This window comes from Pseudomonas sp. 65/3-MNA-CIBAN-0223 (assembly GCF_040310425.1).
Lineage (GTDB): Bacteria > Pseudomonadota > Gammaproteobacteria > Pseudomonadales > Pseudomonadaceae > Aquipseudomonas > Aquipseudomonas gregormendelii.
Genome location: NZ_JBEOPV010000011.1, coordinates 56,382 through 111,953 on the forward strand (window position 1 = coordinate 56,382; position 55,572 = coordinate 111,953).

Below are 55,572 nucleotides of genomic sequence, written 5' to 3' on the forward strand. Positions count from 1 at the left end.
GCTGGCAATGCGCTGCAGGGCAAGCACGTCCTTGGCCTGTAAAACCGTGCGCAAAGGCTGCACGTCGAGCATGTCGGCGCGGGTCGAGCGGGTGACCTGGCGCACCATGTCCAGTTCCTGGCTGGCGTCGGGATAATCCATGCGCACCTTGAGCATGAAGCGGTCCAGTTCCGCTTCGGGCAGAGGGTAGGTGCCTTCCTGCTCGATCGGGTTTTGCGTGGCGAGCACCATGAACGGTTGCGCGATGGGCAGGGCGCGGCCTTCGAGGGTGACCTGGCGTTCCTGCATGGCTTCCAGCAGCGCCGCCTGCGTCTTGGCCGGGGCGCGGTTGATTTCATCGGCCAGCAGCAGGTTGGTGAACAGCGGACCCTTGCGCAACTTGAACTGTTCGGTCTGCAGGTCGTAGACCGCGTGCCCGGTGACGTCGCTGGGCATCAGGTCCGGGGTGAACTGGATGCGCGCAAATTCACCGCCGAAGCAACGGGCCAGGGCGCGCACCAGCAGCGTTTTGCCCAGCCCCGGCACCCCTTCGAGCAGGACATGTCCGCCCGCGATCAGGGCGGTCAGCACGTCATCGATCACTGAATCCTGGCCGATCAGTGCCTTCTGCAACTCAGCCCTGACCGCCTGGGCCAGCTGGCTGGCGCGCAGGCGTTGCTGGGCGGCGTGGCTTGGCGTTCCAGGTTCTGGCTGTTCACTCATCATAAGGCGTTCCTCAAGGATTGCAGGTGGGCCACCTGGCGGCTGAAGTCGGCGCTGTTGAGCCGCTGCTTCGGTCGCGGGCTCATGGCCTGGCTGATAGCGCGTGTGGGTTGGCCGGTCAGGCGTGACAGCACCAGCCATTGTTCGGCGACGCCGAGTTGATCAAACCCCTGGTGACGGCGTCGCACGCGCCGCAGGATGTCCTGTCGCAAGGCTTGCAGCAGGCTCTGCTGGCCATTGCGGCGCAGCATGAAAGCAGCGCTGGCGCGCAAGTGTTCCTGCAGTTGGCGGCGCGCTGGTGCAGGGGTTTCCTGCAACGGGCCATGGCGTACGCCCGCGTGCCAGCAGCCCAGGCCGATCAGCGCAATCAACGCCACCAGTGCCTGGGGGAAATAGCGCAGCAGCAGGGTCACCAGGTTGTCGTGATCGGTATTGAACACCAACGTCACCTGCGTATCGGCGGTGAGGTACCAGAGCAGCCAGGCATTGTCGTACTGGTCGATGGCCGGGTTTTTCCACAGGTCGGCGTCGGTAACCACCACGATCGAGCCCAATCCGTGATTGAGTTGCATCATGTGCGTGGCCTTGGCACTGTTGGCCCAGGCCTGCGCCAGGTTGTTCGGGTCTTCGAGATGAAAGGCAGTGTCGAAACCGGCGTAGGCCGGCCCTGCGTCATCTTCCAGGTAAAGCTTGGTGAGTTTGGGGTAGGGGTCATCACCGGGCGCAGTCGGCGGATCTTTCAGGTCTTTGCTCAGGGATTGATGCAGCTGTACGCGGTCGAGCAGCAGGTCGTTGCTTTGCCCGGTCCTGTCATCCCACAGGGATTCGGCGACGAACACCAGGCGCCCGCCTGCACGGGTCCAGTTCATGATCTGGTCGACCTGCCTGGGCGTCATGTTGTACCGGTCGCCGAACAGTAACAGGCTGTGCTGGCGCGGATCGAGCGAGGGCAGGATGTCGAGGCCATTGGCGTGGCCGACGCTCAGGCCCTGTTTGCGCAGGAAATGTTCGGCTGCCAGATAAGGGTTGGCCAGCGCTTCGGGCGCGGGACCGTGATCGATCTGCTCCTGATAAGGCGTGGCCTTCAGATACAGGTAGATAGCCAGGCACGCCAGCAGCACCGCGATGATCGTGCCGAGCACCAGGCCGTAACCGCGTTTCAACGCGAGGCTCCCGGGCCGAACAAGGCACGCCAGCCGTCACACAACTGCTGTTGTGCCAGTGTGGGAGGCACGCGATGCCCGTAGGCCATGTTCTGCCAGTGGCCGGTAAGGCTTTTACTGAAGGCGGCCAATGCCGGCTGGTTCAATTGTTCGATACGCTGCAGCACCTGGCCTTCGGTGTCGGCCGGTTTCAGCGGCATGTTGAAGTCGTGCAGCAAGTGGCTTAGCAGGGCACGATAGAGTAAGCCCAAGGCTTCTCGGGGTTGGGTCTGCCATAGCAGTTCGGCACTGGCGGCAATGTCGGCGGGCAAGGTTTCGCGGCCAAGGTCGAGGCCGAATGCCTGCCGGGGCGGCGCCCGCAGTGTTTTTCGGTCTGTCGGCGGACGACGGCTGACGAAGGCCTGCAGCCAGTCGCGGTAATGCCAGATCAACAAGCCCGCCGCCCCGATCACTGCGCCCCACAGCAACGCTTCGAGCAACGTCGCCACTGCGCCAAAACGCTGGGCGTCGAGCAGCTCGAGCAATGCCTTGAGCCAGCCAGGGGTGGGGTCATCATCAGCGTTCCCAGGGCCCGCTTGCTCTTCGCCGAAGCGATAGCGGGTCACGGTTTCCCTGTTCTTGAACGGCGGGTTATCGACGATTGCCTTGATGCTGTCCCGGGAGGCCTGACTGGTCAGGGGTTGCTCCAGAAGGCGCGGGCTATCAGGGGAAACGGCCGGCTCTGCGGCCCAGGCATCTTGCATCGTGGGCATCAGTAAAAAACTCGCCAGCAGTACAACGGCGGCAGTGCTCAGGCGCTGGCGCAGTCGGCGAAACACCAGTTCGAGGTCCCAGGCTTCCAGCAGCGTGCGCCGGTTCAGGTACAGGCTGAAACCGCAGGCTACATAGATCGGTTCCCACACGATCAACACCAGCACGTAAAAGAGATTGCTCAGGTGTTCGAGCCACCCCCAGTCCTGCTGACTGGCGGAAATCAAGGCTTGCCAGCCCCAGTCGACTTCAATCTGTTGCGGCAGCAGCAGATAGAACAGCACCATCAGGCCAATCCACAATGCGCTCTCCAGGTGCACGCCGATGATCGTCAGCCAGCGCGCCGCATTGGCGTCGCGCTGCATCAGGACTTGCAGGCGCTGTTCCCTTGCCTGGCCATCGAGGCCTTCGAGTTGCATGACCGGCATCAGGAAACTGCGGCTCAGGCTCAGGCGGCGCCAGGTCAGGCTGGCGATTAACTGAGGCTTTAGCAGCCGCGGCCATTGGCGCAGCGCCTGTTTTAATGTCGGTGTTTCACCGAACAGTGCTGTCGAAAGGATGAACAAGGGCAGGCGTTCGAATGCCGGTTTCAACCACCAGAAGATGAACACGGCCAGGGTGGGTGAATCCCATAGCAGCACACTAAGCAGCGCAAACACCGGCAGGGTCACGATGGCCCAACTGGTCATCAGCAAGCGGCGATGACGCTGGCTCAGCAGCACACCCAGGTCCATGGCTTCCCAGGTTCGGCGGGGGCGAATCACGACCGTTGCATCACTCAGGCGCATGGCGCGTCCGTCCGGCAAACAGTAGATACGCGCTGACCAATGACCAGAGCACGGCGCCGACCAGGTACTTGATGGCGGGTGCCGGCCCGGTCATCGATGACCAGTACGCTTCGATAAAGGCGGCAATTACCAGAAACAGCATCACCCCGCAGATCAGGCCCACGCTTGTCCTGGCCGTCGTTCGCAAGGCCTCGGCGCGCCTCAGCCGTCCCGGCGCGATCAACGCCCAGCCCAGTTGCAGGCCCGCAGCACCCGCCAGCACGATGGCTGTGAGTTCAAAGGCGCCGTGCCCGATCACGAACGACCAGAAGGTTTGCCCGAAGCCGATATGGGTCAGGTGGCCGGCCACCGCGCCGATCATCAAGCCGTTGAAGACCAGGAAAAACGCGCTGCCAAGGCCAAACAGCAACCCGCTGGCGAAGGTTTGAAAGGCGATGCCGATGTTGTGCATGATGTAGTAGCCGAACATCACCCAATCCTCGCTGGCGGCCCGTTCCGGCGTGCGCCCCAGCTGACCGGATTCGGGGTTATACATTTCCTGCATTTGCCTGACCTGCTCCGCCGGAATCAGGTTGTAGATCAGCTCCGGAATCCAATACACCAGCAGCGCAAAGCCGATCAGACTGGCGAAGAACAACAGGCCTGCCGCGAGGACGAAGTGCCACTGCTCGCGCACCAGTCGCGGAAAGCCGGCCAGGATAAACGCCAAGGCCTTGGCTCCCAGCTGGCCGCGTTGGCGGTACAGTTGCTGATGACCACGCAGCGCCAGTTGCTGCAATGAGTCAACCAGGAAGCTGCTGTAGCCACGCTCACGGGCCAGCGCCAGTTGATGGCACAGGCGACGGTAGTCCGCAGGGAAACTGCTCGCGCCGGAGGTTTTTTTGCCCCGTTCCAGGCCGTCGAGCGTCAGGGAAAATCGATCCCATTCAACCCTGTGGCGGTTCTCGAACAGACTCTGCTTCATGCCGGCCCCATCAAGCCGCGGGCAATCCCGCCGAGTTCGGCGACGGCCTTCGGTGCGTGGAGTTGCAAGGGTTGGGCGACGATGGCGGCCAGCTCGTCGGCCCGTGCTGCAGAAAGGTCACCCTGGCGTTCGGCAAATCCGAGGATGGCCCGCTGCTCGGCCAGGGTAAGGGTCACCACGGGACGACGGGGTTCGACGTCAGGCAGCGCCGGGCGCTTGAGCGGTTGTTCGCGGTAGATCACCAGCGTGCCGGCGGCGAGGTCGCCCAGGCGTTTGAAGGTAGGGTGTTGCAGGCAACTGATCGCGCCCAGGGCATAGCCGAAGGGCAGCATGTCAACGAACCGCAGCAGGTTGCGCAACAGCGAGGCGGACCAGCCGACCGGGGTGCCATCGTCCTGTACGACGCGCAACCCCATCCACTGCTTGCCCGGCGAACGGCCCTGGTTGAGCACTTCAAACAGCACCATGTACCACCAGCTCACGACGAACAGCAGGATCGAACCCAGGCCAGCGCCGAGCTTACCCAGAAAAGACAGCACGATGAACAGCAAGCCGAGGATCAACCCGCGCAAGGCCAGGTCGATGGAGAAAGCCAGTACACGTACCACCAGCCCGGCCGGACGCAGTGGCAGGTCGATGCCCTCTGGCGTCTCGACCTGATGCCGCGTGTCCAGTGGCGGTGACAGCGTCGCTTTCCTTGGCAGTGCCGGGGTCTCGAGCATGGGCAACCTTGATGTAGCCTGTTCGGGATTCGATCGACTGGATGCTAACAGCCTCCCGGGGGGAAACGACATCACAATGTAATACCCCGTATGCAACTCGCGCTGCCCGAATCACATCAGCACTGGCCGCAGCCTTGCTTGAACGCCTAGACTTTGCCGATCTTCAGTTCAGGAACAGCCCGTGACTTCCATCTTCTGGTACGACTATGAAACCACCGGCATCAATCCGCGCTGCGATCGCCCGCTGCAAGTTGCCGGCATCCGCACCGACTTCGCGCTGAATGAAATTGACGAGCCGGTCAACCTGTACTGCCAGCCCAGCGAGGATATCCTGCCGCATCCTGCCGCCTGTGCGATCACCGGCATCACGCCCGGGTGCCTGGCCGAGCGAGGTCTGAGCGAAGCAGATTTCATGACCCGGGTGCACGCCCAACTCGCCGCACCGGGAACCTGCGGCGCCGGCTACAACACGTTGCGTTTCGACGATGAAATGACCCGTTACAGCCTGTACCGGAATTTCTTCGACCCTTATGCCCGCGAGTGGCAGGGCGGTAACAGCCGCTGGGACCTGATCGACGTGGTGCGCGCCGCCTACGCCCTGCGCCCCGATGGCCTGGCGTGGCCGACGGACGAACAGGGAAGGGTGACACTCAAGCTCGAACGCCTGACGGCAGCCAACGGCATCGACCACGGCAACGCCCACGAAGCGCTGTCGGACGTGCGCGCCACTATCGCCCTGGCTCGGCTGATCCGGCAAAAGCAGCCAAAACTTTACGACTGGCTCTTTCAGTTGCGCGGCAAGCAGAAGGTGCTGGATCAGATCCGTCTGCTGCAACCCATGGTGCACATCTCCGGGCGCTTCTCGGCGGCGCGCAACTATGTCGGGGTGGTCTTGCCACTGGCGTGGCACCCGAAAAACAAGAACGCCCTGATCGTCTGCGACTTGCACCTCGATCCCCAATGCTTGCTCGATCTGGATGCCGAAGCGCTTCGCGAGCGCCTGTATACCCGCAGCGATGATCTGGCCGAGGGCGAGTTGCCGGTGCCGTTGAAGCTTATTCACATCAACAAGTGCCCGGTCTTAGCGCCCTTGTCGGTACTGCGTGAGCAGGATCAGCACCGCCTTGGGCTGGACATGACGCTTTATCAGGCGCGTGCGCTGCGGCTAAGTGACGCACAGCAAGTTTGGAAAGATAAAGTTCAGGCGATCTATGCCCGCGAAGGTTTTCCTTCCAGTGATGACCCGGAACAACAGTTATACGATGGTTTTATCGGCGATCGGGATCGGCGTTTGTGTGAACAAGTCCGGGCGGCAGATCCCGCCCAACTGGCACAACAGAAGTGGCCGTTCGATGATGAGCGCCTGCCTGAATTATTGTTTCGATATCGCGCGCGCAACTTCCCTGACACCCTGAGTTTCGAAGAACAGGAACGCTGGCAGATATTCTGTCGGCAGCGTTTGTCCGCACCTGAGTGGGGCGCGCCCAATACCCTCAACTCTTTTGCAGAGGCCGCAGCTCAACTGATGCTTACTGCCACGCCGGAGCAATGTGCAGTGCTGGATGACTGGCAAAAATATGTCCAGGTATTACGGGTTCGTTTGAACCTTTGAAAACGAACATGCCCGGTGTTGAATGCCGGGCATAAAAAAACGCCAGCATTTAGCTGGCGTTTTTTTTGGCGCGGATCAGTCTGCGCCACGCTCTGTGGCTTAGCCCAGCAGAGTCGCCCAGCCTTCAACCACGTCACCGCCCCACTTGGCTTTCCACTCTTTCAGAGTCTTGTGGTTGCCACCTTTGGTTTCGATGACTTCACCGTTGTGCGGGTTTTTGTATTGTTTAACTTTGCGAGCACGCTTGGTGCCAGTAGTTTTTACTGCGCCACCGCGTGGAGCCTTGGTTTTGGATTCCGGGTCCAACAGCGCAATGATGTCGCGCAGGGACTTGGAGTACTCGCCCATCAAGGTGCGCAGTTTGCCTTCGAATTCCAGCTCGGTTTGCAGTTTGTCGTCTTGGGACAGATTCTTCAAACGGGCTTGCAGCTCTTTGATAGCTTCTTCGGTGGCGCGATATTCGTTGATCAAGGACATGATGACTACCTTATGATGGACGCTGGATAGCAGGTGACAGTGCGCCAATAATAGTCAGGGTGTTTCATCAAGTAAACATTTAACCGAAGTTTATTTAATTCACTTACGATGAGTAGGCGTTAAATTGTGCGGGCAATTAAATACTCTGAACCTGTCTTCGCCCATCTTCACAATTGCCGCTTGAATATCGCCTGTCAGACCACCATCGCGCGCAGCGGAACGGTTGCCGGAGCTGTTTCCCCGGGCCAGGCGCAACACCCGCCATCATCAGTACTGCAGTTTTGCTGCGTAATCGCTAGAATGGCGGCCTTTGCGAAGTTCTGGAGTTTCCCCCCCATGCGCACTTTTCGGCTGGTGATTGCTTGCCCGGACCGCGTCGGTATCGTTGCTAAAGTCAGTAACTTTCTGGCGTCACATAATGGCTGGATCACTGAAGCGAGCCATCACTCGGACAACCTCAGTGGCTGGTTCTTCATGCGTCACGAAATCCGTGCCGACTCGCTGCCTTTTGGTATTGAAGCTTTTCGAGAGGCCTTCGCGCCTATTGCCGAAGAGTTCTCGATGAATTGGCGCATTACCGATACCGCGCAGAAGAAGCGTGTTGTATTGATGGCCAGCCGTGAATCCCACTGCCTGGCTGACCTGCTGCACCGCTGGCACAGCGATGAGCTCGATTGCGAAATCTCCTGCGTGATTTCCAACCACGATGACTTGCGCAGCATGGTTGAATGGCATGGTATTCCTTACTACCACGTTCCGGTGAACCCGCAGGACAAGGAACCGGCATTCAAGGAAGTCTCGCGTCTGGTCAAACAGCACGATGCCGAGGTGGTGGTACTTGCCCGATACATGCAGATCCTGCCGCCGGAGTTGTGCAGCGAGTACGCGCACAAGGTGATCAACATTCACCACAGCTTCCTGCCTTCGTTCGTTGGCGCCAAGCCGTATCACCAGGCTTCGCTGCGTGGCGTGAAGTTGATCGGTGCCACTTGTCACTACGTGACCGAAGAGCTGGACGCCGGTCCGATCATCGAACAGGACGTGGTGCGTGTCAGCCATAGCGACAGCATTGAAGACATGGTGCGATTTGGCCGGGATGTCGAGAAGATGGTGTTGGCCCGTGGCCTGCGTTATCACCTCGAAGATCGGGTGTTGGTCCACGGCAACAAGACTGTGGTGTTCTGATAGCCGCACAACCTTGTTGAATTTCGAAGGGCCTGGGCGTTCAATCGCTGCAGGCCCTTTGTTGTTTTTGCAGTGAGGATTTGTTAATGGCTGATCCAATCGACAAGGCGACTTCCACGCCTCCCGCGACGTTGGGGGAGGGCTGTTTGAGTCGTTACGATCCCGATGACTTGAGTGCCGAGGATGGCACGGAGTTTCCAGGTGCGCGGGAGTTGTGGGAGACGTTGCATCCAGAGGACGAGGATTTGGGCCCCGTGGAAACTTCGGGGCAAACCACCCCTAAGCCTGCTTGAGCCTCATCAATTTCCTCAGCAGCGGTCGCCCCAGCAGCAAAAAGAACACCGGTCCTCCCACCACCAGGTAGAAGTAATAAGTCACGGCCCGCCAGATCAGGATGGCCGCCGCCGCCGTCGACTTGCCCACCATCGGCGCCAGCAACGCGGCCGAGGTCAGTTCTGTCGCTCCGGCGCCGCCGGGCAACAGGCTGAACTGCCCGGCGCTGAGAGACAGCATCTGGATCAGGAACGTCCAGGCCCACTGCAGGTCCGCCCCCAGGCCGCGCACGGCCAGGTACAACACGCTGTAACGCAAACCCCAATGCAGGCAGGTCAGTGCAAATACCTTGATCAGCGTCTGACGGGGAAGTTTCAGGGTGTCGGTGAATGCGGCGAGAAAGTGCAGGAGTTTGCGTGCCCAACGCATGCGCGTTGAGGCTTTGACATTGAGACGCGCCAGCAGGCGGCCGCTCAGGCGGATCAGCAATCGGTGGTAGCGCGCCACCGCGACGCAACTGACCAGGCCGCCAAACATTGAAATGGCGCTGACCATCAATAGCCATTCCATTCGCTGGCTCAGGTGCTGGAACAGTGCGTAGATCAGGATCCCGCTCAGCGCGCACAGGAAGAACACCAGGTCACTGAGCTGATCCATCGCAAACACCGCGCTGCCCCTGGCCGGGCGAACGCCCTGGCGCGAGAGCAGGGCCATGATCGTCAGAGGTCCGCCGCTGCCTCCAGGCGTGGCGCAATAGGCAAACTCGGCGGCCATCACCACCCCAAGACTTTTCAGGCGGCCGACCTTGTGACACTGATCGCCCAATAACAGCCGCAGGCGCAGGGTGTTCAGGACCCAGCACAACAGAATCATGCCGAACATGATCAGCAGCCAGTGCAGGGGGAAATGCCGCAACCGATACCAGGTTTCATTCCCGCCCAGCAGGGACGGGATCAGCACCGCAACCAGCAGCGCGACGAGAAGAAGAATGACGCGGCTCATGCGCGGCGACCGACAGCAGCGTCTGGCAGTCGCAACCAGTCGGCCTTGGTCAGCGGCATACGCCCCTGATCCAGCAGACGCTTGACGGTTTGCAGCCAGTAATCCCGGGAGAACCGGTGGCGCATGTCCACCGGATGCAGGCCGAGGCGAATCACCGGCGCTTGCTGCCAGCGTTGCTCCCGGCGGTCGCTGAGCCACTTCGACAGGCCGCGACGCCAGGCACTGCGGGCGCTCCACACCAGTCCCGGCGCGTCCACAACGCTGAAGTCCGGCAGGCGGTAAAGGTGCTGTGGATCACTGGTGTAGCTCAGCGGCAACTGGCGCAGGGCTTGCCGTGTTCCGGCACTCATCAACCAGGCCGGCGCGACGAACCCTTCCAGGGGCCAGTCGTAGCGCCGGAACATCTCGATGCCAGCCTGCAGGCGGGACAGCGCTTGCTGCTCGGTCAGGTGATAGAACTCACCTTCGTGGGTGTAGATACGGCGCATGAACCAGTCTCGTGGGGTGCTCGGCGGTGAACCTTCGTCGCAATGAAAATAGCCGTGCAGTGCCAGTTCGTCACCCCGGGCCAGACGATGGGACAGCAGTCGGCGAAAGTCCGGGTGCGCTTGCAGGTCATTGTGTTTGTGGAAGTCAGGTACCACCAGCCAGGTCATCGGCACCGCGCCCAGGGCATCGACAGCTTCGACGAAAGGCTGATAGTCGGGCCAGGTCTGCGGTGCGACATCGTGCAGCACCAGCAGCAGGCAGGGGGGATTCGCGGATTCAACCATTGGCGATCAGCGGCCATTGCGTGCCCAGCACAGCATGATAATGCCCCAGCAGGCTGTCGACCACCGTATCCCAGGCGTAATGCTGTTCCACATGACGGCGAGCCTGTTGACCCAGGGCCGTACTGCCCGAACTGAATAGCGCGTGGACGGCGCTGGCCATTGCCGCCGGACTGTTGGGTGCGCAGAGCAGGCCGCACTGGTCGGTGACGATTTCCTGAAAGGCCCCGGCCGCTACCGCGATTACCGGGATACCGCTGGCCATGGCTTCGAGGATCACCAGGCCGAAGGTTTCCTGATCGCCAGCATGCAGCAGTGCATCGGAGCTGGCCATCAGGCGAGCCACGTGCGGCGCCGGGCAGAACTGATCGATCACCGTGACGTTATCCGGCACGAGTGTTGGCATCGATGAACCCACCAGCAGCAGGTGAAAGCGCGGGCCCAGTCGCTTCATGCAATCGAGCAGCACGGGCAGGTTTTTTTCCTTGGAACCGCGACCGGCAAAGATCAGCAGGCGGCTGTCTTCGGCAATACCCAGTTCCGCCCGCAGCCTCGTGTCGCGAGCGCCAGGGTGGAAGGTTTGCAGGTCGACGCCCAAAGGCTGCACATAGACATTTTGTACCCCCAGGCCAATCAGCTTGTCGGCCATGACCTGGCTGGGCGCGAGTACCCGATCGAAGTTGCCATACAGCTTCCTGACATAGGCTTCGACATTGGGTGTTACCCAGTTGCCCATGCGATTGCTGCACAGCAGCGGCAAATCCGAGTGATAAAAGCCAATCACCGGAACATCCAGCTGACGTCGCGCGTCCAGGGCTGCCCAGGCCGTGAGGTAAGGGTCGCCGACTTCAATCAGATCGGGCTGCAGATCCTGCAGGACATTTCGCCAGGGGGCGAGGCGAACGGGAAAACGATAGCCTTTGCCGAAGGGCAGGGCGGGGGCGGGAACGGTGTATACGCCGTCCTGTTCGCCCAGGTGGGCGCCGGGAATCAGCAGGCTGTGGCGAATGCCGGGCTTGATGCCCAGGCGTCGGTGTTTGGCATCCAGATACGTGCGCACGCCACCGCTGGCAGGGGCGTAGAACATGGTTATGTCAGCGATATGCACGATGAGCATCCCTCCGGTCCGTTGTTCTCCCTCGGTTGACCTTTTTGAAGGATAGATGTTCGGTTGGGGTTTGCCGGGTGGCTGCGCAGTTGGCGTTGTGTTTGATTTGAGAGCGCCATCGCGAGCAGGCTCACTCCCACAAGTCTGGACGTTAACCTGTGGGAGCGAGCCTGCCCGCGATGGCGTCGGTTCTGATGTTAGATACGGAAACTACCCACCAGCTGCTTCAGCCGCGCCGCCTGCTGCTCCAGGTCTGAACACGCCCGCAACGTCGACTGCAGGTTCTCCACCCCTTCCTGGTTCAGCGTGTTGATCTCGGTAATGTCGACGTTGATCGATTCCACCACCGCCGTCTGCTCCTCGGTCGCCGTGGCTACCGATTGGTTCATCCCGTCGATCTCGCCGATGCGCAGGGTCACGCTGTTCAGGCGTTCGCCAGCGAGGTTGGCGATGTCCACGCTGTCCTGGCTGTGACGCTGGCTGTCGCTCATGTTGCTCACCGATTCCCGTGCACCGACCTGCAGTTCCTCGATCATGGTCTGCACCTGCTGTGCCGATTCCTGGGTGCGATGCGCCAGGTTGCGCACTTCATCGGCAACCACCGCAAAGCCACGTCCCGCTTCGCCGGCGCGTGCCGCCTCGATCGCCGCGTTGAGTGCCAGCAAGTTGGTTTGCTGGGAAATGCTGGTGATAACTTCGAGGATCTGCCCGATATTCACGGTCTTGCTGTTAAGCGATTCGATATTGGTGCTCGAGGCGCTGAGCATGCTCGACAGTTGATTCATCGCGGCAATGCTGCGATCCACCACTTGCTGACCGTCTTCGGCCAGATTGCGCGCGTCGCTGGCCTGGCTTGATGCCTGGGCGGCGTTGCGGGCGATTTCCTGGGCTGCGGCGCCCAGTTGATTGATCGCGGCGGCCACGCTGCTGGTGCGCGAGGCTTGCTGATCGGAATTGAACATCGACGAATTGGACGCGGCGACGACGCGCAACGCCACTTCATTGACCTGGCCGGTGGCCGACGCCACTTCGCGGATCGAGCCGTGGATGCGCTCGACGAAGCGGTTGAACGCCGTGCCCAGGATGCCGAATTCATCGTTGTTCTGGATGGTCAGGCGCTTGGTCAGGTCTCCCTCACCGTCGGCGATGTCTTCCATGGCCCGGGTCATCACGTGCAATGGCTGGATAAGCAGGCGGATCAGCATGCCCAGCAGGGCGATGATGATTGCCACGGCGATCAGCGTCGCCACAACCGCCGATGCACGGAACTCGCTGAGCATCGAGAAGGCTTTGTCTTTGTCGACCGACAGGCCGATGTACCAGTTGACCGAAGGCAGGCCTTTGACCGGGGTGAAGTTAACGATGCGGGTCTTGCCATCGACTTCCACTTCGCTGAAGTCACTGCTCAAACGCGGCGCCCCCTGGGGAAAGGCCTCGCTCAGCGTCTTCATGACCAGCGTTTTGTCCGGGTGAACCAGGATCTTGCCATCGGCACTGACCAGGAACGCGTAACCCATGCCGTCAAAATCCCGGGCGCTGAGGGTATCGATCAGGGTTTGCAGGCTCAGGTCGCCGCCCACTACGCCGACGCTCTGGCCGGCTTTTTTCGAGGCAGTGGCAATGGAAATGATGGTCTGCCCGGTGGCCGCATCGATGTAAGGTTCGGTCAGGGTGGCGGTGCTGCTGCTTTCGGCACCTTTATACCAGGGGCGCACTCGCGGATCGAAGCCGGCAGGCATTTTGGCGTCCGGGCGAATGGTGAAACTGCCGGTCGCGTCGCCCAGGTAGGAGGCCATGAAGGTCGACGTCAACGCTTTCTGCTCAAGCAGGCTGGCCACAGTGCCCGGCTCGGGGTTGATGGCGATGTTCTGGGCCAGGTTGTCGATCAGCAGGATGCGCCCGCTCAACCAGGTCTGGATATTGCTGGCGGTAACGTCGCCCATCTCGTTGAGGTAGTTGTCCAGGTCTTCGCGGATGGCGTTACGTTGCAGGTAGTCGTTGTACAGCGTAAACGAGGCGAAGGCGGCAATGACGATTAGCGCGGCGGCAAGCAGGATTTTATGGCTGAAACGCAGGTTTTTGTTCATGGCTTGAGGTTCCGCTAAGGTCTTAATGGCCAGGGCGTGCTTTTATAAGAGAACGCGAAAGTGGGTGGTGACGAGCACAAGCGCACAGCTCCGTTTTTTCTGTAGGAAATTACCGACGCTCTTCAATCCCCTGTATCGGCCATCAGGAATCAAAGATTAACCATGGGTGACGAAATGCCTGACTCCTCGCAACTTGTTATTGGTGCTGATCTCGCTGGTAACCCTATCGCCCAGGCGATGCGCCTGGCCAATCGTCATGGCCTGGTCGCCGGGGCGACCGGGACCGGCAAGACGGTCACCTTGCAACGCCTGGCCGAAGCCTTCAGCGACGCCGGGGTGGCGGTGTTCGCCGCCGATATCAAGGGCGACCTGTGCGGGCTCGGGGCTGCCGGTAATCCCCAGGGCAAGATCGCCGAGCGCATCGCCGGCATGCCCTGGCTGAATCACCAGCCCCAGGCGTATCCGGTGACCTTGTGGGATATCCACGGCAAGTCCGGTCATCCTTTGCGCACCACCCTCAGTGAAATGGGCCCGTTGCTGCTGGGCAGCCTGCTGGAACTGACCGACAGCCAGCAGTCGGCGCTGTATGCCGCGTTCAAGGTCGCGGATCGGGAAGGCCTGCTACTGCTGGACCTCAAAGACCTGAAGGCGCTGCTCAATCACCTGCGCGATCATCCGCAGTTGCTGGGAGACGACGCCGCGCTGATGACCACCGGTTCCAGCCAGGCGTTGTTGCGCCGCCTGGCAACGCTTGAACAGCAGGGGGCCGAAGCGCTGTTCGGTGAGCCCGCGTTGCAGCTCGAAGACATCCTGCAACCGACCGCCGAGGGTCGCGGGCGCATTCACCTGCTCGACGCCAGCCGCCTGGTACATGAAGCGCCGAAGGTCTACGCCACGTTCCTGTTGTGGTTGCTGGCTGAACTGTTCGAGCAATTGCCCGAGCGCGGGGATGCAGACAAACCGCTGCTGGCGCTGTTTTTTGATGAGGCGCACTTGCTGTTCGCCGGTACTCCCCAGGCCCTGCGTGACCGCCTGGAGCAAGTGGTGCGGTTGATCCGCTCCAAAGGCGTGGGGGTGTATTTTGTGACCCAGTCGCCGGGTGACCTGCCGGATGACGTGCTGGCCCAGTTGGGCTTGCGTGTGCAACATGGGCTTCGCGCGTTCACCGCCAAGGAGCAGAAATCCCTGCGTGCGGTCGCCGAGGGCTTTCGTCCCAACCCGGCGTTTGATGCCTTGTCGGTGCTGACCGAATTGGGGATCGGCGAGGCGCTGGTGGGCACCTTGCAGGACAAAGGCACCCCCGCGATGGTGCAACGGGTGCTGGTAGCGCCGCCGCAGTCGCGGATCGGACCGCTGACCGAGACCGAGCGCACGATGCTGATCGCCGGCTCGCCGTTCAAAGGCCGTTACGACAAGCCGATCGATCGCGAGTCAGCCTATGAAGTGCTGATGGGGCGCAAGGGCTTGGCGCCGGAGCCTGAAGCCACACCGGGCAAGGCAGGCGCTGAAGAGCCAAGCTTCACCGACAAGGCCGGGGAATTCCTTGGCACGGCGGCGGGTCAGGCGCTCAAGTCGGCGATGCGTCAGGCGGCCAATCAACTGGGGCGGCAGTTGGTGCGGGGGTTGATGGGGTCGTTGCTGGGAGGCAACAAACGCCGCTAAAAGCAAAAGATCGCAGCCTTCGGCAGCTCCTACGTAGGAGCTGCCGAAGGCTGCGATCTTTTGATCTTGCCGTTAAACCTTTGGTTTGGCGTGAGCCGCCAGCCGTTCCAGCGCTGCCCGGAGATTCGGATCGCTGATTCCGTCGGCCGTGGCCTGAATGGTTGCGCCTGCATCGGTCGACAAACTGATGGTATGTCCCGCAGCACCTTGCTGAACGGTGGGCGGCTGTACCTTGAACAGAATCCGCGTCAGGCTGGCAAATTCGTCAAACATTTGTAACTGACGCTGCAAACGCTTCTGCTGATAGCGCAGCCGGGTCGCCCAATGCCCATCGGTCACGATCAGCAGCAGACTGCCTTCGCGCCAGGAGGCCACATGGCAGTGTTCCCGGGCGGCAGGCTGCAGCTGGCTTTCCAGCAGGCGCTGCAAATGACCCAGGCGTTGAGCGTGACCAAAGATGGCTTTAAGCGGTTTGGCTTCGCGAAGCAGAACGGCGGGTGCTCTGGCCGTGAGAGGGCGAAATGCCATGATCAGACACCTGAAGTAACAGAGCAGCCATCTTAGCAGAAAGGCCTGGCCGTACCCCATCCATCGTTCTGGCGACGCTTTATCCATTAAATCAATGATTAACTTCGTACTTATCCGGGTTGAAACTGGCAGAAAAGGCCTTATTGTAAGTGAGCCCCGTCACAGCGCTGTGCCAGCATCGTGGAATAACGCCACTTTCCTCTCCATCGTTTCCGGGTAGAATGCTCGTTCGCATGCGGCCATGAGGGCTGCTCGGGCGACTCACGGGGCCGCCCTCCATCCCTTTAGTGTGGAAGATCCTGCCGATATGTTTGCGCCTTTGTTAAAGAAACTTTTTGGAAGCAAGAACGAGCGTGAAGTCAAACGCATGCTCAAGACGGTGCAATTCGTCAATGCCTTCGAAGAGCAAATGGTGGCCCTTTCGGACGATCAATTGCGTGCCAAGACAGACGAGTTCAAGGCCCGCATCGCCAAAGGGGAAACCCTCGACAAGCTGCTGCCTGAAGCCTTTGCGGTCGCCCGCGAAGCAGGCAAGCGCGTCATGGGTATGCGCCACTTCGATGTCCAGCTGATCGGCGGCATGACCTTGCATGAAGGCATGATCGCGGAAATGCGTACCGGTGAAGGCAAGACCCTGGTGGCAACACTGGGCGTTTACCTGAACGCGCTGTCCGGCAAGGGCGTGCACGTTGTGACCGTGAACGACTACCTGGCCCGTCGTGATGCCAACTGGATGCGTCCGCTCTACGAATTCCTCGGCCTGACGGTCGGCGTTGTCACGCCGTTCCAGCCGCCGGAAGAGAAGCGCCTGGCTTACGCCGCCGACATCACCTACGGCACCAACAACGAATTCGGTTTCGACTACCTGCGCGACAACATGGCGTTCAGCATGGAAGAAAAATTCCAGCGCGAACTCAATTTTGCCGTGATCGACGAAGTCGACTCCATCCTCATCGACGAAGCCCGTACCCCGCTGATCATTTCCGGTCAGGCGGAGGACAGCTCCAAGATGTACGTCGAGATCAACCGACTGATCCCGCAACTGGAGTTGCACGTCGAGGAAGTAGAAGGCGAAGTCACCAAGGCTGGCCACTACACCGTCGATGAGAAGACGCGTCAGGTCGAGCTCAACGAAGCCGGTCACCAGTTCATTGAAGACATGCTCACCCGCGTCGGTCTGCTGGCCGAAGGCGAAAGCCTGTATTCGGCACATAACCTGGGCCTGCTGACCCACGTCTATGCCGGTCTGCGTGCGCACAAGCTGTTCCATCGCAACATCGAATACATCGTGCAGGACGGGCAGGTTGTGCTGGTCGACGAACATACCGGTCGTACCATGCCGGGTCGTCGTCTGTCCGAAGGCCTGCACCAGGCCATCGAAGCCAAGGAAGAGCTGAACATCCAGGCCGAAAGCCAGACCCTGGCATCGACCACCTTCCAGAACTACTTCCGCCTGTACAACAAGCTGTCCGGCATGACCGGTACGGCAGACACCGAAGCGTTCGAGTTCCACCAGATCTACGGCCTGTCGGTCATGGTGATTCCGCCAAACCGTCCGCTGGCACGTAAGGACTACAACGACCTGGTGTTCCTGACCGCCGACGAAAAATACGCGGCGATCATCAACGACATCAAGGAATGCATGACCCAGGGCCGTCCGGTGCTGGTGGGTACTGCAACCATCGAAACTTCCGAGCACATGTCCAATCTGCTCAACAAGGAAGGCATCGAGCATAAGGTCCTGAACGCCAAGTTCCACGAGAAGGAAGCCGAGATCATCGCCCAGGCCGGTCGCCCAGGCGCACTGACCATCGCCACCAACATGGCCGGTCGTGGTACCGACATCCTGTTGGGCGGCAACTGGGAAGTGGAAGTGGCTTCGCTGGAGAATCCGACCCCTGAGCAGATCGCCCAGATCAAGGCCGACTGGCAAAAACGCCACCAGCAAGTGCTGGAGTCCGGTGGCCTGCAGGTCATCGCTTCCGAGCGTCACGAATCGCGCCGTATCGACAACCAGTTGCGCGGTCGTGCCGGCCGTCAGGGTGATGCCGGTTCGAGCCGCTTCTACCTGTCGCTGGAAGACAGCCTGATGCGTATCTTCGCCTCTGATCGGGTGAAGAACTTCATGAAAGCCCTGGGCATGCAGCCTGGCGAAGCAATTGAGCACCGCATGGTGACCAACGCCATCGAAAAGGCCCAGCGCAAGGTAGAAGGCCGCAACTTCGATATTCGTAAGCAACTGCTCGAGTTCGACGACGTCAACAACGAACAGCGTAAAGTGATCTATCACATGCGTAACACGTTGCTGGCCGCTGACAACATCGGCGAGACCATCGCTGACTTCCGTCAGGACGTGCTCAACGCCACCGTCAGCGCGCACATTCCGCCACAGTCGCTGCCAGAGCAGTGGGACGTGGCCGGTCTTGAGGCTGCATTGCAGAGTGATTTCGGTGTTGCCTTGCCGATCCAGCAGTGGCTCGACGAAGACGATCACCTGTACGAAGAGACCCTGCGCGAGAAGCTGATGAACGAGCTGATCGCCGCGTACCACGAGAAAGAAGACCAGGCTGGCGCCGAAGCGCTGCGTACCTTCGAGAAGCAGATTGTGCTCCGCGTACTGGATGACCTGTGGAAAGACCACCTGTCGACCATGGATCACCTGCGTCATGGTATCCACCTGCGTGGCTACGCCCAGAAGAACCCGAAGCAAGAGTACAAGCGCGAGTCGTTCACGCTGTTCTCCGAGCTGCTGGATTCGATCAAGCGCGACTCGATTCGTGTGCTGTCTCACGTACAGGTTCGTCGCGAAGACCCGATCGAAGAAGAGCAACGCCTGCGCCAGGAAGCCGAAGCTCTGGCCGCACGCATGCAATTCCAGCACGACGAGCCGCCAGGTCTGGAGCAGCCGGAACTGCTGGGTGAAGAGGTCGATGTTGCCCTCGCCACCGCGCCGGTGCGTAACGAACAGAAGCTGGGCCGTAACGAACTGTGCTACTGCGGTTCGGGCAAGAAATTCAAGCATTGCCACGGGCAGATCCAGTAAAACCCGTTCAGCACGCTGAAATACCCGCGCCGCGACCGGCATCAGCCGTCGCGGCGTTTTGCCATTTGATACCGCCGATCATCTGCGTCGGCGATGACTATTTTTAAGGAGCGCATTCATGGCTGTTGGTCTTGGTCCTTTGCCAACGTTGCACCCGGTTGCCGGTTTTGAACTCGGTATTGCTTCGGCCGGCATCAAGCGCCCGGGGCGCAAGGATGTCGTGGTCATGCGCTGTGCCGAAGGCTCGACGGTCGCTGGCGTGTTCACCCTGAACGCCTTTTGCGCCGCACCGGTGATTCTTGCCAAGCAGCGAGTGCAAGGCCCGGTGCGTTACCTGCTGACCAACACCGGCAACGCCAACGCCGGCACCGGCGAGCCTGGCCTGGCCGCCGCCGAGCGCACCTGCGCGAAGCTGGCAGAGCTGACCGGCGTCGATGCCCGCCTGGTGCTGCCGTACTCCACCGGGGTGATCGGCGAACCGCTGCCGGTCGAGAAGATCGAAGGCGCCTTGCAGGCTGCGCTCGACGACCTGTCGGTCAACAACTGGGAAGCTGCCGCCACCGGCATCATGACCACCGACACCTTGCCCAAGGGGGCGAGCCGCCAGTTCGACCATGGCGGCGTGACCATCACCGTCACCGGCATCAGCAAAGGTGCTGGCATGATTCGGCCGAACATGGCGACCATGCTGGGCTACATCGCCACTGACGCCAAAGTGTCCCGTGAAGTGCTGCAAAACCTGCTGCTGGACGGCGCCAACAAGTCGTTCAACCGCATCACCATCGACGGCGACACCTCGACCAACGACTGCTGCATGCTGATCGCCACCGGACAGGCGGCGCTGCCGGAAATCACCCGCGCCGAAGGCGAGCTGTTTGCCAAGCTGAAACAGGCCGTGTTCGAAGTGTGCATGGACGTCGCCCAGGCGATCGTTCGTGATGGCGAAGGCGCGACCAAGTTCGTCACCGTCCAGGTTAATGGCGGCGGCAACCACCAGGAGTGCCTGGACGTCGGTTACACCGTGGCTCACTCGCCCCTGATCAAGACTGCACTGTTTGCTTCCGATCCGAACTGGGGCCGTATCCTGGCCGCCGTTGGCCGCGCGGGTGTGCCCGATCTGGATGTGAGCAAGATCGACGTGTTCCTCGGGGAGGTGTGCATCGCCAGCCACGGCGCCCGTGCGGCCAGTTACACCGAAGCCCAGGGTGCGGCGGTGATGCAGCAGGAAGAAATCACTATCCGGATCGAACTGGGTCGCGGCGCGTGCAGCGAGACGATCTGGACCACAGATCTGTCTCATGAGTATGTAAAGATCAACGCTGAGTACCGTACTTAAGTCAAACCGGGTCGGTCGAACGCGACCCCGGCCCATCGCGGGCAAGCCCCGCTCCCACAGGATTGCGCTGACCCTGTGGGAGCGGGCTTGCCCGCGATGACGGTCAACCAGGCGCTGAAAAATCTGGCCCATACCTCTTATCCAAGGGTCCCGAACATGAGCCTCCACCTGATCATCGGCGACAAATTGTATTCCTCCTGGTCCTTGCGCGGCGCGCTGGCGCTTGATCTGGCCAAAGCCCCCTACAGCGAAGAACTGATCAAGCTGAACCAGCCGGACACCCGTGAACGCCTGCTCAAACACTCGCCGACCGGCAAAGTCCCGCTGCTGAAAACCAGGCATGGCACCATCGCCGATTCCATGGCGATTGCCGAGTACCTGGCCGAACAGTTCCCGGATGCTGGGCTCTGGCCCAGCGATGTGGCGGCCCGGGCCCAGGCCCGCTCGGCCTGCGCGCAAATGCACGCGGGGTTCTTCGCCCTGCGGGCCAACATGCCGTTTGACCTCAGCCGCGACGCGCCACTGCTGTCGGCTCCGACTGAAGTCCAGGAGGACATCGAACGAGTGCTGGCGTTATGGGCGCAGTGCCGGGCCGCTGCGTCCGACGCCGGTCCGTTCCTGTTTGGCAAGGTTAGCCTGGCCGATGCTTTCTTCGCCCCGATTGCTGTGCGCCTGCGCACCTATCAGGTGAAAGTACCGGCCGAGGATGAGGCCTACATCGATACGATCTACCAATGGCCAGCGTTCAAGGCCTGGCAGAAAGCAGGTCTGAAGGAGGTTGGGCAGTGAAACGCGTACATGTAGCGGCTGCGGTTATTCGTGACAGCAGTGGCAAGATCCTGATCGCCCGGCGCGCCGATACCCAGCACCAGGGCGGTCTTTGGGAGTTCCCGGGTGGCAAGGTCGAGGCTGACGAGTCCGTCGAAACCGCCTTGGCTCGCGAGCTTCATGAAGAGCTGGGAATTGTGGTCGGCGCAGCGCGCCCGCTGATCAAGGTCCGCCACGATTATCCTGACAAGCAAGTATTGCTGGATGTCTGGGAAGTCTCGGCGTTTTCCGGTGAGCCGCATGGGGCCGAAGGCCAGCCGCTGGCCTGGGTGGCTCCGCGGGACCTGCTGGACTACGAATTTCCGGCGGCCAACCAGCCGATCGTCGCGGCTGCGCGCTTGCCGGCCGAATACCTGATCACCCCTGAAGATCTGGAGACCCCGGCACTATTGCGCGGTATCCAGAAAGCCATCGCAGGCGGCATCAAGCTTATCCAGCTGCGCGCACCAAACGGCTACGACCCCAAATACCGGGATCTGGCGGTGGATGCGGCGGGACTGTGTGCGGGCAAGGCGCAGTTGATGATCAAGGGGCCGTTCGAGTGGCTGGGTGATTTCCCCTCGGCCGGCTGGCATATCACGGCCGCCCAACTGCGCAAATACGCGGCAGCGGGTCGACCGCTGCCGGCGTCGCGCTGGCTGGCGGCGTCCTGCCATAACGCAGAGGAGCTGGCGTTGGCCGAGCAGATGGGCGTGGATTTTGTCACCCTGTCGCCGGTACAGCCGACCCAGACCCACCCGGATGCCCAGCCGCTGGGTTGGCAGCAGGCGGCGAGCTTGATCGAAGGGTTCAGTAAACCGGTGTTCCTGCTGGGTGGCGTGGGCCCGGCTGAGCGGCAGCAGGCTTGGGAAGCTGGGGCGCAGGGTGTGGCGGGAATCCGCGCGTTCTGGCCTGAGGCTTGATTGTGTATTGAGGCTGCTGGCCTCATCGCTGGCAAGCCAGCTCCCACAGGGTTTGTTGTCGTTCACACATGTTGTGCACACGACAAAACTTGTGTGTATTGAGGCTGCTGGCCTCATCGCTGGCAAGCCAGCTCCCACAGGGTTTGGTGTCGTTCACACATGTTGTGCACACGACAAAACTTGTGGGAGCTGGCTTGCCAGCGATGGCGCCCGAACAGGCGCTACGCTTCTGTGGGCTTCACTGCGGGCTGCCACAAGATTTCCGCAACCCCCTGGCGCCTGGCAATGACCCTTGCCATCACAAACAGCAAATCCGACAACCGATTGATGTAAGCCAACCCGACCCCGTCCAGCGGCTCAGTCGCATTCAAATGCTGACAGCGCCGTTCCGCACTGCGCGCCAGGCTGCGGCACACGTGCGCCTGGGCAATCAGCGCCGAACCGCCGGGCAAAATAAAATTCTCCAACGGCCCCAGTTCTTCGTTCCATACATCGATCGCCGCCTCCAGGCGCTCGATCTCTGTCATGTTCAGAGCCTGATACTCAGGCATTGCCAGTTCGCCGCCGAGGTCGAACAAGCGGTGCTGGCAAGGCGCTAACACCTCGACCACTTCATTAAGCCTAGGATACGCAGCAGTTTCCTGCGCCAATCCCGCCAGCAGCACACCAACCTGACTGTTTAGCGTGTCAACCTCACCAATTGCTTCAATTCGTGGATGGTCCTTGGGCACTCGGCGACCATCGCCGAGGCCTGTTTCGCCTTTGTCGCCAGTGCGGGTGTAGATTTTCGACAAGCGAAAGCCCATGGGTTACCTCTATAGCTGATTGAGTTCCTGAGAGACGAGCGCAGTGCTCGCCAAGGGCAGGCGCAGGGTGAAGCAGGTGCCCTGGCCGAGGGTCGATTGCACTTCCATCTGGCCCTTGTGGTTGTTGGTGATGATGAAGTACGACACCGATAAACCGAGCCCGGTCCCCTGGCCGATTTCCTTGGTGGTGAAGAACGGTTCGAAAGTACGCTTGCGCACGCTCTCGCTCATGCCGATGCCGTTGTCCTCGACCTGGATCTCCGCCCAGGGCGGGTTCAGGCGGGTGCGCAAGATGATCCGCCCCGGTTCACGGTCGTCCTCGCGCTGATGAATGGCCTGGGCGGCATTTTTCAGCAGGTTGAGCAGCACCTGCTCCAGCTCGTTGGCGGTGCCGGGGACCGGGCCGAGCTGCGGGTCGAACTGACGAATGATCGCCTGCCCCTTGAAGTCGAAACCGATCGCCAGGTCGAAGTCGTTGCCAGCGATTTCCACTGCCTGATCAATCAGCGCCGGCAGGTCGCAGGGCGCCATTTGCCGGGTGCTGCGCCGGCTGAAACTGAGCATGTGCGTCACGATCTTCGCCGCGCGGGCGCCAGCCTGCTGGATACCGTCGAGCAGTTGCGGCACTTCACGAGCCACCAGATACTGGTTCACGGTTTCCAGTTCGATGCCGATGTGCTCGGCCTGTTCAAGGTTCTTCGGCAACTCCGGGGACAGGCGCCGGCGGATGTTTTGCACGTTGTGCAGGATGGCGCCCAAGGGGTTGTTGATCTCATGCGCCATACCCGCCGCCAGGCCGCCGACTGAGAGCATTTTCTCTGACTGCACCATCATCTCTTCCAGCGAGAGACGCTGGGTAATGTCGTCGATACGGATGACCACGCCACGACCCGCGCCGCCCATCAGTGGATAAAACGTCAGGGCGTAATGCCTGGCTTCATCATCCTTGACCCAGGTCACCCGCTCGATCTTGGCCACCGTGTGCTGTTCGACCGTTTGCTTGAGCTGCGGCAAATACGGCTTTAGCGGTTCGAAGGCGAGGAAGATCGGCTGGTTCAGGGCCTCGTCCAGGCGAGTCCCGGACAGCGCGCTGGCCTCCTGATTCCATTGGGTGACGTAAAGCTGTTCATCCAGGGCAATCAACGCCGAGGGCATCGAGTCGATGATGCTGTTGAGGTAATTCTGGAAACCCGTGAGCTTTTTCTCGATCTTGCTGCGAACCTGCACTTCCAGTTCCAGTTTGCGATTGGTATGGCGGGTTTCTTCCGCCAGCCCCTGAGCCTGGTCGTAGGCGGCCTGGGAGTCGTCACGGGCGCGTTTGAGCTGCTGCTCCCGCGCTTCGATCCGCGACAGCATGGTATTGAACGCCTCGGCAAGGCTGCCGATTTCGTCATGGTTGCCGCGAGAGGCGCGCAGGGCGTAGTTCTCTTCCCTTGTGACTTGCCGGGACAACTCTTCCAGCTGATGGATCGGCCGGGTAATCAGGCGCTTGATCTGCCTTGCGATCACCAGCCACAACAGGATGCTGAAGATCAGGATCCCCAGGCTTGCCGTCAGCGTACCGGTGTAGAACGCCATCGGCAGTTCGCTGCTGGCAACCAGCAGCAAGTGACCAGGCGCTGTGCCGGGGCGGGGCAGGGTGATCACCTGGTTGCTGCGAAATTCGGTGGCTTGCCAGGACTCGATGTGCCGGTAGTGCTCTGGCAACTTGAGCTTTTCCCCCTGTTGCAACTGCGCCAGGCGCTGGCCTTTGCCATCGTAGAGGGCGGCTGCCCGCAGAGGCGAATAGCTATTGAGCTCGTTGAGCAGGCGTTCGGCGCTTTGTGGTGACTGCAAGGCGTCGGAGATCAGGCTGGGGTTGGACACCAGGCGGCCAATGGTCTGCAAGGCCTGGGGCGCCATGCTTTCCTGGGAAATATAATAAGCGGCGCTGATAAAGGTCAGGTTGGCGACCAGCAGAACAGTGGTCAACAGCACCAACAGGGCGGCCAGCAATTTCTGACCGACCGGTAGGTTTTCAAGGCGCTGGCGCAATGGCATCAGGTTCGTCGCTGCAAAGGAACAAGTGGCCAGCGTAGCCGCTGCTTAGTCGCTGGGCAATCCAAGGCTTTGCAGATGGGCGATCAGGCGCGACTCGAGCTGCTCCAGGTGTGGCAGGTGCAGCGAGTGCCGGCGCGCGGCTTTACAGGCGTAACCCAGCAGGTAGCTGATCTCGGTGCGCCGCTGGCTGTCGACATCCTGGTACATGGACGAGTAATTCGCCGCAGTGGCGTGGATCACGCGCTCTACTTCCTGCTGCAAATCCTCGGCGGCAGCCGGCTGGCCGCAGCGTTGGAGCAGCTCGCTCAGTTCACCGCAGAGTGTGGCGACTTCGCAATGATGCGCTTCAAGCCCGCCATTGCGGCACTGGTGCAGGACGGTGAGCGGATTGATCGCACAGTTGAGCGCCAGTTTGCGCCACAGCCGGGTCAGGATGTCGGTGCTCCATTCATGGGGAATGCCGGCGGCTGTCAGATCATCCAGCCAGATCGGCGGCACCGGGTGGCTGGCGTCCCCCAGCCAGGTATAGCCGTGGCCGGCAAAGACCACTCGCCAGTCGCCGTCGCGAAACGCCCCTTCGGTGCTTGAAGCGTATAGGCAGCGAGCGTGGGGAACCCGGGCGGCAACGGCGTCCTGGCTGCCCAACCCATTTTGCAGCAGGATCAACTCGGCGTCGGGTGCCAGGCGCGGCGCCAGTTGGGCCACGGCGCTCTCGGCGTCATAGGCCTTGCAGGCGACCAGCAGGCGCCTGATTGGCTCGGCGCTGTCCGGTGTCTGCGCCGGGATCGGGTAGCTGCGCGCCTCGCCATGTTCGACCAGGGTCAGCGCGCCTTGCGCCTCGTAGGCCTGCAGTCGCGCCTGATCTCGCACAATCAGCGTGACCGGCACCCCGGCCCGAGCCAGACGAGTGGCCCATAGGGTGCCGAGGCTGCCCGCACCGAGGATGTGCCAGGTGGTCGACATCAGCTTTTTGCTCTGTTTATGACGCGCATCGGAGGCTCGCAGTGAATGATCGGAAAGACCCGTTATAATCAGCGCGGATTTTAACCGCAAGCCAGGCGTGCTCCATGGGCACCCCTTTTACTGGAGAGATTACATGCCGTCGTTCGACGTGGTATCCGAACTGGACAAACACGAAGTCACCAACGCGGTCGAAAACGCCGTCAAGGAACTCGATCGCCGCTATGACCTGAAAGGCAAGGGCACCTTCGAATTCAAGGAAAAAGACCTGACCGTCAACCTGACCGCAGAAGCCGATTTTCAGCTTGAAGCCATGATTGAGATCCTCAAGCTGGCACTGGTCAAGCGCAAAATCGATGTGCAGTGCCTTGAGGTCAAGGACGCCTATGCATCGGGCAAGCTGATGAAGCAGGAAGCCGTACTGAAGGAAGGCATCGACAAGGAGCTGGCGAAGAAGATCGTCGCCCACGTCAAGGATGCCAAGCTCAAGGTGCAGGCCGCCATTCAGGGCGAGCAAGTACGCATTACCGGGAAAAAGCGTGACGATCTGCAGGAGGCTATCGCCGCACTGCGCGCCAAAACCTTCGACATGCCGCTGCAGTTCAACAACTTCCGCGATTGATTTCGAAGGAGAGCAACAATGGATTTGAATGCTGAAGTGGACAACCTGGTCAAGGCGTCCCAAGCCTGGATTCCAATGATCATGGAATACGGCAGCCGCGTGCTGCTCGCCATCATTACCCTGGCCATCGGCTGGTGGCTGATCAACAAGGTCACGCAGAAACTCGGCGGCCTGCTGGCACTGCGTAACGCCGACCTGGCGTTGCAGGGCTTCATCAGCAGCCTGGCGAACATCATCCTGAAAGTGTTGCTGATCGTCAGCGTCGCGTCGATGATTGGCGTGGAAACCACCTCCTTTGTCGCGGCGATCGGTGCGGCAGGCCTGGCCATCGGCCTGGCATTGCAGGGCAGCCTGGCGAACTTTGCCGGCGGGGTGTTGATTTTGCTGTTCCGTCCGTTCCGGATCGGTGACTGGATTGAAGCGCAGGGTGTTTCGGGTACCGTGGACAGTATCCAGATTTTCCATACTGTGCTGCGTACCGGTGATAACAAGACCATCATCGTGCCCAATGGCAACTTGTCCAACGGCATCATTACCAACACCAACCGTCAGCCAACCCGCAAAGTCGTGTTCGATGTGGGCGTGGATTACGAAGCGGACTTGCAAAAGGCCCGTGAAGTGTTGCTCGACCTGGCGAAGGACGAACGCGTATTGGCTGAGCCGGCGCCACAAGCGGTCATCTCCACCCTGGGCGACAGTTCGATTACTGTTTCCCTGCGCGTTTGGGTCAAGACTGCTGATTACTGGGACGTGATGTTCATGTTCAACGAGCAATCCCGGGATCGTCTTAAAACCGCTGGTATCGATATTCCGTTTCCGCAACGGGTGATTCGAGTGGTTCAGGAAGGGGCCGTGCAGTAACAGGCATAAGCTGCAAACAATAAAAAAGGCCCATCCGAAGATGGGCCTTTTTTTATCTAGAGCTAACTAACAGCTTTCGATTACAAGATCGACAGCGGGTAGTCAACGATCAGGCGGAACTCGTCGATGCTGCCTTCGCCTTGGTCAGCGTTGGCGCGGTGCCATGCTTGACGAATGCGGAAAGACAGGTCTTTAGCCGGGCCGTTTTGTACTACGTACTTGGCTTCAACGTTGGTTTCGTGGTGTTTGCCATCTTCGCCGTACAGGCCAGCGTAAGCGCCATTCACCGGAGCGTTGGAGCCGTCGATGTCCCAACCTTTCACGTAACGGGTCATGAAGCTCAGACCAGGAACGCCGTACTCGGCCATTTTCAGGTCGTAGCGTACTTGGGCCGACTTCTCGCCAGGACCGTTGAAGTCAGAGTACTGGATGGAGTTGGCGAGGAAGATCGAGTCGCCGCCACGGTTGTTTTTACCCACGCCGACGTAGTCGAACGGGGTGTCGCCGTTGATTTTCTGGAAGCCAACGGTCAGGGTGTGCGCTTTCAGGAACGAGAAAGCAGCTGCCAGGGAGAACGCGGTGTTGCTGATGTCGCCTGCTTCAGCACTACCGGAATCGTCTGTGCGGTAGATGTTACCGTCCAGGTTCACCGACTGATCGCCACCCATAGGGATGGTGTAGTTGGCGTTGGCGTAGTACTGGTTCCAGATGTCTTCGAGCTGAGCGCCGTACAGCGATACGCTGAAGTTTTCGTTGATGCCGTATTTGGCACCACCGTAGTTGATGGTGTCAGCTTCGACGCCAGCGTAGTTGGCCCACAGACCGCCGTCACGGCCGTTTTTGTCCTGGCTGGTCGCCGAGTAGAAGTGACCGGCTTCGAGGTCAAGGTCTTTGATCTCGCTGCTTTGCAGTTGGAAACCGCTGGCAGTTTGCGGAAGGATACGGGAACCGCCAACAGCAAATACTGGTGCGGTGCTAGGCTGCATGTCGCCCGCTTTCAGTTCGGTCTTGGAGATGCGAACTTTAAGTGCAGCGCCTGCTTTACCCTGGCTGTCATTGTTTTCGCCAGCAGCGTTGGTGCTCAGGTTACCCGAACCCGAGTACTTGTCGGAACCGTCCAGTTTGATGGCGAGGTAACCGAAAGCGTCAATACCAACACCCACGGTGCCCTGGGTGTAGCCAGAGTTGAACACACCGTGGAAACCCTGGGTCCAGTCTTTGTCATCGACTGCGCCGTCTTTCTTGTTACGGTTGAAGTAGTAGTTGCGGAGCAGCACGTTGAAAGTGCTGTCTTCAACAAAACCTTTGGCTTCGGCCTGGTCGCCTACGAAAGGTGCGGCCGTAGCCATTTGAGTGCTGGCTGCTGCTGCAACTGCCAGTGCGATCATGCTCCACTTCATCACGCGCATCGTGATTTGCTCCTTTGGTTTTAGAAGAGTACTGCCGTCCCACCTGTTTTATTATCTGGGCGGCTCTTTCTTTTTGTGTCGGCGCAAACTTATATCACGCCGACCATGTTGGCGATACTTGCGCATCTAACCTTTCAGCATCTTTACGACCCTGTCGCAAACAGCTGGGTAGATGTCGCAAATTTACAGCCCCAATGCAAGAGGACTGACAACTTGTTTGTTGTTTTCCAAGGCCTGAGCATCGGTAAAAAGGGTCCCTGGTGAAACGAGTGAATCTCCATCGGGCTACCTTGCCACTGTTTTTATATGCCTGGCGGCTTCCACTTCCAGCGGAGGCGCAAAAGGCGATGTGGGTGTGAATGCAACAAGCGTGCTCAAATCGGAAATCTTTCTGTTTTTTTTCTGAAATATCGCCAAAAGCCGTAAAGGCCTCATAAAACCGGGGGGTTCGTGCCCCGAGGTTCGAGCTTGACGCCGGGATTGGCATCGTGTTTCACCGTTCTGGCTATCAGCGCGACAAGTCAAAATGTTACCGGTTCACCCCGCAAGTGAGTAAAAGGTGGATCCCCGACCCACCAGCGTAGACGCAATGTGCGGTTTTGGTGCAAAAAATTTGCAGCACTGTGCGCAATTCACTCAGCGCGGCCATGATGTGGTTTGGAGCGTCGCCTTGATAATCAGTCACTTCAGCGCTTTCGCCTTCCTGGTTCGTGCTGAAATGGTGCGTCTTGCACAGAAAAGGCCCATGTCGGAGCGTGCTGCCTGCCGTCGTCGATGGTCGTGAAGCGAGCGACGTTCGCAGGTATGCTGCTCAACTGTCGCCTGGTCAAGCGTCGTTGAAGATGAGGCCAGGTTGTAAATGATCATCTGCCGGAGTGCGCACAGTGTTTGCCTTGGATTCACGACTTCAACAAGACACCTTACCGATAGGGGATTTCCCGCTCTGTCGGCTGCTCTTGTCCAACGATTCGAATTACCCCTGGTTCATCCTGGTGCCACGCCGCGAGGATATCAGCGAGATATTTCAGTTGGATGTCGCTGATCAGCTGCAGCTGTGGCAGGAGACTTCAGCGTTGGCGCAGACGCTGAAGGACTCGTTCGACGCTGACAAGCTGAACATTGCAGCGCTGGGTAATGTGGTCAGCCAGTTGCACATGCATGTCATTGTGCGCAAGCGCGAGGACGCTGCCTGGCCGGCCCCGGTCTGGGGCAAACATCCGGCCGTGCCGTACAGTGCCGAGCAGGTAGCAGCTGTCCGCGAACGGCTGCAGCGGGTGTTAACTGAAGATTTCACGTTTCTGGAGGGTTGAATCATGAGTCTTGAGGAGCGCATCAATGACCTGGAAAGCCGCCTGGCATTTCAGGATGACACCATTAACACCCTCAACGATGTACTGGTGGCGCAGCAGGTCGTCGTCGAGCGGCTGCAGCTGCAGATGGCGGCCCTGATTCGACGTCAGGAGGAAATGGTCGGGCAGTTCGAGTCTTCCGAAGAAGAAGCCCCGCCGCCCCATTACTAAAGGGTAGGCATAAAAAAACCGCGAACAGCCGGGCTGTTCGCGGTTTTTTTCAGCCGGGAATCAGCGTCGCGGCAGAGCCGCGATCACGTCTTCGGCTTGCAGGCCCTTGTCGCGATTCATCACGGAGAACTCCACGCGCTGGCCTTCGACCAGGACGCGGTGACCTTCGCCACGAATGGCCCGGAAATGCACAAAGATATCATCGCCGGAGTCACGGGAAATAAAGCCAAAACCCTTGGAAGTGTTGAACCACTTGACGGTGCCGGTATCGCGGTTGGTCATGTCGTAGCTGGGCGAAGCGGCGGCCGGTGAAGATTTGTAGAAGCTGATCGCCAGGTGCAGGAGGACGGCTATGACGGCAGCAGCCAGGCTGAACAGCACGTTGGGTTGACCGGAGACAAACGCAATCTCCGCAAGAAGCGTCAGTGTCTGCAATACGACAGCCAGGACCAGCAAGGCGCTGACCAGGTTCTGCAGTTGATGACGCGGGCCTTTGTTCCAGTAGGGAATGACAGGCGCGAGGGTAAGGTTGAGCAGGCCGAAAAAGGCCAGGTACAGTGCATCGGGTTGCAGCAGGTAAGGAACAGCTTCGGATCGCAGGCTAGGGATGAAGGACAGCAGCAAGGCTGCTGCGCCCATTAGCAGGTGGACGATTTTCAACATTTTGATTAACTCACGTTAAGACGGATCACAAGGAAGAGCTGACGGAGCACGGTTCGCTTCAGAACAATAAGAGGCGTTGGGCACGTACCCGAAGTCAGCCTATGCGCAGCGTCCGGAAAAATAGACGCTGGCGACACACTGCCTATTTAACAGCAAAGCTTGTGGCTACTCAAATCAGGCAGTCCAGCGGCGTCATGCGGGCAATTTGTCGCACGGGGACTGGCCATCCGGTGCTGCGGTGTGGCGACAGCCTTGCTAGAGTGGTCCCTGCACCTGTTGGATGGAATCAATCACCTTTAGGGGAACCGCATGGCAATTGATATTGGTATCAGTGAAGAAGACCGCAAGTCCATCGTCGACGGACTGTCGCGCCTGCTGTCGGACACTTATGTGCTTTATCTGAAAACCCACAACTTCCATTGGAACGTCACGGGGCCGATGTTTCGGACCCTGCACCTGATGTTCGAAGAGCAATACAACGAGTTGGCCCTGGCCGTGGATTCGATCGCCGAGCGCATTCGCGCCCTCGGGTTTCCGGCACCGGGTGCCTATTCCATCTATGCGCGCCTGTCTTCCATAAAGGAAGAAGAGGGTGTGCCGAATGCCGAGGACATGATTCGGCAGCTGGTTGCCGGTCAGGAAGCCGTCACCCGCACCGCGCGGGGTATTTTCCCACTGCTCGACAAGGTCAGTGACGAACCGACTGCCGACCTGCTGACCCAGCGCATGCAGGTTCACGAAAAAACCGCGTGGATGCTGCGTTCCTTGCTGGATCAATAAGGCGCGTGCGCACGGCTGGCATCCTTGGGGTGTCACCCGTGCGTGGTCCGACACCCTTCACCTCGAACGATTTTGCACCGGGTGTTGCAGGAAACTGTACGGAGCAGGACCGTCATCCATGATCTCCCTGCAGTTGCAGTAAAATCCTGCGAGGGTGGTTAAAAAGTCATCTGGATATCCCATTTTTCCTTCGCTTGCACAGGCGCGGGCTTGCTCGTCGAGCGCCCCATTGACCGGGGCGGCAGGGTGAAAGTTGCAGAGTGTCGGTCTGTGCAGTCTTACGGCTGCACTGGCTGCATTTAATGGATATAATCCCGCTCTTTGCCGCAAAACCCCGAGTCTGCGGTAGCAATCTGATCGCCGAGACAACCCCCATGCCGATGTACGACTATCAATGTGCTTCCTGTGGTCATCAGTTGGAAGCCATTCAAAAGATCAGCGCTCCGGCGCTGGTCGACTGCCCTGCGTGCCAGGCACCAGAGCTGAAGAAGATGCTGTCCATGCCGGGCTTCCGCCTCAGCGGCACCGGCTGGTACGAAACCGATTTCAAGACCGGCTCCAAGAAGAACCTGGCCGGCGGCGACAAAGCTGACTAGATTCCAGGGTCCGAGTTGAACGACACGTGCGAGCTCCTGCATCATCCAGCTCCTGAGATGGGCAAGACCTCCTACCGAATTTCGAATTACGAGAAGTGAAACCATTACCATGATGCGCAGCCATTATTGCGGCCAACTGAACGAAAGCCTGGACGGCCAGGAAATTACCCTTTGCGGATGGGTTCACCGTCGCCGTGACCACGGTGGGGTGATTTTCCTCGATATCCGTGATCGTGACGGTCTGGCCCAGGTGGTGTTCGACCCGGACCGCGCTGAAACCTTCGCCGTCGCCGACCGCGTGCGCAGCGAATATGTGGTCAAGGTCACCGGCAAGGTGCGCCTGCGTCCGGCCGGTGCCACCAACGCCAACATGGCGTCGGGCATGATCGAAGTGCTGGGCTACGAACTTGAAGTGCTGAACGAGTCGGAAACTCCGCCGTTCCCGCTGAACGAGTTCTCCGACGTTGGCGAAGAAACCCGCCTGCGCTATCGCTTCCTCGACCTGCGTCGCCCGGAAATGCTCGAGAAGCTGCGTCTGCGTTCGCGCATGACCACCAGCATCCGTCGCTTCCTGGACGAGCACGGCTTCCTCGACGTCGAGACGCCGATCCTGACCCGCGCCACGCCTGAAGGCGCACGTGACTACCTGGTGCCGAGCCGCACGCACGCCGGTTCGTTCTTCGCCTTGCCGCAATCGCCACAGCTGTTCAAGCAATTGCTGATGGTTGCCGGCTTCGACCGTTACTACCAGATCGCCAAATGCTTCCGTGACGAAGACCTGCGGGCTGACCGCCAGCCGGAATTCACCCAGATCGACATCGAGACCAGCTTTCTCGATGAAACAGAGATCATGGGCATCACCGAACAGATGATCCGCAACCTGTTCAAGGAAGTGCTGGATCTGGAATTCGGCGACTTCCCGCACATGACCTTCGAAGAGGCCATGCGTCGTTACGGTTCCGACAAGCCGGACCTGCGTAACCCGCTGGAACTGGTTGACGTTGCCGACCAGCTCAAGGAAGTCGACTTCAAGGTGTTCAGCGGCCCGGCCAATGACCCGAAAAGCCGTATCGCAGCTTTGCGCGTACCGGGCGGGGCGAGCATGCCGCGCAGCAAGATCGACGACTATACCAAGTTCGTCGGCATCTACGGTGCCAAGGGCCTGGCGTACATCAAGGTCAACGAGCGCGCCAAAGGCGTCGAAGGCCTGCAGTCGCCTATCGTCAAGAACATCCCTGAAGCCAACCTCAATGTGATCCTTGATCGCGTTGGCGCGGTCGACGGCGACATCGTGTTCTTCGGTGCCGACAAAGCCAAGATCGTCAGCGAAGCCCTGGGCGCGCTGCGGATCAAGGTCGGCAACGACCTGAACCTGCTGACCTGCGAGTGGGCGCCGATGTGGGTCGTCGACTTCCCGATGTTCGAAGAGAACGACGACGGCAGCTTCAGTGCCTTGCATCACCCGTTCACCGCGCCGAAGTGCACGCCACAAGAGCTCGAAGCCAGCCCGGCGACCGCTCTGTCCCGTGCCTACGATATGGTGCTCAACGGCACCGAGCTGGGTGGCGGTTCGATCCGTATCCACCGCAAGGAAATGCAGCAGACGGTGTTCCGCCTGCTCGGCATCGACGAAGCGGAACAGGAAGAGAAATTCGGCTTCCTGCTTGACGCCCTGAAGTACGGTGCACCGCCCCACGGTGGCCTGGCCTTCGGCCTGGACCGCCTGGTCATGCTGATGACCGGCGCCCAGTCGATCCGTGAAGTGATTGCGTTCCCGAAAACCCAGAGCGCGGCTGATGTCATGACTCAGGCTCCGGGTGCAGTCGATGCCAAGGCATTGCGCGAATTGCACATTCGTCTGCGCGAAACGCCGAAAGCCGAGTAAAGCGGGTCGTCAAGGCGCATCCTTATGGGGTGCGCCTTTTCTTTAGGTCGAGATTTTTGGTTGCTGGCTGGCGCAGTTCGCGTGGCGGGCAACGTTTCAAAGTGAATTCGGAGCGAGTTATGGCGGGTCATTCCAAGTGGGCGAACATCAAGCACCGCAAAGAACGTCAGGATGCCAAGAAAGGCAAGATCTTCACCAAGTGGATCCGCGAGCTGACGGTTGCTGCCCGCCAGGGCGGCGCTGACCCGGGTTCCAACCCGCGCTTGCGCCTGGCGCTGGACAAGGCCCTGGGTGCGAACATGAGTCGCGACATCATCGATCGCGCCGTAGCGCGCGGCGCGGGTGCTGCCGATACCGACGACATGGTCGAACTGACCTACGAAGGTTATGGCCCAGGTGGCGTGGCAGTGATGGTCGAGTGCATGACCGACAACCGCAATCGCACCGCCGCCGCAGTTCGCCATGCGTTCAGCAAGTGCGGGGGCAACCTGGGCACCGATGGCTCGGTGGCCTACCTGTTCGAGCGCAAGGGCCAGATTTCCTTTGCGCCGGGCGTCGATGAAGACGCGTTGATCGAAGCGGCGATGGAAGCCGACGCTGATGACGTGGTCACCAACGAAGACGGTTCCATTGACGTATTCACCTCGTTCGCAGGGTTCTACTCCGTACGTAACGCGCTGGAAGCGGCCGGTTTCAAAGGTGATGACGCAGAAATCGTGATGTTGCCAACCACCAGTGCCGAGCTGGACCTTGAGGGTGCCGAGAAGGTGCTCAAGCTGCTCGACATGCTCGAAGACCTGGATGACGTGCAGAACGTCTATTCCAACGCGGACATCCCGGAATCGGTTGCCGCACAGCTGGGTTGATGTCCATATAAAAGATCGCTGTCTTTGCAAGGCCCTACGCTAAACCTGCAGGAGCTGCCGAAGGCTGCGATCTTTTGACTTTAAGATCCAAAATCAAAAGATCGCAGCCTTCGGCAGCTCCCACGGGGATATCCTGAGGTACCGCGATCTCCTTGCGCAGGCGTTATGACTCTAATTCTTGGTATCGACCCCGGTTCGCGCATTACCGGGTATGGCGTGGTATCTGATACCGGGCGCGGCTGTGTCTACGTGGCCTCGGGCTGCATTCGCACCGGCTCCGGTGAATTGCACGAGCGCCTGCAAATCGTCTATCGCGGCGTGCGCGAAGTCATCCAGACGTACGGCCCGATCACCATGGGCATCGAAAAGGTGTTCATGGCACGTAACGCCGACTCGGCCTTGAAACTGGGTCAGGCCCGCGGTGCAGCGATCGTTGCCGGTGCCGAGGAAAACCTGGAAATTGCCGAATACACCGCGACTCAGGTCAAGCAGGCCGTCACCGGTACAGGCGCGGCAAACAAGGAACAGGTGCAGATGATGGTGATGCACATGCTCAAACTGACCAGCAAGCCGCAAATCGATGCTTCGGATGCCCTGGCCATTGCGATTTGCCATGCTCACACCCGCTCCAGCCTGCTGCCCCATGGTCTGGGAACGGCACGCAGTCGTGGCGGGCGCCTGCGTCTCTGATAGCATCAGCACATCTTTTCCAGGACCAGGGGTCCTGCGCCTGTGTTGTCGGCGTGAAGCCCTTGGCCTGTCAGTCGCCAGCCCTGTACTGGCCAACGCTCAAGGATCTGAAACGTGATTGGACGCTTGCGCGGCACATTGGCTGAAAAACAGCCGCCGCACCTGATTCTGGATGTAAATGGACTGGGGTATGAGCTGGAAGTACCCATGACCACGTTGTATCGCCTGCCGTCGGTCGGCGAACCGCTGACGCTGCACACCCATTTGGTCGTACGTGAAGACGCGCAGTTACTCTATGGCTTTGCCAGCAAGCGCGAGCGAGACTTTTTTCGTGAGTTGATCCGTCTCAATGGTGTGGGGCCAAAACTGGCGCTGGCCTTGATGTCGAGCCTGGAAGTCGACGAACTGGTGCGCTGCGTGCAGTCCCAGGACACCTCGGCGTTGACCAAGGTGCCGGGCGTGGGCAAGAAGACTGCCGAGCGCCTGCTGGTTGAGCTCAAGGATCGCTTCAAGGCTTGGGAAACGGTGCCGGCGATGTTTGCCCTGGTACCGAACCAGCCCGGTGGCCCGGATGTGGCTGCGGTGGCCAGTGCCGAAACTGACGCGGTGAGCGCGCTGATTTCCCTGGGCTATAAGCCCCAGGAGGCCAGCAAGGCGATTTCCGCTATCAAGGAGAAAGGTTTGAGCAGTGAAGACCTGATACGTCGTGCCCTGAAGGGAATGATCTAAGTGATTGAAGCGGATCGTCTGATTACAGCTGCACCCGGCCCACGGGACCGTGAAGAGGTCCAGGACCGGGCTATCCGTCCGGTCAGCCTGGCCGAATACATCGGCCAGCCGACCGTCCGCGAGCAGATGGAACTGTTCATCCAGGCCGCACGCGGACGCAACGAGTCCCTGGACCACACGTTGATTTTTGGTCCTCCGGGTCTGGGTAAAACCACCCTGGCCAACATCATCGCCCAGGAAATGGGGGTCTCGATCAAGAGCACGTCGGGCCCCGTGCTCGAGCGTCCGGGCGACCTGGCCGCACTGTTGACCAATCTTGAGCCTCACGATGTGCTGTTCATCGACGAAATCCATCGGCTGTCGCCGATTGTCGAAGAAGTGCTGTACCCCGCCATGGAAGATTTCCAGCTGGACATCATGATTGGCGAAGGCCCGGCCGCGCGCTCGATCAAGCTCGACCTGCCGCCATTTACCCTGGTGGGCGCCACGACGCGAGCCGGCATGCTGACCAATCCGTTGCGGGATCGCTTCGGTATCGTGCAGCGCCTGGAGTTCTACAACACGGCGGACCTGGCAACGATTGTCGGTCGTTCGGCGAACATCCTTGGCCTGCCGCTCGACCCGGAAGGTGCCTTCGAAATCGCCCGCCGTGCCCGGGGTACACCGCGTATCGCCAACCGCCTGTTGCGGCGGGTGCGGGATTTCGCCGAAGTTCGCGCCAAGGGGCACATCACCAAGCCGATCGCCGACCTGGCCTTGAACCTGCTGGATGTCGACGAGCGCGGCTTCGACCATCAGGACCGGCGCCTGCTGCTGACCATGATCGAGAAGTTCGACGGTGGCCCGGTGGGTGTCGACAGCCTGGCTGCAGCCATCAGCGAAGAGCGGCATACCATCGAGGATGTGCTGGAGCCGTACCTGATCCAGCAGGGCTACATCATGCGCACACCCCGGGGGCGGGTGGTGACCCGGCATGCGTACCTGCACTTCGGTTTAAACATCCCGTCACGATTGGGTGAGATGCCCGTGGTAGACGAATCCCTCGATGCAGTTGACGATTAATCACGTTGCGGGCTGATCAATTCGGGGTTTGTGCTGTCTGAGGACCGTGCTTTCGCGATAAAGCCGCAGAACAATGAAAAACAGTTGCCTGGCCGGATTGGCAACCTGAGGAGTAAGCACTAGAGTATGCGCGCGCAAAACGGGCTTGGGCCTTTCGCACATCGTTGTCGCGTTTATTACGAAGACACCGATGCGGGTGGCATCGTGTATTACGTTAATTACCTCAAGTTTATGGAACGGGCTCGAACCGAGCGGCTCCGGGAGCTGGGCTTTGCCCAATCCCAGCTGGCAGGGGAGGACCTGTTATTCGTCGTGCATTCCAGCGAAGCGCGTTACCACGCGCCGGCGCGACTGGATGACGAATTGCTGGTAAGCGCTGATGTAAGCGAATTGAACCGTGCCAGCCTGCGTTTCAAGCAGCAGGTCAGGCGGGCAACGGATAATGTGCTGCTCTGCGAAGGGCAGTTTCTGGTGGCCTGTGTGCGCACTGAAAGTTTAAAACCCCGGGCCATTCCCGAAGCTCTACGTGCGGCCTTTGCCGACGTGAGCGGCGCGGGTACACACTCAAAGCAGGAGATAAAGCGTGGAAGCTAACGTCGTCGACCATTCCTCCATGTGGAGCCTGGTCAGCAATGCCAGTATCGTGGTGCAACTGGTAATGCTGATCCTGGTAGCCGCATCGGTCACCTCATGGATCATGATCTTTCAGCGCAGCAATTTGCTGCGCGCCGGTCGACGGGCCCTGGAGAGCTTCGAGGAGCGCTTCTGGTCGGGTATCGACCTGTCCAAACTCTATCGTCAGGCCGGCAGCAACCCTGATCCGGATTCGGGCGTCGAGCAGATCTTCCGTGCCGGCTTCAAGGAGTTCTCCCGTCTGCGCCAGCAGCCAGGGGTTGATCCTGAAGCGGTCATGGAAGGCGTGGCCCGGGCCATGCGCGTCGCTATTTCCCGCGAAGAAGAAAAGCTCGAGCAGAGCCTGCCGTTCCTCGCGACAGTAGGTTCCGTGAGCCCGTATATCGGCCTGTTCGGTACGGTCTGGGGCATCATGAACTCCTTCCGTGGCCTGGCCACTGCGCAGCAGGCAACCCTGGCCACCGTGGCTCCGGGTATCGCCGAAGCCCTGATCGCCACCGCGATCGGCCTGTTCGCCGCGATTCCAGCTGTCATCGCCTACAACCGGTTTGCTGCCCGCAGCGAAACGCTGATCAGCCGCTACTACACCTTCGCCGATGAATTCCAGGCGATCCTGCACCGCAAAGTGCACACCAGCGAAGAATAAGCAGGTAATTTCCAATGGCTTTAATCGCTCGAGCTCGCAAAAAGCGCAAGCCGGTCGCCGAGATGAACGTAGTGCCCTACATCGACGTGATGCTGGTGCTGCTGGTCATCTTCATGGTGACCGCGCCGATGCTTAATCAGGGCGTGAAAGTTGATCTGCCCAAGGTTTCCAGCGAAGCCTTGCCGCAGGACAACAATACTCAGGTCCTGACCATTTCGATCAAGGCTGACAAGACCTACTACTGGAACCTTGGCAGCGAAGTCGATACCCAGAAACAGCAGGACAAGGCCATGACCTTGCCGCAGATGACCGACGCGGTGACCAAGATCATTCGCGCCGGCACCGAAGGCGGCAAGCAGACCCAGGTCTTCATTCGAGGCGACAAGACCGTCGATTATGGATCGGTCATGGGTGCCATGGGCGGTCTCCAGAAAGCCGGGGTCGGTAATGTTGGCTTGATTACCGAGGCGCCCTGATGCGGCAACAACGAGAGCCGACAGCCTCGGAAAGCTACTTCTGGCCTAGCGTCTGGGCGATTGGCTTGCACGTGCTGGTGTTCGGCATGTTGTTTGTCAGTTTTGCCATGACCCCGGAGCTGCCGCCGGCCAGGCCGATCGTCCAGGCGACCCTGTACCAGCTGAAATCGAAAAGTCAGGCGACCACCCAGACCAATCAGAAGATTGCGGGTGAGGCGAAGAAATCCGCCGCGCGCCAGACCGAAGTCGAGCAGATGGAGCAGAAGAAGATCGAGCAGGAAGCCATCAAGGCTGCGGAACAAAAGAAGGAAGATACGGCTCAAAAAGCCGAAGAATCCAAGAAGGCCGACGAGACCAAGAAAGCGGAAGAGGCGAAAAAGGCTGATGAAGCCAAGAAAGCCGACGAAGCCAAAAAGACCGCCGAGGCCAAAAAGGCGGAAGAGAAACAATTGGCTGATATAGCCAAGAAGAAATCTGAAGAAGAAGCCAAGAAGGCAGCTGAAGAAGAGGCCAAGAAAGCGGCCGCTGAAGAAGCCAAGAAAAAGATCGTCGAAGACGCGAAGAAGAAAGCCGCAGAAGACGCCAAGAAGAAATCTGACGCTGAAGAGGCGAAAAAGAAAGTCGCCGAAGACGCGAAGAAGAAAGCTGCTGCCGATGCTGCGAAGAAGAAATCGCAGGAAGCGGCACGTAAATCCGCCGAAGACAAAAAGGCTCAGGCCTTGGCAGATCTGCTTTCCGACACGCCGCAACGTCAGCAGGCCTTGGCGGACGAGCAGGGTGACGAAGTCGCTGGCAGTTTCGATGACCTGATTCGTGCACGTGCAGCAGAAGGCTGGGCTCGTCCCCCTTCGGCACGCAAAGGCATGACGGTCGTGCTGCAAATCGGCATGTTGCCGGATGGAACAGTGACCTCGGTTACCGTCGGCAGATCAAGCGGAGATGGTCCGTTCGATGCTTCGGCAGTGGCGGCGGTCAAGAATATTGGACGTTTGACAGAAATGCAGGGAATGAAGCCGAGCGATTTTGCTCCGTATCGTTCATTCAAGATGACATTCACACCTGAGGATCTAGCCTTGTGAGAAACCTTCTTCGAGGAATGCTTGTCGCCATCTGCTGCCTGGCAGGGATGGCGGTAGCCGATGAGAAAAACATTCTGGTAACCAGCGGCAGCGATCGGGCTACCCCGATTGCCGTCGTTCCGTTCGCCAACCAGGGCGGCAGCGTGCTGCCGGACGATATGGCCGAGATCATCGGTAACGACCTGCGCAACTCGGGTTACTACTCGCCGATCCCGAAACAGAACATGATCAGCCAGCCAAGCCAGGCCAGCGAAATCATCTACCGTGACTTCAAGGCGCTGGGTGCCCAGTACGTCATGGTCGGCAGCATCGCTCCGGCGGGCGGTCGCCTGCAGGTGCAATACGCCTTGTTCAACGTCGCCACCGAGCAGCAAGTGCTGACCGGCAGCGTGTCGGGCAGCGTTGACCAGTTGCGTGACATGTCGCACTACATTGCTGACCAGTCGTTTGAAAAACTCACCGGTATCAAAGGTGCTTTCTCGACTCGCCTGCTCTACGTGACTGCCGAGCGCTTCTCCGAGAAAAACACTCGCTACACCCTGCAACGTTCGGACTACGACGGTGCGCGTGCCGTTACCCTGCTGCAATCGCGCGAGCCGATCCTGTCGCCGCGTTTCGCACCGGATGGCAAGCGCATCGCTTATGTCTCGTTCGAGCAGAAGCGTCCGCGCATCTTCATGCAGAACATCGACACCGGTCGCCGTGAGCAAATCACCAACTTCGAAGGCCTCAATGGTGCACCAGCCTGGTCGCCGGACGGCAATCGCCTGGCGTTCGTGCTGTCCAAGGACGGCAACCCGGACATCTATGTGATGAACCTGGGCTCGCGCCAGATCACCCGCGTCACCAATGGTCCCGGCATCAACACCGAACCGTTCTGGGGTAAAGATGGTTCGACCATCTACTTCACCTCCGACCGTGGCGGCAAGCCGCAGATCTACAAAACCAGCGCAGGCGGCGGTGGTGCAGAGCGTGTGACCTTCATCGGTAACTACAACGCCAACCCTAAGCTGTCGGCTGACGAAAAGACCCTGGTCATGATTCATCGCCAGGAAGGCTTCACCAATTTCAAGGTGGCGGCCCAGGATTTGCAACGCGGTAGTGTAAAGATCCTCACTGATAGCACTCTGGACGAGTCGCCTACTGTTGCGCCCAACGGCACCATGGTAATCTACGCCACCCGCCAGCAGGGCCGGGGAGTCTTGATGCTCGTGTCCATTAATGGACGCGTAAGGCTCCCGCTTCCTACCGCACAAGGCGAAGTCAGAGAACCTTCCTGGTCCCCTTACCTGAACTGACGCGGCGCTTTACGTTTTACTTAACACACTGGGGTTCATTAGGAGTTTCACGATGGAAATGCTGAAGTTTGGTAAATTTGCTGCGCTGGCTCTGGCCATGGCTGTAGCTGTAGGTTGCTCGTCCAAAGGCGGCGACAATGCCGGTGAAGGCGCTGCTGTTGATCCAAACGCTGGTTACGGCGCTAACACTGGTGCAGTTGACGGCTCCCTGAGCGAAGAAGCTGCTCTGCGCGCGATCACCACTTTCTACTTCGAATACGACAGTTCGGACCTGAAGCCAGAAGCCATGCGCGCTCTGGACGTTCACGCCAAGGACCTGAAAGCTAACGGCGCTCGCGTTGTTCTGGAAGGTAACACCGACGAACGTGGTACTCGTGAGTACAACATGGCACTGGGCGAGCGTCGTGCGAAAGCCGTTCAGCGCTACCTGGTACTGCAAGGCGTTTCCCCAGCTCAGCTGGAACTGGTTTCCTACGGCGAAGAGCGTCCAGTTGCTACCGGCAACGACGAGCAGTCCTGGGCCCAAAACCGTCGCGTCGAACTGCGTAAGTAATTCGTCATGCGAACGTGCCGTCGTGCTGTAACTATTCTGGCTCTCAGCCTCGCACCGCTTGCGGTGTGGGCTGCGGTTCCTGTGGTCGATAACAACAACTCCGGCAATAGTGGAAGTAGTTATCCGCCCGCGGGTTACGGTACGAACGGCGCCTATGCCGGGGGAGGGGTTTCGACCCCTGTCTCGGCACAGGGCGAGCTGTTCAACCAACTGCAATCCATGCAGGAGCAGATCTCGCGCCAACAAGGCATCATCGAAGTTCTGCAAAATGATGTAGCGCGCATGAAGCAGGAAAGCCTGGAGCGATACCAGGATCTTGATCGGCGCATTGGAACCGGCGTTGCACCAGCCGCAACTCCTGAGAATTCTTCCACCGGTGGCGATTTGAACGCCCCCGGTGCAGCAGCAGGTGCTGGAGCGGCTGCCGCTCAGGCACCGGCCGCGGGTACCGAGCCGGCTGACCCGGCGAAGGAAAAACTGTATTACGATGCAGCCTTCGACCTGATCAAATCCAAGGATTTCGACAAGGCCAGCCAGGCTTTTGCCGCTTTCCTGCGCAAGTACCCCAACAGCCAGTACGCGGGCAATGCCCAATACTGGCTGGGCGAAGTGAACCTGGCCAAAGGCGACCTGCAAGGGGCCGGTCAGGCGTTTGCCAAGGTGTCCCAGCTGTACCCCAAGCACAACAAAGTGCCTGACTCGCTGTACAAGCTGGCTGATGTAGAGCGCCGCCTTGGTCATCCCGACAAGGTCAAAGGCATTCTGCAGCAGGTCGTGTCCCAATATCCGGGCACGTCCGCCGCGCAGTTGGCCCAGCGCGACTTGCAGAAAATGTAAGCTTGCCTGATCCGTTTTGAAGAAACCCGCACTTGCTGCGGGTTTTTTCGTTAGAATTCACGCCCTTTTTCTGAAACACCGCTTTTTGGGATTCGCGCGATGGCGGGGTTCCTAAAAGTGCCTGACGGAGGCGGACAGCCTGTTTAGCTGTTACGCCCGTGGCGACTATGCAAGACACATTGAGAATCACCGAAGTATTTTACTCGTTGCAGGGTGAAACGCGGACGGCCGGGCTGCCCACTGTTTTTGTGCGCCTGACCGGTTGTCCATTGCGTTGCCAGTACTGCGACAGCGCCTACGCCTTCACAGGCGGCACGGTTCGCCCGCTGGATGACATCATCGAACAAGTGGCCGGCTTTCGTCCGCGTTATGTGTGTGTCACCGGCGGCGAGCCCCTCGCCCAGCCCAACGCCATCCCATTGCTCAAGCGCCTGTGTGATGCCGGTTACGAAGTGTCACTGGAAACCAGTGGAGCTCTGGATATCTCGGCAGTCGATTCGCGGGTAAGTCGCGTGGTCGACCTGAAAACTCCGGGTTCGAAGGAAGCGCATCGCAATCGCTACGAAAACATCGAGCTGCTGACGCCCAACGATCAGGTGAAGTTTGTCATCTGTTCCCGGGAAGACTACGACTGGGCCGTGTCCAAGCTGATTCAGTACGGTCTGGATCGCCGCGCCGGTGAGGTTCTGTTTTCTCCCAGCCACCATGACCTGAATGCTCGGGACCTGGCGGATTGGGTCGTGGCGGACAACCTGCCAGTGCGCCTGCAACTGCAGCTGCATAAATATCTATGGAATGACGAGCCGGGGCGCTGAAATGACTGAACAACTGAACGCTGCAGAAAAACGTGCGGTCATCCTCCTGTCTGGTGGCCTGGACTCGGCCACTGTCGTGGCCATGGCACGAGCCGATGGCTACAGCTGCTACACCATGAGCTTCGACTACGGCCAGCGCTCCCATGCCGAACTGCACGCTGCCGCACGCGTCGCCCGTGATCTTGGCGTGGTTGAGCATAAAGTCATCGGGTTGAACCTGGACGGCATGGGTGGCTCGGCATTGACCGACAGCAGTATCGATATTCCGGAGGAGGCCGGTGAAGGCATTCCGGTCACCTACGTTCCTGCACGCAATACCGTATTCCTGTCCCTCGCGTTGGGCTGGGCCGAAGTGCTCGGAGCGCGTGACATCTTCATTGGTGTCAATGCCGTCGATTACTCCGGTTACCCGGATTGCCGTCCCGAGTTCATCGAATCCTTCGAGCGCATGGCCAACCTCGCCACCAAGGCAGGGGTGGAAGGTAACGGCTTCCGCATTCAGGCGCCCTTGCAGAACCTGAGCAAGGCGCAGATCGTCCAGGCTGGCGTCAAGCTGGGTGTCGATTACGGCCTGACGGTTTCCTGCTACCAGGCCGACGATAACGGTCGGGCGTGCGGCAAATGCGACAGCTGCCGACTGCGTGCAGAAGGCTTCGCGGCGGCCGGAATAACTGACCCAACGCCTTATTTTTGATTTATTTCAAATTAGGTGTTGAATAGTCCTTAAAAATCAGTATTATACGCGCCACCACACAGCGGGTCGTTAGCTCAGTTGGTAGAGCAGTTGGCTTTTAACCAATTGGTCGTAGGTTCGAATCCCACACGACCCACCATTTTTATAGCAGTTTAGAAAATCCGGAAGGCCCACGAAAGTGAGGATTTCCGGGTTTTTTTTTGCCTGAAATTTGGTCATTGCACCGCTTGGCACGGCACGAGGCGGGCAACTTCCTCAGCGTCTGTCAGCTGCCGAAGGTGAGATCGAATCCATCTGCGCATTCTCTCAGCCTCATTCGCAGGTGGCGGTTCGGTGGATTCGACGATGCGCTTGGCGGCAGCCAGCACGTTGTTGTCGCGGATGGATGGTGTGTATGCCGTCAGGCATCTTGTCCAATAAGGTCGCACCCTTTTTCATGTGCATGAACGCCGGCCCGCACGGAGCCGGCCGACCGGAACGCTTTGAAGTTGAGCATCGGCTTGTTACCAGCTTGATGGCGCGATGGTCCTGTTCGATGATGTTGTTGAGGTGCTTGACTTGGCGCACCACGATCGAATCGATGACGTTCATCGTATCGTGATAGCGCCGGTTACTTGAGCAGGGGGGCGAGATAGCCGCCGTCGACGTCGAGCAGTTCAGCGAGCAGGCGGCACGGTCGCCAGTCCTCGACACTCCCAGCAGCCGTCCAGATGTCAAGGTCACGGAGCTGGTCGAGAATCGCGGCGCCATGGATAAGCGCGCGACCATGAATCGGATCCATATGTCGAACGGCGATCTCAACCGCAGCGTTGCCTGCCTCCGAATCAATACGATGGCCTTCTTCGGATACGCGGGCCTCGCATACCAACCGGCACAGGTCGATCTCGACCGGACCGAGCACGGCGAACTCAAAGTCCAGCAGGGCGACGACCTCTCCATCCCATAAAGCATTCATCAGCGCGAGGTCGCCATGGTTGACGGTCTGTGCTACCAAGGGTGCAGCCCGGAAGTAACCCTCGATGATTCCATGGAGCCGCGACTGCTGTGCGCTGGACAGTCCCAGCTTGACTTTGGCGCGGTTAGCCGCCGCGGTGGCAGCTTCGAGCGAAGCCGGTACGAATCCCCCGTGAGATGCGACAAGCGTCCTCAGAGACGGGCTCGCGTCGTGCACGATCTGGGCCCGAGCCCAAAGCTGGCGGACCGCTGCTTCCTGCTCCGCAGGCGTCAGCGTCGGCCACGCCTCCTGGAGGTTCTGGCCGCGAATCTCCGCGCTCACGATCCAGCCGTGGCCCTCGGTAGTGCCCTCTCCAAGGATCTCCGGGTGCCCGACCTCTCGCGGAAGAGCCTGAACGAGCGCAACCTCGCGTGCCATGTCGACGGGTGTATGCGCGATACGCACGGCGATGCCGTTACCGACCCACGTCGCATTCGAGTACCCATTGGCTCGCTGCATTCGCGCGAGATCGCCACCATGGTGAGCCGCCACCTTAGCGGCCAAGCTCCAAACAAGGGCTGTGCTGATCGGGTCACGATCCTGGTCGAGCGGATGAATACTTGTACTGGGGTCTTTCATTTTTTCCATCTGAGCCACGCCTCAGCAAATATATTGAGTTGAATTGAATGATTGCTCCTACCCTTTTTCGCTCATCTGAGATCGGGTCTATGCCATTGCGCCTCGCCATTTCCAGCATTACAGAGCGAGCACCCTGGAAGTCGATCGGTACCCGATCGAAGTGACCCTGGACTGTTTTCAACAGTTGAGAAATCCGCAAGGCTCAAGAGCGTGAGGACTTGCGGATTTTTTTCTTCGATTTGAGCGGGCTCACGTTCGGAGCTGCACCGCGTGACGCAGGTCAGATTCATCTTTTGCATCGTCGGGATATTCTGTAGCCTTGCGCAGCTTCAATGCTGTGCCTGATGACTACTCACTTTCCCGGCGGTACCCTCTAAGGGGTCCGGAGCCGGGTGTATACTCGACTTTCGCGCAAATGCGCCTGCAGGTCTTGCGAACATGACGCAGATTTCCGAACGCCTTCTGGTTCAAGCCCATCTCGACGCCAAGCAGCCCAAGCCGCTGACGGTCGAGGAAGAGGCTTATTACCGCGCTGCCATCGCTGACGAGCTCAAGGCTCAGGACGCAGTGCTGGTTGCTCACTTCTATTGTGATCCGGTCATTCAAGCGCTCGCCGAAGAGACCGGAGGCTGCGTCTCCGACTCGCTGGAGATGGCGCGCTTTGGCAATGCTCACTCGGCCAAGACCGTGGTGGTCGCCGGCGTGAAGTTCATGGGCGAAACCGCGAAGATCCTCAACCCGGAAAAACGCATCCTGATGCCGACCCTGGAGGCGACCTGCTCGCTGGACCTGGGTTGCCCGGTGGACGAGTTCTCGGCGTTCTGTGACCAGCACCCTGAGCGTACGGTGGTGGTGTATGCCAATACCTCGGCGGCAGTCAAAGCCCGGGCTGACTGGGTGGTGACTTCAAGCTGCGCGCTGGAAATCGTCGAGAGCCTGATGGACAACGGCGAAACCATCATCTGGGGGCCGGACAAGCACCTGGGTACCTATATCCAGCGCAAGACCGGCGCCGACATGCTGCTGTGGGACGGTGCCTGCATCGTTCACGAAGAGTTCAAGTCCAAGCAGCTCGAGGACATGAAGGCCCTGTACCCGGATGCCGCTATTCTGGTGCACCCCGAGTCGCCGACTTCGGTCATCGAACTGGCGGACGCCGTAGGCTCCACCAGCCAGCTGATTGCTGCAGCGCAGAGCCTGCCGAACAAGACCCTGATCGTGGCCACCGACCGCGGCATCTTCTACAAGATGCAGCAGTTGTGCCCGGACAAGGTGTTCATCGAAGCCCCTACGGCGGGTAACGGCGCGGCGTGCCGCAGTTGCGCGCATTGTCCGTGGATGGCGATGAATACGCTTGAGCGCACGCTCAAGAGCCTTAAAGAAGGGACGAATGAGATCTTTGTGGATCCGGCGTTGATTCCGCAGGCGATTCGGCCGTTGAAGCGCATGCTCGACTTTACCCAGGCTGCGCGGATGAAGTTGGCTGGTAACGCTTAAAGCAAGATCAACAGATCGCAGCCTTCGGCAGCTCAGGTGCTCACAAACCTTGTAGGAGCTGTCGACGGCTGCGATCTTTTTTATGCGCTTACCTCTATTTCTTCGGAATGCGCACCAGCTGCGTCTCGGAATACATGTCATGCCAGCTGCGTTTCTGCTTGTCGAACAGCGACCAGATGAAACCCAGGCCCACGCACAGCAGCGAGGCGATGGAGACCACAAAGCGCAGCAGCGCCTGCCACAGGCTGATGGATGAGCCGTCGGCGTTCTGCACCCGAATGCCCCACACCTGCATGCCCAGGGTCTGACCCGACCAGGTCCAGAACTTGGCAAAAAAACCGAACAGCACGAACAGCAGCAGGGTAGAAAGCAGCGGATCACCGTCCAGTGCTCCCGCTTCAGTCAGCTTGCGCATCCGCTCCTCGCCGATGATTGCCATCTGGATCATCTTGTAGATCCCGCTGGTGACAATTAGCAAAGCGGTGCACAGCAGGAAGTCATAGAACATCGCTGCCAGACGACGACCCAGGCCAGCGGCGGGAAAATCGCCCTGGGGCTTCAGCAGGTGTTTCGACATGGCACGGGTCTCGGGGGGAAAAAGAACTCATTTTACGGATTTGCGCGCACAAAAAAGCCCCTGATGTCAGCATCAGGGGCTTTTTCGTTACAGAAGATTAAGCTTCGGCCTGAACTTCGTCAGCCTGCATGCCTTTCTGGCCCTGCACAGCAACGAAGGTCACTTTCTGGCCTTCTTTCAGGCTCTTGAAGCCGTTGCCCTGAATAGCGCGGAAATGCACGAACAGATCCGGACCGCTTTCTGGCGTGATAAAACCAAAACCTTTCTCGTCGTTAAACCACTTGACGGTACCGCTCTGACGTTGGGACATTTCTTATTTCCTTTGACGCAAAAATTAATGACAGCCTCTTTCTCATGAAAGAGTACTGGGGCTGGTTGCAGGAGAGTAAGAAGACGTCGAACGGGATGTAGCTAACTTGTAGGCTACTGCCCAGGTCACGATTCCAAGCGACCCATGCAAACACAGTGAACAAACTCTACGCCAACTAGCCAATAAAAAACAAGCCCCTGTGAGGGGCCCGGTTTGCTTGGCTGTGAGGCTGTTAGTGGAGGCGTTGGTGCAGGCTTATTCGATAGCGCTGTTCAAATGTTTTCGACTGTTATAAGTACTGTTCATTATCGAACGGTTGCACTGTTTTATGGCGGCTGCGTTACAGATTAGTGCAGTGTTAACGCAGCCGCGTTACTTATAGAAACAGTCAATCAACCGCGATAGTAGCGTTGTGGAACAAATGGCATTTTGCTTACAAGCAAAGGCACCTTTTTCCCACGGACGATCGCCCAGACGGGGGTGTCGAGCGAAACGTACGCAGAGTCGAGGTAACCCATGGCCAGAGGGCCGCCCAGGGTGGGGCCGAAACCACCGCTGCAGACGCTGCCGATGATCTCGCCCGCTTCGTTGACGATTTCCGCGCCTTCGCGCACCGGCGTGCGCTCTTGCGGCAGCAGGCCTACGCGTTTGCGGCTGACGCCGCCCTGTTGTTGCGCGAAGATGTTTTCGGCGCCCGGGAAACCGCCGGCCCGTGCGCCATCGGCACGACGCGGCTTGGAGATGGCCCACAGCAGGCTCGCCTCGATTGGGGTGGTCTCGGTGTTCATGTCGTGGCCATAGAGGCACAGGCCGGCTTCCAGGCGCAGGGAGTCGCGAGCGCCCAGACCGATCGCGGCCACTTCCGGCTCGGCCAACAGGGCGCGGGCCAAGGCTTCGGCATTCGCGGCCGGCACGGAGATTTCGAAACCGTCTTCGCCGGTGTAGCCCGAGCGGCTGACGAAACATTCCACGCCCAGCAGCTGGACGCGCGTGAACTGCATGAAGGTCATCTTCGCCACTTCAGGCGCCAGGCGCGCGAGCACGGTCACGGCGGCCGGGCCTTGCAAGGCCAGCAGCGCACGCTCTTCGAACAGCGGCTCGATGGTGCACTGCTCGCCGATGTGCTTGCGCAGGTGCGCCAGGTCCTGGTCCTTGCAGGCGGCGTTGACCACCAGGAACAGTTCGTCGTTGCCCAGGTTGGCGACCATCAGGTCGTCGAGAATGCCACCGGCCTCGTTGGTGAACATCGCGTAGCGCTGCATGCCCACCGGCAAGTCGATGATGTCTACCGGTACCAGGGTTTCCAGGGCCTCGGCAGCCTTGGCGCCGGTCAGGCGAATCTGGCCCATGTGCGAGACATCGAACAACCCGGCCTGGTCGCGGGTGTGCTGGTGTTCTTTCATCACGCCCAGCGGGTATTGCACCGGCATGTCGTAGCCGGCGAACGGCACCATGCGCGCGCCGAGTTCGATGTGCAGGGCGTGCAGCGGGGTAGTCAGCAATTGTTCGGTGGACATGTTGTGCTCCTGAAAAAATGTGCAGAGGCCAATGCGCGCGCATCAGCATTCGATAATGTTGACCGCCAGACCGCCGCGGGCGGTCTCCTTGTATTTGCTTTTCATGTCGGCGCCGGTCTGGCGCATGGTGCGGATGACTTTGTCGAGGGAGACGAAGTGCTGCCCGTCACCGCGCAGGGCCATGCGGACCGCATTGATGGCCTTGACCGAGCCCATCGCATTGCGCTCGATGCAAGGCACTTGCACCAGGCCGCCAATGGGGTCGCAGGTCAGGCCGAGGTTGTGTTCCATGCCGATTTCCGCGGCGTTTTCCACTTGCTGCACGCTGCCGCCGAGGACTTCGCACAAGGCACCCGCCGCCATGGAACAGGCCACTCCTACTTCGCCCTGGCAGCCGACTTCGGCACCGGAGATCGAGGCGTTTTCCTTGTACAGAATGCCAATGGCCGCTGCGGTGAGCAGGAAGCGCACCACGCCGTCATCGTTCGCGCCGGGAATGAAGCGCACGTAGTAATGCAGCACCGCCGGGATAATACCCGCCGCGCCGTTGGTGGGCGCCGTCACGACTCGTCCGCCGTTGGCGTTTTCTTCGTTGACCGCCAGGGCGTACAGATTGACCCAGTCCAGTACCGAGAGCGGATCGCGCAAGGACGATTCGGGGTTCTTGCACAATTGCCGATGCAGCGCCGCAGCGCGACGCTTGACCTTCAAACCACCGGGCAGGATGCCTTCGTTGTGACAACCGGCGGCCACGCAATCCTGCATCACTTGCCAGATATTCAGCAGGCCGGCGCGGGTTTCGGCTTCAGGTCGCCAGGCACTTTCATTGGTGAGCATTACCTGGCTGATCGACAGGCCGTAGGTCGCGCAATGCCCCAGCAGGTCCTTGGCGCTCTTGAACGGGAACGTCAGCTTGGTGGCATCTTCGACAATGCGGTCGGCACCGGCTGCATCCTCATCGACCACAAACCCGCCGCCTACCGAGTAGTACTCGCGGCTGCGGGTTTGCAAACCGGCAGCATCGAACGCACGAAAAATCATGCCGTTGGGGTGATAAGGCAGCGGTTTGCGAATCATCGCCAGGTGTTCTTTCTCGTTGAACGCGATGCTGTGCTCACCCAGCAGGTTCAAGCGACCGTTGCCGCGAATCTCTTGCAGGCGAGCAGCGACGGTTTCGGTGTTCACGGTGTCCGGGTGTTCGCCTTCCAGCCCGAGCAACACGGCCTTGTCGCTGCCGTGGCCTTTGCCGGTGGCGCCGAGTGAGCCGTAGAGCTCGACCTTGACGCAGGCGGTTGCAGCCAGCAGCCCTTCACGGCGCAAGCCTTCGGCGAAACGCGCGGCAGCGCGCATTGGGCCGACGGTGTGGGAACTGGAGGGGCCGATGCCAATCTTGAACAGGTCGAACACGCTTAAAGCCATGGTTGTTCTCCGGTTTCTTGTTATGGGAATTGGCGGAATTTTTAACTGGACACGGTCCTGTGGGAGCTGGCTTGCCTGCGATGGCGTTGGTTCAGGCGCCATCGACGCTGCTTGACAGGCCGCCATCGCAGGCAAGCCAGCTCCCACAGGTTTTGTGGTGTTCTTGAGAAAGAGGGGCAGGCGCACCCGCCCCTCATTGGTTTAAGCGTAGCTTTCGATCGACGGGCAGGCGCACACCAGGTTGCGATCACCGAACACGTTGTCGACGCGACCGACCGGTGGCCAGTACTTGCCTTCGATCAGCGATGCTACAGGGTAGACCGCCTGCTCACGGCTGTACGGGTGAGTCCACTCGCCGACCAGTTCCGCCGCAGTGTGCGGAGCGTTCTTCAGCGGGTTGTCGTCCTTGTCCAGCGTGCCGTTTTCCACTGCGCGGATTTCTTCGCGGATGCGGATCATGGCGTCGCAGAAGCGGTCCAGTTCTTCCCTGGATTCGCTTTCGGTCGGCTCGATCATCAGGGTGCCAGCGACCGGGAACGACATGGTCGGTGCGTGGAAACCGAAATCGATCAGGCGCTTGGCCACGTCATCGACGCTGATGCCGCTGCTGTCTTTGAGTGGACGCAGGTCCAGGATGCACTCGTGGGCTACCAGGCCATTGCTGCCGGTGTAGAGCACTGGATAGTGCTCTTCGAGGCGACGGGAAATGTAGTTCGCGTTCAGGATCGCCAGCTGCGAAGCACGCTTGAGGCCCGCGCCGCCCATCATCCGAATGTACATCCAGGTGATCGGCAAAATGCTCGCGCTGCCGAACGGTGCTGCGCAGACCGCGCCTTCTTTACGCTCCATGGTGCCGTGACCCGGCAGGAACGGAGTCAGGTGCGATTTGACGCCGATCGGGCCAACGCCCGGGCCGCCACCACCGTGAGGGATGCAGAACGTCTTGTGCAGGTTCAGGTGCGAGACGTCGCCGCCGAACTTGCCCGGTGCGCAGAGGCCGACCATTGCGTTCATGTTGGCGCCGTCGATGTACACCTGGCCGCCGTTGTCATGAATGATCCCGCAGATTTCGCGGATGCCTTCTTCGAAAACGCCGTGGGTCGACGGGTAGGTGATCATCAGCGCCGCAAGGTGTTCGCGATGCTCGATGGCCTTGGCGCGCAGGTCTTCGATGTCGACGTTGCCGCGGGCATCGCAGGCGGTCACGACCACGCGCATGCCGGCCATGTTGGCCGTCGCCGGGTTGGTGCCGTGGGCAGACGACGGGATCAGGCAGATGTCGCGACGGTCTTCGCCACGGCTCTGGTGGTAAGCGCGAATAGCCAGCAGCCCGGCATATTCACCTTGCGAACCGGCGTTCGGCTGCAAGGAGATGGAGTCGTAGCCGGTCGCGGCGCAGAGCATCGCTTCAAGTTCGTCGGTCAGTTGCTGGTAGCCGGCACTTTGCTCGGCCGGGGCGAACGGGTGCAGGGCGCCAAATTCAGCCCAGGTCACCGGGATCATTTCGCTGGCAGCGTTGAGTTTCATGGTGCACGAACCCAGCGGGATCATGGTGCGATCCAGGGCCAGGTCCTTGTCGGCGAGCTTGCGCAGGTAGCGCATCAGCTCGGTTTCCGAGTGATAACGGTTGAATACCGGGTGGCTGAGGATCGGCGTTTGACGAACCAGCGCAGCCGGGATGGTGCTGACCACCGCAGCAGCGAGGGCGGCGAAGTCCGGCAGCGCCTGGCCGTCGGCGAACAGGGCCCACAGTGTTTCGACATCAGCTTGCGACGTGGTTTCGTCAAGGGACAGGCCCAGACGTCCGCCATCGACGACGCGCAGGTTGATCTGCTGCGCATGCGCCTGGTCGTGCAGCTTGGCGGTGTGGGCGCCAGTGTTGAGGGTCAGGGTGTCGAAGAAGTTTTCTTGCTCGACGTTCAGCCCCAGTGCGCTCAAGCCTTTGGCGAGGATCGCCGTCAGGTGATGAATGCGCTTGGCGATCTGCGTCAGGCCTTTTGGACCGTGATACACGGCGTACATGCTGGCAATGTTGGCCAACAGAACCTGCGCGGTGCAGATGTTCGAGGTGGCCTTCTCGCGGCGGATGTGTTGCTCGCGAGTCTGCATCGCCAGGCGCAGGGCCGGCTTGCCGAAACGGTCGACGGAAACGCCCACCAGGCGGCCCGGCATGTCACGCTTGAATGCATCTTTGGTAGAGAAGTACGCTGCGTGCGGGCCACCGAAGCCCAGCGGCACGCCGAAACGCTGTGCGCTGCCGATGGCCACGTCGGCGCCGAATTCGCCTGGCGGGGTCAGCACCGTCAGGGCCAGCAGGTCAGCGGCAACCGCCACCAGAGCGTTGGCGGCATGGAAGCGTTCGGTCAGCGCGCGGTAGTCAAAGACATCACCGTTGCTTGCCGGGTACTGCAGCAGTGCGCCGAAGAACGGCGTCACGTCAGTCAGCTCAAGCTCGTCGCCGACGACCACGTCGATGCCCAGAGGCTCGGCACGGGTGCGCAGCACGTCGAGGGTCTGCGGGTGGCAGTGAACCGATGCAAAGAACGCGTGGCTGCCTTTGTTCTTGCTCAGGCGCTTGCAGAAAGTCATGGCTTCGGCTGCAGCGGTGGCTTCATCGAGCAGCGAAGCGTTGGCGATCGGCAGGCCGGTCAGGTCGCTGATCAGCGTCTGGAAGTTGAGCAATGCTTCGAGGCGACCCTGGGAGATCTCTGGCTGATACGGGGTGTAGGCGGTGTACCAGGCCGGGTTTTCCAGCAGGTTGCGCAGGATAGGCGACGGCGTGTGGGTGCCGTAGTAGCCCTGGCCGATGAAGGTCTTGAACAGCTGGTTCTTGCCGGCGATGCTTTTGATCATGGCCAGGGCGTCGGCTTCACTCAGGCCGTCGTCCATGCCGAGCACGCTGGTGCCCTTGATGCTTTCCGGGATCACGCTGGCGCTCAAGGCTTCCAGGGAGTCGAAACCGAGGCTATTGAGCATGGCTTGCTCATCGCCGGCGCGCGGGCCGATGTGGCGCGCGATGAATTCGTTGGCGGTGCTTGTGGTTACAACGGCAGGGTTTACTTGAGTCATGTCGGCGCTCCTCAGGCTTCGGCGTTGGCTTTGATCAGACGGTCGTAAGCGTCCTGATCCAGCAGTTTGGCGACGGCAGAGGCGTCGGTTGGCTGAAAGCGGAAGAACCAGCCGTCACCCATTGGATCTTCGTTGACCAGTTCCGGGCTGCTGTCGAGCGCCGGGTTGACTTGCAGCACTTCACCGTCCAGGGGCATGTACACGCCGCTGGCCGCTTTTACCGACTCCACGGTGGCCGCTTCCGCGCCCTTTTCGTAGGACTGCAGCTCTGGCAGTTGTACGAAAACCACGTCGCCCAGGGCGTTCTGCGCGAAGGCGGTGATGCCGACTGTGACGCTACCGTCAGCTTCGGTGCGCAGCCATTCGTGATCTTCAGTAAAACGCAACTCGCTCATGGAAACTCCTAAGGGGGCCAGACTCGTCTGGTGGACGCGATTGAATGCTTGGGGCGTTAGCCCTGATTTATGCAGGGGTAATAAGCAAAATCGCGGCCAATGTTTTAAAAGCCATATAAAACAATGAGTTGTGTGATTTTAGGACAGAGGGGAATGATTTTTGTGTAGCGAAATCGCTACAGCTTGGGGCGTGGAAAAAAGCCTATCTGGATCAAAGCCTTGCACACTGGTCGCTGGGGAGGGGTGTAGCGATATCGTTCCGCTGTAGCGCTTTCAGTACGGCTGGAGGTCGTTTCCAAGCAGGTTAGAAGCCTTCCGATTGGAATTCGTCCCGCAGGAGCGGCCGAGGCTGCGATCTTGTCGCAGGCAACACAGTATCAACGTCAAGAGATCGCAGCCTTCGGCAGCTCCTACGGGATGCGGCCAGGCGTGAGCATTCTGTGACCGCTACTGCCTGGTGGGAATGCCGTACTTGCGCAGCCGATGCGCGATCGCCGTGTGGGAGGTCTGCAGGCGGCTGGCGAGCTGCCGGGTCGAGGGGTAACTGACGTAGAGTTTTTCCAGCAGGGTTTTCTCGAACTCGTCCATGGCCTGCTCCAGGCTGTCGACTTCGGTGTCGCTCTGGCGCGCCACCGAGGTGCCGGCGATGTCGAGGTCGCCGATGTCCACCAGGCTGCTTTCGCAAATGGCAGCGGCGCGGAAAATCACGTTCTGCAACTGCCGTACGTTGCCTGGCCAGCGGTTGCCCAGCAGCGCCGGATAAGTCCCGGGCGCCAGGCGACACACCGGGCGC

At 59.8% G+C, this 55,572-nt stretch carries 54 protein-coding genes, 1 tRNA gene and 2 pseudogenes (2 of these 57 running past the window's edge); 30 read left to right on the top strand and 27 right to left on the bottom strand.

All coding sequences use genetic code 11. From position 1 onward, the window contains the following. The 5 genes in view from AAEZ09_RS15400 to AAEZ09_RS15420 are tightly spaced (each overlapping or abutting the next) and all read right to left on the bottom strand, a layout consistent with a single transcriptional unit that may run on beyond the window. A protein-coding gene (locus tag AAEZ09_RS15400; RefSeq protein WP_122840238.1) for an AAA family ATPase crosses the window boundary here: on the bottom strand, nucleotides 1-702 show its 5' portion. Its footprint begins 300 nt before the window's first position; the window shows 702 of its 1,002 coding nt (coding positions 1-702); its start codon is at nucleotides 700-702; its stop codon lies off the left edge, out of view. Next, a complete protein-coding gene (locus AAEZ09_RS15405; RefSeq protein ID WP_350599940.1) occupies nucleotides 702-1,865 on the bottom strand; it encodes a DUF4350 domain-containing protein in 1,164 nt (387 codons plus the stop codon). The genes AAEZ09_RS15400 and AAEZ09_RS15405 overlap by 1 nt, the downstream gene beginning before the upstream one ends. Then, nucleotides 1,862-3,403 (bottom strand): DUF4129 domain-containing protein, encoded by a 1,542-nt coding sequence (locus AAEZ09_RS15410; RefSeq protein ID WP_350599942.1) that lies wholly within the window; start codon nucleotides 3,401-3,403, stop codon nucleotides 1,862-1,864. Before AAEZ09_RS15410 ends, AAEZ09_RS15405 begins: the two co-directional genes overlap by 4 nt. After that, nucleotides 3,390-4,367, bottom strand: a complete 978-nt coding sequence (locus AAEZ09_RS15415; RefSeq protein WP_350599943.1) for a stage II sporulation protein M — start codon at nucleotides 4,365-4,367, stop codon at nucleotides 3,390-3,392. The genes AAEZ09_RS15410 and AAEZ09_RS15415 overlap by 14 nt, the downstream gene beginning before the upstream one ends. After that, nucleotides 4,364-5,089 (bottom strand): RDD family protein, encoded by a 726-nt coding sequence (locus tag AAEZ09_RS15420; protein ID WP_045058254.1) that lies wholly within the window; start codon nucleotides 5,087-5,089, stop codon nucleotides 4,364-4,366. The genes AAEZ09_RS15415 and AAEZ09_RS15420 overlap by 4 nt, the downstream gene beginning before the upstream one ends. A gap of 181 nt (nucleotides 5,090-5,270) precedes the next feature. Between AAEZ09_RS15420 and sbcB the strand changes: the two genes are divergently transcribed. After that, complete coding sequence (gene sbcB, locus AAEZ09_RS15425) at nucleotides 5,271-6,701, top strand: exodeoxyribonuclease I (protein ID WP_350599945.1); 1,431 nt, start codon at nucleotides 5,271-5,273, stop codon at nucleotides 6,699-6,701. A 99-nt stretch (nucleotides 6,702-6,800) separates the two neighbouring features. On the opposite strand, the gene mvaT is transcribed toward sbcB, so the two are convergent. Continuing rightward, nucleotides 6,801-7,178: a histone-like nucleoid-structuring protein MvaT gene (gene mvaT, locus AAEZ09_RS15430; protein WP_007933316.1), complete on the bottom strand. Its 378-nt coding sequence runs from the start codon at nucleotides 7,176-7,178 to the stop codon at nucleotides 6,801-6,803. 336 nt (nucleotides 7,179-7,514) lie between these two features. On the opposite strand from mvaT, the gene purU reads away from it, so the two are divergent. Continuing rightward, nucleotides 7,515-8,363, top strand: coding sequence for a formyltetrahydrofolate deformylase (gene purU, locus AAEZ09_RS15435; protein ID WP_045058252.1), 849 nt, complete (start codon nucleotides 7,515-7,517; stop codon nucleotides 8,361-8,363). 86 nt (nucleotides 8,364-8,449) lie between these two features. Continuing rightward, entirely contained in the window at nucleotides 8,450-8,656 is a 207-nt protein-coding gene (locus tag AAEZ09_RS15440; RefSeq protein ID WP_045058251.1) for a hypothetical protein, read from the top strand. On the opposite strand, the gene gpgF is transcribed toward AAEZ09_RS15440, so the two are convergent. The 5 genes and pseudogenes from gpgF to AAEZ09_RS29460 all read right to left on the bottom strand — a co-directional run. Next, the gene (gene gpgF, locus AAEZ09_RS15445; RefSeq protein ID WP_350599947.1) at nucleotides 8,643-9,638 is read right to left on the bottom strand and encodes a glucosaminyl phosphatidylglycerol flippase; all 996 of its coding nucleotides are present in this window, start codon (nucleotides 9,636-9,638) and stop codon (nucleotides 8,643-8,645) included. The genes AAEZ09_RS15440 and gpgF overlap by 14 nt on opposite strands. After that, nucleotides 9,635-10,411, bottom strand: coding sequence for an N-acetylglucosaminyl phosphatidylglycerol deacetylase (gene gpgD / locus AAEZ09_RS15450; RefSeq protein WP_045058249.1), 777 nt, complete (start codon nucleotides 10,409-10,411; stop codon nucleotides 9,635-9,637). Before gpgD ends, gpgF begins: the two co-directional genes overlap by 4 nt. Further along, nucleotides 10,404-11,525, bottom strand: a complete 1,122-nt coding sequence (gpgS, locus tag AAEZ09_RS15455; protein ID WP_350599948.1) for an N-acetylglucosaminyl phosphatidylglycerol synthase — start codon at nucleotides 11,523-11,525, stop codon at nucleotides 10,404-10,406. Before gpgS ends, gpgD begins: the two co-directional genes overlap by 8 nt. Before the next feature lie 188 nt (nucleotides 11,526-11,713). After that, nucleotides 11,714-12,478 carry a methyl-accepting chemotaxis protein gene (locus AAEZ09_RS29455; protein WP_442963620.1) on the bottom strand — a complete coding sequence of 255 codons (765 nt, stop codon included), beginning with the start codon at nucleotides 12,476-12,478 and terminating at the stop codon, nucleotides 11,714-11,716. A 93-nt stretch (nucleotides 12,479-12,571) separates the two neighbouring features. Beyond that, nucleotides 12,572-13,603, bottom strand: a pseudogene (locus AAEZ09_RS29460) (HAMP domain-containing protein); the annotation flags it as partial. 174 nt (nucleotides 13,604-13,777) lie between these two features. Here AAEZ09_RS29460 and AAEZ09_RS15465 point away from each other — a divergent pair. Further along, entirely contained in the window at nucleotides 13,778-15,265 is a 1,488-nt protein-coding gene (locus AAEZ09_RS15465) for a helicase HerA-like domain-containing protein (RefSeq protein ID WP_205891707.1), read from the top strand. Between the two features lie 72 nt (nucleotides 15,266-15,337). On the opposite strand, the gene AAEZ09_RS15470 is transcribed toward AAEZ09_RS15465, so the two are convergent. Further along, entirely contained in the window at nucleotides 15,338-15,793 is a 456-nt protein-coding gene (locus tag AAEZ09_RS15470) for a DUF721 domain-containing protein (RefSeq protein ID WP_007945864.1), read from the bottom strand. 307 nt (nucleotides 15,794-16,100) lie between these two features. On the opposite strand from AAEZ09_RS15470, the gene secA reads away from it, so the two are divergent. From secA to AAEZ09_RS15490, 4 genes are all read left to right on the top strand, one after another. Then, nucleotides 16,101-18,836 carry a preprotein translocase subunit SecA gene (secA, locus tag AAEZ09_RS15475; protein WP_350599950.1) on the top strand — a complete coding sequence of 912 codons (2,736 nt, stop codon included), beginning with the start codon at nucleotides 16,101-16,103 and terminating at the stop codon, nucleotides 18,834-18,836. Nucleotides 18,837-18,954: 118 nt separating this feature from the next. Continuing rightward, the gene (gene argJ, locus AAEZ09_RS15480) at nucleotides 18,955-20,172 is read left to right on the top strand and encodes a bifunctional glutamate N-acetyltransferase/amino-acid acetyltransferase ArgJ (RefSeq protein WP_350599952.1); all 1,218 of its coding nucleotides are present in this window, start codon (nucleotides 18,955-18,957) and stop codon (nucleotides 20,170-20,172) included. 156 nt (nucleotides 20,173-20,328) lie between these two features. Beyond that, nucleotides 20,329-20,961, top strand: coding sequence for a glutathione S-transferase family protein (locus AAEZ09_RS15485; protein WP_350599953.1), 633 nt, complete (start codon nucleotides 20,329-20,331; stop codon nucleotides 20,959-20,961). Further along, nucleotides 20,958-21,902, top strand: a complete 945-nt coding sequence (locus AAEZ09_RS15490) for a Nudix family hydrolase (RefSeq protein WP_350599955.1) — start codon at nucleotides 20,958-20,960, stop codon at nucleotides 21,900-21,902. Before AAEZ09_RS15485 ends, AAEZ09_RS15490 begins: the two co-directional genes overlap by 4 nt. A 221-nt stretch (nucleotides 21,903-22,123) precedes the next feature. Here AAEZ09_RS15490 and AAEZ09_RS15495 read toward each other — a convergent pair whose 3' ends face one another. From AAEZ09_RS15495 to AAEZ09_RS15505, 3 genes are read right to left on the bottom strand one after another with little or no spacing between them, the layout of a single operon-like run. Continuing rightward, on the bottom strand, nucleotides 22,124-22,708 hold the full coding sequence (locus AAEZ09_RS15495) for a cob(I)yrinic acid a,c-diamide adenosyltransferase (RefSeq protein WP_350599956.1): 585 nt from the start codon (nucleotides 22,706-22,708) through the stop codon (nucleotides 22,124-22,126). Between the two features lie 9 nt (nucleotides 22,709-22,717). Next, on the bottom strand, nucleotides 22,718-24,748 hold the full coding sequence (locus AAEZ09_RS15500) for a sensor histidine kinase (RefSeq protein WP_045058242.1): 2,031 nt from the start codon (nucleotides 24,746-24,748) through the stop codon (nucleotides 22,718-22,720). 45 nt (nucleotides 24,749-24,793) lie between these two features. After that, on the bottom strand, nucleotides 24,794-25,711 hold the full coding sequence (locus AAEZ09_RS15505; RefSeq protein WP_045058241.1) for a putative 2-dehydropantoate 2-reductase: 918 nt from the start codon (nucleotides 25,709-25,711) through the stop codon (nucleotides 24,794-24,796). A gap of 133 nt (nucleotides 25,712-25,844) precedes the next feature. Between AAEZ09_RS15505 and AAEZ09_RS15510 the strand changes: the two genes are divergently transcribed. Both AAEZ09_RS15510 and AAEZ09_RS15515 read left to right on the top strand, forming a co-directional pair. Then, nucleotides 25,845-26,330: a YajQ family cyclic di-GMP-binding protein gene (locus tag AAEZ09_RS15510; protein WP_007906601.1), complete on the top strand. Its 486-nt coding sequence runs from the start codon at nucleotides 25,845-25,847 to the stop codon at nucleotides 26,328-26,330. Nucleotides 26,331-26,348: 18 nt separating this feature from the next. Continuing rightward, complete coding sequence (locus tag AAEZ09_RS15515) at nucleotides 26,349-27,191, top strand: mechanosensitive ion channel family protein (protein ID WP_045058240.1); 843 nt, start codon at nucleotides 26,349-26,351, stop codon at nucleotides 27,189-27,191. 80 nt (nucleotides 27,192-27,271) lie between these two features. On the opposite strand, the gene AAEZ09_RS15520 is transcribed toward AAEZ09_RS15515, so the two are convergent. Continuing rightward, complete coding sequence (locus AAEZ09_RS15520) at nucleotides 27,272-28,600, bottom strand: OprD family porin (protein ID WP_045058239.1); 1,329 nt, start codon at nucleotides 28,598-28,600, stop codon at nucleotides 27,272-27,274. Between the two features lie 884 nt (nucleotides 28,601-29,484). Between AAEZ09_RS15520 and AAEZ09_RS15525 the strand changes: the two genes are divergently transcribed. Together AAEZ09_RS15525 and AAEZ09_RS15530 are read left to right on the top strand one after the other, a co-directional pair. Further along, a complete protein-coding gene (locus tag AAEZ09_RS15525; RefSeq protein ID WP_350599958.1) occupies nucleotides 29,485-29,910 on the top strand; it encodes an HIT domain-containing protein in 426 nt (141 codons plus the stop codon). Between the two features lie 3 nt (nucleotides 29,911-29,913). Continuing rightward, a complete protein-coding gene (locus AAEZ09_RS15530) occupies nucleotides 29,914-30,120 on the top strand; it encodes a SlyX family protein (protein ID WP_045058237.1) in 207 nt (68 codons plus the stop codon). A 60-nt stretch (nucleotides 30,121-30,180) separates the two neighbouring features. On the opposite strand, the gene AAEZ09_RS15535 is transcribed toward AAEZ09_RS15530, so the two are convergent. Then, nucleotides 30,181-30,783, bottom strand: a complete 603-nt coding sequence (locus AAEZ09_RS15535) for a cold-shock protein (protein ID WP_350599959.1) — start codon at nucleotides 30,781-30,783, stop codon at nucleotides 30,181-30,183. 309 nt (nucleotides 30,784-31,092) lie between these two features. Between AAEZ09_RS15535 and AAEZ09_RS15540 the strand changes: the two genes are divergently transcribed. The 17 genes from AAEZ09_RS15540 to AAEZ09_RS15620 all read left to right on the top strand — a co-directional run bounded on the left by AAEZ09_RS15540 (nucleotide 31,093) and on the right by AAEZ09_RS15620 (nucleotide 44,561). Continuing rightward, the gene (locus AAEZ09_RS15540; RefSeq protein ID WP_045058235.1) at nucleotides 31,093-31,563 is read left to right on the top strand and encodes a Dps family protein; all 471 of its coding nucleotides are present in this window, start codon (nucleotides 31,093-31,095) and stop codon (nucleotides 31,561-31,563) included. Nucleotides 31,564-31,937: 374 nt separating this feature from the next. Then, on the top strand, nucleotides 31,938-32,159 hold the full coding sequence (locus AAEZ09_RS15545) for an FmdB family zinc ribbon protein (RefSeq protein ID WP_045058234.1): 222 nt from the start codon (nucleotides 31,938-31,940) through the stop codon (nucleotides 32,157-32,159). Between the two features lie 109 nt (nucleotides 32,160-32,268). After that, complete coding sequence (aspS, locus tag AAEZ09_RS15550) at nucleotides 32,269-34,044, top strand: aspartate--tRNA ligase (RefSeq protein WP_350599960.1); 1,776 nt, start codon at nucleotides 32,269-32,271, stop codon at nucleotides 34,042-34,044. A gap of 119 nt (nucleotides 34,045-34,163) precedes the next feature. Beyond that, nucleotides 34,164-34,910: a YebC/PmpR family DNA-binding transcriptional regulator gene (locus tag AAEZ09_RS15555; RefSeq protein ID WP_045058232.1), complete on the top strand. Its 747-nt coding sequence runs from the start codon at nucleotides 34,164-34,166 to the stop codon at nucleotides 34,908-34,910. A 165-nt stretch (nucleotides 34,911-35,075) separates the two neighbouring features. Further along, nucleotides 35,076-35,600 carry a crossover junction endodeoxyribonuclease RuvC gene (gene ruvC, locus AAEZ09_RS15560; RefSeq protein WP_045058231.1) on the top strand — a complete coding sequence of 175 codons (525 nt, stop codon included), beginning with the start codon at nucleotides 35,076-35,078 and terminating at the stop codon, nucleotides 35,598-35,600. Nucleotides 35,601-35,714: 114 nt separating this feature from the next. Next, nucleotides 35,715-36,329: a Holliday junction branch migration protein RuvA gene (ruvA, locus tag AAEZ09_RS15565; protein ID WP_045058230.1), complete on the top strand. Its 615-nt coding sequence runs from the start codon at nucleotides 35,715-35,717 to the stop codon at nucleotides 36,327-36,329. After that, nucleotides 36,330-37,391, top strand: a complete 1,062-nt coding sequence (gene ruvB / locus AAEZ09_RS15570) for a Holliday junction branch migration DNA helicase RuvB (RefSeq protein WP_045058229.1) — start codon at nucleotides 36,330-36,332, stop codon at nucleotides 37,389-37,391. 126 nt (nucleotides 37,392-37,517) lie between these two features. Then, nucleotides 37,518-37,985 (top strand): tol-pal system-associated acyl-CoA thioesterase, encoded by a 468-nt coding sequence (ybgC, locus tag AAEZ09_RS15575; protein ID WP_350599962.1) that lies wholly within the window; start codon nucleotides 37,518-37,520, stop codon nucleotides 37,983-37,985. Next, complete coding sequence (gene tolQ, locus AAEZ09_RS15580; protein ID WP_017340467.1) at nucleotides 37,975-38,670, top strand: protein TolQ; 696 nt, start codon at nucleotides 37,975-37,977, stop codon at nucleotides 38,668-38,670. The genes ybgC and tolQ overlap by 11 nt, the downstream gene beginning before the upstream one ends. Nucleotides 38,671-38,693: 23 nt before the next feature. Continuing rightward, nucleotides 38,694-39,146, top strand: a complete 453-nt coding sequence (tolR, locus tag AAEZ09_RS15585) for a protein TolR (RefSeq protein ID WP_163019479.1) — start codon at nucleotides 38,694-38,696, stop codon at nucleotides 39,144-39,146. Then, nucleotides 39,146-40,225, top strand: coding sequence for a cell envelope integrity protein TolA (gene tolA, locus AAEZ09_RS15590; RefSeq protein ID WP_045058226.1), 1,080 nt, complete (start codon nucleotides 39,146-39,148; stop codon nucleotides 40,223-40,225). Before tolR ends, tolA begins: the two co-directional genes overlap by 1 nt. Nucleotides 40,226-40,242: 17 nt before the next feature. Next, nucleotides 40,243-41,523 carry a Tol-Pal system beta propeller repeat protein TolB gene (gene tolB, locus AAEZ09_RS15595; protein ID WP_209012670.1) on the top strand — a complete coding sequence of 427 codons (1,281 nt, stop codon included), beginning with the start codon at nucleotides 40,243-40,245 and terminating at the stop codon, nucleotides 41,521-41,523. 52 nt (nucleotides 41,524-41,575) lie between these two features. Continuing rightward, nucleotides 41,576-42,076 (top strand): peptidoglycan-associated lipoprotein Pal, encoded by a 501-nt coding sequence (pal, locus tag AAEZ09_RS15600; RefSeq protein WP_045058224.1) that lies wholly within the window; start codon nucleotides 41,576-41,578, stop codon nucleotides 42,074-42,076. Nucleotides 42,077-42,082: 6 nt separating this feature from the next. Next, nucleotides 42,083-42,913 (top strand): tol-pal system protein YbgF, encoded by an 831-nt coding sequence (gene ybgF / locus AAEZ09_RS15605; RefSeq protein ID WP_350599963.1) that lies wholly within the window; start codon nucleotides 42,083-42,085, stop codon nucleotides 42,911-42,913. Between the two features lie 167 nt (nucleotides 42,914-43,080). Further along, a complete protein-coding gene (gene queE / locus AAEZ09_RS15610) occupies nucleotides 43,081-43,728 on the top strand; it encodes a 7-carboxy-7-deazaguanine synthase QueE (RefSeq protein WP_045058222.1) in 648 nt (215 codons plus the stop codon). Nucleotide 43,729: 1 nt separating this feature from the next. Continuing rightward, the gene (queC, locus tag AAEZ09_RS15615; RefSeq protein ID WP_350599965.1) at nucleotides 43,730-44,422 is read left to right on the top strand and encodes a 7-cyano-7-deazaguanine synthase QueC; all 693 of its coding nucleotides are present in this window, start codon (nucleotides 43,730-43,732) and stop codon (nucleotides 44,420-44,422) included. A gap of 63 nt (nucleotides 44,423-44,485) precedes the next feature. Further along, nucleotides 44,486-44,561: transfer RNA gene (locus tag AAEZ09_RS15620), tRNA-Lys, on the top strand. Between the two features lie 173 nt (nucleotides 44,562-44,734). Here the strand turns inward: AAEZ09_RS15620 and AAEZ09_RS15625 are convergent. From AAEZ09_RS15625 to AAEZ09_RS15635, 3 genes and pseudogenes are all read right to left on the bottom strand, one after another. Further along, complete coding sequence (locus AAEZ09_RS15625) at nucleotides 44,735-45,013, bottom strand: hypothetical protein (protein ID WP_045058220.1); 279 nt, start codon at nucleotides 45,011-45,013, stop codon at nucleotides 44,735-44,737. 19 nt (nucleotides 45,014-45,032) lie between these two features. Further along, entirely contained in the window at nucleotides 45,033-46,004 is a 972-nt protein-coding gene (locus AAEZ09_RS15630) for a phosphotransferase family protein (RefSeq protein ID WP_350599966.1), read from the bottom strand. Between the two features lie 97 nt (nucleotides 46,005-46,101). Then, nucleotides 46,102-46,194, bottom strand: a pseudogene (locus tag AAEZ09_RS15635) (ParA family protein); the annotation flags it as partial. Nucleotides 46,195-46,433: 239 nt separating this feature from the next. On the opposite strand from AAEZ09_RS15635, the gene nadA reads away from it, so the two are divergent. Then, complete coding sequence (gene nadA / locus AAEZ09_RS15640) at nucleotides 46,434-47,492, top strand: quinolinate synthase NadA (RefSeq protein WP_045058219.1); 1,059 nt, start codon at nucleotides 46,434-46,436, stop codon at nucleotides 47,490-47,492. A gap of 94 nt (nucleotides 47,493-47,586) precedes the next feature. On the opposite strand, the gene AAEZ09_RS15645 is transcribed toward nadA, so the two are convergent. From AAEZ09_RS15645 to gcsR, 7 genes are all read right to left on the bottom strand, one after another. Next, entirely contained in the window at nucleotides 47,587-48,069 is a 483-nt protein-coding gene (locus AAEZ09_RS15645; RefSeq protein ID WP_350599968.1) for an RDD family protein, read from the bottom strand. Between the two features lie 97 nt (nucleotides 48,070-48,166). Then, complete coding sequence (locus tag AAEZ09_RS15650; protein WP_003175786.1) at nucleotides 48,167-48,379, bottom strand: cold-shock protein; 213 nt, start codon at nucleotides 48,377-48,379, stop codon at nucleotides 48,167-48,169. A 392-nt stretch (nucleotides 48,380-48,771) separates the two neighbouring features. Next, nucleotides 48,772-49,896 carry a glycine cleavage system aminomethyltransferase GcvT gene (gene gcvT / locus AAEZ09_RS15655; RefSeq protein ID WP_045058217.1) on the bottom strand — a complete coding sequence of 375 codons (1,125 nt, stop codon included), beginning with the start codon at nucleotides 49,894-49,896 and terminating at the stop codon, nucleotides 48,772-48,774. A gap of 42 nt (nucleotides 49,897-49,938) precedes the next feature. Beyond that, complete coding sequence (locus tag AAEZ09_RS15660) at nucleotides 49,939-51,315, bottom strand: L-serine ammonia-lyase (protein WP_350599970.1); 1,377 nt, start codon at nucleotides 51,313-51,315, stop codon at nucleotides 49,939-49,941. Nucleotides 51,316-51,516: 201 nt separating this feature from the next. Next, nucleotides 51,517-54,384 carry an aminomethyl-transferring glycine dehydrogenase gene (gcvP, locus tag AAEZ09_RS15665; RefSeq protein ID WP_350599971.1) on the bottom strand — a complete coding sequence of 956 codons (2,868 nt, stop codon included), beginning with the start codon at nucleotides 54,382-54,384 and terminating at the stop codon, nucleotides 51,517-51,519. Nucleotides 54,385-54,395: 11 nt separating this feature from the next. After that, nucleotides 54,396-54,779, bottom strand: coding sequence for a glycine cleavage system protein GcvH (gcvH, locus tag AAEZ09_RS15670; RefSeq protein WP_045058214.1), 384 nt, complete (start codon nucleotides 54,777-54,779; stop codon nucleotides 54,396-54,398). A gap of 447 nt (nucleotides 54,780-55,226) precedes the next feature. After that, nucleotides 55,227-55,572, bottom strand: partial view of a transcriptional regulator GcsR gene (gene gcsR / locus AAEZ09_RS15675; protein WP_045058213.1) — the end only. Its footprint extends 1,163 nt past the window's final position; 346 of the gene's 1,509 nt are visible here — the last part of the coding sequence; its start codon lies beyond the right edge, outside the window; the stop codon is at nucleotides 55,227-55,229.

Excerpts from the sequence above, each read along its gene's own strand:
- AAEZ09_RS15410 (WP_350599942.1), bottom strand. The coding sequence starts at position 3,403 with ATGCGCCTGAGTGATGCAACGGTCGTGATTCGCCCCCGCCGAACCTGG.
- AAEZ09_RS15415 (WP_350599943.1), bottom strand. The coding sequence starts at position 4,367 with ATGAAGCAGAGTCTGTTCGAGAACCGCCACAGGGTTGAATGGGATCGA.
- AAEZ09_RS15420 (WP_045058254.1), bottom strand. The coding sequence starts at position 5,089 with ATGCTCGAGACCCCGGCACTGCCAAGGAAAGCGACGCTGTCACCGCCA.
- mvaT (WP_007933316.1), bottom strand. The coding sequence starts at position 7,178 with ATGTCCTTGATCAACGAATATCGCGCCACCGAAGAAGCTATCAAAGAG.
- purU (WP_045058252.1), top strand. The coding sequence starts at position 7,515 with ATGCGCACTTTTCGGCTGGTGATTGCTTGCCCGGACCGCGTCGGTATC.
- AAEZ09_RS15440 (WP_045058251.1), top strand. The coding sequence starts at position 8,450 with ATGGCTGATCCAATCGACAAGGCGACTTCCACGCCTCCCGCGACGTTG.
- gpgF (WP_350599947.1), bottom strand. The coding sequence starts at position 9,638 with ATGAGCCGCGTCATTCTTCTTCTCGTCGCGCTGCTGGTTGCGGTGCTG.
- gpgD (WP_045058249.1), bottom strand. The coding sequence starts at position 10,411 with ATGGTTGAATCCGCGAATCCCCCCTGCCTGCTGCTGGTGCTGCACGAT.
- gpgS (WP_350599948.1), bottom strand. The coding sequence starts at position 11,525 with ATGCTCATCGTGCATATCGCTGACATAACCATGTTCTACGCCCCTGCC.
- AAEZ09_RS29455 (WP_442963620.1), bottom strand. The coding sequence starts at position 12,478 with ATGTTCAATTCCGATCAGCAAGCCTCGCGCACCAGCAGCGTGGCCGCC.
- AAEZ09_RS15465 (WP_205891707.1), top strand. The coding sequence starts at position 13,778 with ATGCCTGACTCCTCGCAACTTGTTATTGGTGCTGATCTCGCTGGTAAC.
- AAEZ09_RS15470 (WP_007945864.1), bottom strand. The coding sequence starts at position 15,793 with ATGGCATTTCGCCCTCTCACGGCCAGAGCACCCGCCGTTCTGCTTCGC.
- secA (WP_350599950.1), top strand. The coding sequence starts at position 16,101 with ATGTTTGCGCCTTTGTTAAAGAAACTTTTTGGAAGCAAGAACGAGCGT.
- argJ (WP_350599952.1), top strand. The coding sequence starts at position 18,955 with ATGGCTGTTGGTCTTGGTCCTTTGCCAACGTTGCACCCGGTTGCCGGT.
- AAEZ09_RS15485 (WP_350599953.1), top strand. The coding sequence starts at position 20,329 with ATGAGCCTCCACCTGATCATCGGCGACAAATTGTATTCCTCCTGGTCC.
- AAEZ09_RS15495 (WP_350599956.1), bottom strand. The coding sequence starts at position 22,708 with ATGGGCTTTCGCTTGTCGAAAATCTACACCCGCACTGGCGACAAAGGC.
- AAEZ09_RS15500 (WP_045058242.1), bottom strand. The coding sequence starts at position 24,748 with ATGCCATTGCGCCAGCGCCTTGAAAACCTACCGGTCGGTCAGAAATTG.
- AAEZ09_RS15505 (WP_045058241.1), bottom strand. The coding sequence starts at position 25,711 with ATGTCGACCACCTGGCACATCCTCGGTGCGGGCAGCCTCGGCACCCTA.
- AAEZ09_RS15510 (WP_007906601.1), top strand. The coding sequence starts at position 25,845 with ATGCCGTCGTTCGACGTGGTATCCGAACTGGACAAACACGAAGTCACC.
- AAEZ09_RS15515 (WP_045058240.1), top strand. The coding sequence starts at position 26,349 with ATGGATTTGAATGCTGAAGTGGACAACCTGGTCAAGGCGTCCCAAGCC.
- AAEZ09_RS15520 (WP_045058239.1), bottom strand. The coding sequence starts at position 28,600 with ATGCGCGTGATGAAGTGGAGCATGATCGCACTGGCAGTTGCAGCAGCA.
- AAEZ09_RS15530 (WP_045058237.1), top strand. The coding sequence starts at position 29,914 with ATGAGTCTTGAGGAGCGCATCAATGACCTGGAAAGCCGCCTGGCATTT.
- AAEZ09_RS15535 (WP_350599959.1), bottom strand. The coding sequence starts at position 30,783 with ATGTTGAAAATCGTCCACCTGCTAATGGGCGCAGCAGCCTTGCTGCTG.
- AAEZ09_RS15540 (WP_045058235.1), top strand. The coding sequence starts at position 31,093 with ATGGCAATTGATATTGGTATCAGTGAAGAAGACCGCAAGTCCATCGTC.
- AAEZ09_RS15545 (WP_045058234.1), top strand. The coding sequence starts at position 31,938 with ATGCCGATGTACGACTATCAATGTGCTTCCTGTGGTCATCAGTTGGAA.
- aspS (WP_350599960.1), top strand. The coding sequence starts at position 32,269 with ATGATGCGCAGCCATTATTGCGGCCAACTGAACGAAAGCCTGGACGGC.
- AAEZ09_RS15555 (WP_045058232.1), top strand. The coding sequence starts at position 34,164 with ATGGCGGGTCATTCCAAGTGGGCGAACATCAAGCACCGCAAAGAACGT.
- ruvC (WP_045058231.1), top strand. The coding sequence starts at position 35,076 with ATGACTCTAATTCTTGGTATCGACCCCGGTTCGCGCATTACCGGGTAT.
- ybgC (WP_350599962.1), top strand. The coding sequence starts at position 37,518 with ATGCGCGCGCAAAACGGGCTTGGGCCTTTCGCACATCGTTGTCGCGTT.
- tolA (WP_045058226.1), top strand. The coding sequence starts at position 39,146 with ATGCGGCAACAACGAGAGCCGACAGCCTCGGAAAGCTACTTCTGGCCT.
- tolB (WP_209012670.1), top strand. The coding sequence starts at position 40,243 with ATGCTTGTCGCCATCTGCTGCCTGGCAGGGATGGCGGTAGCCGATGAG.
- pal (WP_045058224.1), top strand. The coding sequence starts at position 41,576 with ATGGAAATGCTGAAGTTTGGTAAATTTGCTGCGCTGGCTCTGGCCATG.
- ybgF (WP_350599963.1), top strand. The coding sequence starts at position 42,083 with ATGCGAACGTGCCGTCGTGCTGTAACTATTCTGGCTCTCAGCCTCGCA.
- queE (WP_045058222.1), top strand. The coding sequence starts at position 43,081 with ATGCAAGACACATTGAGAATCACCGAAGTATTTTACTCGTTGCAGGGT.
- queC (WP_350599965.1), top strand. The coding sequence starts at position 43,730 with ATGACTGAACAACTGAACGCTGCAGAAAAACGTGCGGTCATCCTCCTG.
- AAEZ09_RS15625 (WP_045058220.1), bottom strand. The coding sequence starts at position 45,013 with ATGAACGTCATCGATTCGATCGTGGTGCGCCAAGTCAAGCACCTCAAC.
- AAEZ09_RS15630 (WP_350599966.1), bottom strand. The coding sequence starts at position 46,004 with ATGGAAAAAATGAAAGACCCCAGTACAAGTATTCATCCGCTCGACCAG.
- nadA (WP_045058219.1), top strand. The coding sequence starts at position 46,434 with ATGACGCAGATTTCCGAACGCCTTCTGGTTCAAGCCCATCTCGACGCC.
- AAEZ09_RS15645 (WP_350599968.1), bottom strand. The coding sequence starts at position 48,069 with ATGTCGAAACACCTGCTGAAGCCCCAGGGCGATTTTCCCGCCGCTGGC.
- AAEZ09_RS15650 (WP_003175786.1), bottom strand. The coding sequence starts at position 48,379 with ATGTCCCAACGTCAGAGCGGTACCGTCAAGTGGTTTAACGACGAGAAA.
- gcvT (WP_045058217.1), bottom strand. The coding sequence starts at position 49,896 with ATGTCCACCGAACAATTGCTGACTACCCCGCTGCACGCCCTGCACATC.
- AAEZ09_RS15660 (WP_350599970.1), bottom strand. The coding sequence starts at position 51,315 with ATGGCTTTAAGCGTGTTCGACCTGTTCAAGATTGGCATCGGCCCCTCC.
- gcvP (WP_350599971.1), bottom strand. The coding sequence starts at position 54,384 with ATGACTCAAGTAAACCCTGCCGTTGTAACCACAAGCACCGCCAACGAA.
- gcvH (WP_045058214.1), bottom strand. The coding sequence starts at position 54,779 with ATGAGCGAGTTGCGTTTTACTGAAGATCACGAATGGCTGCGCACCGAA.